At 72.1% G+C, this 57,311-nt stretch carries 50 protein-coding genes (2 of these 50 running past the window's edge); 7 read left to right on the top strand and 43 right to left on the bottom strand.

Annotated features, from left to right (window positions below; translation table 11 throughout):
- From LNW72_RS31040 to LNW72_RS31005, 8 genes are all read right to left on the bottom strand, one after another.
- On the bottom strand, positions 1-392 hold the 5' end (the start) of the coding sequence (locus tag LNW72_RS31040) for an NAD(P)/FAD-dependent oxidoreductase (protein WP_250978384.1). It extends 1,036 nt beyond the left edge of the window; 392 of the gene's 1,428 nt are visible here — the first part of the coding sequence; the start codon lies at positions 390-392; its stop codon lies beyond the left edge, outside the window.
- Entirely contained in the window at positions 392-1,210 is an 819-nt protein-coding gene (locus tag LNW72_RS31035) for an inositol monophosphatase family protein (RefSeq protein WP_250978383.1), read from the bottom strand. Before LNW72_RS31035 ends, LNW72_RS31040 begins: the two co-directional genes overlap by 1 nt.
- A 12-nt stretch (positions 1,211-1,222) precedes the next feature.
- Positions 1,223-2,743, bottom strand: coding sequence for an NCS1 family nucleobase:cation symporter-1 (locus tag LNW72_RS31030; RefSeq protein ID WP_250978382.1), 1,521 nt, complete (start codon positions 2,741-2,743; stop codon positions 1,223-1,225).
- An 18-nt stretch (positions 2,744-2,761) separates the two neighbouring features.
- Positions 2,762-3,772, bottom strand: coding sequence for a TIGR03842 family LLM class F420-dependent oxidoreductase (locus LNW72_RS31025; protein WP_250978381.1), 1,011 nt, complete (start codon positions 3,770-3,772; stop codon positions 2,762-2,764).
- A gap of 10 nt (positions 3,773-3,782) precedes the next feature.
- Entirely contained in the window at positions 3,783-5,195 is a 1,413-nt protein-coding gene (gene hydA / locus LNW72_RS31020) for a dihydropyrimidinase (RefSeq protein ID WP_250978380.1), read from the bottom strand.
- Positions 5,192-6,523, bottom strand: coding sequence for an aspartate aminotransferase family protein (locus LNW72_RS31015; protein WP_250978379.1), 1,332 nt, complete (start codon positions 6,521-6,523; stop codon positions 5,192-5,194). The genes hydA and LNW72_RS31015 overlap by 4 nt, the downstream gene beginning before the upstream one ends.
- 5 nt (positions 6,524-6,528) lie before the next feature.
- The gene (locus LNW72_RS31010; protein ID WP_250978378.1) at positions 6,529-7,371 is read right to left on the bottom strand and encodes a nitrilase-related carbon-nitrogen hydrolase; all 843 of its coding nucleotides are present in this window, start codon (positions 7,369-7,371) and stop codon (positions 6,529-6,531) included.
- 201 nt (positions 7,372-7,572) lie between these two features.
- On the bottom strand, positions 7,573-9,075 hold the full coding sequence (locus LNW72_RS31005; RefSeq protein WP_250978377.1) for a hypothetical protein: 1,503 nt from the start codon (positions 9,073-9,075) through the stop codon (positions 7,573-7,575).
- Positions 9,076-9,279: 204 nt separating this feature from the next.
- Here LNW72_RS31005 and secD point away from each other — a divergent pair, with 204 nt between their 5' ends.
- Positions 9,280-10,200, top strand: coding sequence for a hypothetical protein (gene secD / locus LNW72_RS31000; RefSeq protein WP_250978376.1), 921 nt, complete (start codon positions 9,280-9,282; stop codon positions 10,198-10,200).
- A 35-nt stretch (positions 10,201-10,235) separates the two neighbouring features.
- On the opposite strand, the gene ggt is transcribed toward secD, so the two are convergent.
- The gene (gene ggt, locus LNW72_RS30995; RefSeq protein WP_250978375.1) at positions 10,236-12,059 is read right to left on the bottom strand and encodes a gamma-glutamyltransferase; all 1,824 of its coding nucleotides are present in this window, start codon (positions 12,057-12,059) and stop codon (positions 10,236-10,238) included.
- Positions 12,060-12,157: 98 nt separating this feature from the next.
- On the opposite strand from ggt, the gene LNW72_RS30990 reads away from it, so the two are divergent.
- Positions 12,158-12,913, top strand: coding sequence for a hypothetical protein (locus LNW72_RS30990; RefSeq protein ID WP_250978374.1), 756 nt, complete (start codon positions 12,158-12,160; stop codon positions 12,911-12,913).
- Here the strand turns inward: LNW72_RS30990 and LNW72_RS30985 are convergent.
- Both LNW72_RS30985 and LNW72_RS30980 read right to left on the bottom strand, forming a co-directional pair.
- Positions 12,882-13,646 (bottom strand): ZIP family metal transporter, encoded by a 765-nt coding sequence (locus tag LNW72_RS30985; RefSeq protein ID WP_250978373.1) that lies wholly within the window; start codon positions 13,644-13,646, stop codon positions 12,882-12,884. The two genes, LNW72_RS30990 and LNW72_RS30985, sit on opposite strands and share 32 nt — an antisense overlap.
- Before the next feature lie 159 nt (positions 13,647-13,805).
- Positions 13,806-14,705: an SGNH/GDSL hydrolase family protein gene (locus LNW72_RS30980; protein ID WP_250978372.1), complete on the bottom strand. Its 900-nt coding sequence runs from the start codon at positions 14,703-14,705 to the stop codon at positions 13,806-13,808.
- Positions 14,706-14,985: 280 nt separating this feature from the next.
- On the opposite strand from LNW72_RS30980, the gene LNW72_RS30975 reads away from it, so the two are divergent.
- Complete coding sequence (locus LNW72_RS30975; RefSeq protein ID WP_250978371.1) at positions 14,986-16,623, top strand: CocE/NonD family hydrolase; 1,638 nt, start codon at positions 14,986-14,988, stop codon at positions 16,621-16,623.
- A gap of 14 nt (positions 16,624-16,637) precedes the next feature.
- Here LNW72_RS30975 and LNW72_RS30970 read toward each other — a convergent pair whose 3' ends face one another.
- From LNW72_RS30970 to LNW72_RS30925, 10 genes are all read right to left on the bottom strand, one after another.
- Positions 16,638-17,474, bottom strand: coding sequence for an amino acid ABC transporter permease (locus LNW72_RS30970; RefSeq protein ID WP_250978370.1), 837 nt, complete (start codon positions 17,472-17,474; stop codon positions 16,638-16,640).
- The gene (locus tag LNW72_RS30965; protein ID WP_250978369.1) at positions 17,471-18,115 is read right to left on the bottom strand and encodes an amino acid ABC transporter permease; all 645 of its coding nucleotides are present in this window, start codon (positions 18,113-18,115) and stop codon (positions 17,471-17,473) included. Before LNW72_RS30965 ends, LNW72_RS30970 begins: the two co-directional genes overlap by 4 nt.
- A gap of 14 nt (positions 18,116-18,129) precedes the next feature.
- On the bottom strand, positions 18,130-19,029 hold the full coding sequence (locus tag LNW72_RS30960) for a glutamate ABC transporter substrate-binding protein (RefSeq protein WP_250978368.1): 900 nt from the start codon (positions 19,027-19,029) through the stop codon (positions 18,130-18,132).
- A 15-nt stretch (positions 19,030-19,044) separates the two neighbouring features.
- Positions 19,045-19,788 carry an amino acid ABC transporter ATP-binding protein gene (locus tag LNW72_RS30955; RefSeq protein WP_285370879.1) on the bottom strand — a complete coding sequence of 248 codons (744 nt, stop codon included), beginning with the start codon at positions 19,786-19,788 and terminating at the stop codon, positions 19,045-19,047.
- A gap of 296 nt (positions 19,789-20,084) precedes the next feature.
- The gene (locus LNW72_RS30950) at positions 20,085-20,336 is read right to left on the bottom strand and encodes a TfoX/Sxy family DNA transformation protein (protein WP_250978366.1); all 252 of its coding nucleotides are present in this window, start codon (positions 20,334-20,336) and stop codon (positions 20,085-20,087) included.
- 151 nt (positions 20,337-20,487) lie between these two features.
- Complete coding sequence (locus LNW72_RS30945; protein WP_250978365.1) at positions 20,488-20,925, bottom strand: DUF6278 family protein; 438 nt, start codon at positions 20,923-20,925, stop codon at positions 20,488-20,490.
- A 75-nt stretch (positions 20,926-21,000) separates the two neighbouring features.
- The gene (locus tag LNW72_RS30940) at positions 21,001-21,363 is read right to left on the bottom strand and encodes a cupin domain-containing protein (RefSeq protein ID WP_250978364.1); all 363 of its coding nucleotides are present in this window, start codon (positions 21,361-21,363) and stop codon (positions 21,001-21,003) included.
- Between the two features lie 175 nt (positions 21,364-21,538).
- A complete protein-coding gene (locus LNW72_RS30935) occupies positions 21,539-22,318 on the bottom strand; it encodes an exodeoxyribonuclease III (protein WP_250978363.1) in 780 nt (259 codons plus the stop codon).
- Positions 22,319-22,426: 108 nt separating this feature from the next.
- Positions 22,427-23,074, bottom strand: coding sequence for an MBL fold metallo-hydrolase (locus LNW72_RS30930; protein WP_250978362.1), 648 nt, complete (start codon positions 23,072-23,074; stop codon positions 22,427-22,429).
- Between the two features lie 77 nt (positions 23,075-23,151).
- Entirely contained in the window at positions 23,152-24,414 is a 1,263-nt protein-coding gene (locus tag LNW72_RS30925; protein WP_250980389.1) for an alpha/beta fold hydrolase, read from the bottom strand.
- A gap of 143 nt (positions 24,415-24,557) precedes the next feature.
- Here LNW72_RS30925 and LNW72_RS41310 point away from each other — a divergent pair, with 143 nt between their 5' ends.
- The gene (locus LNW72_RS41310) at positions 24,558-25,730 is read left to right on the top strand and encodes a peptidoglycan DD-metalloendopeptidase family protein (protein WP_308402057.1); all 1,173 of its coding nucleotides are present in this window, start codon (positions 24,558-24,560) and stop codon (positions 25,728-25,730) included.
- 5 nt (positions 25,731-25,735) lie between these two features.
- Here LNW72_RS41310 and LNW72_RS30915 read toward each other — a convergent pair whose 3' ends face one another.
- The 12 genes from LNW72_RS30915 to LNW72_RS30860 all read right to left on the bottom strand — a co-directional run bounded on the left by LNW72_RS30915 (position 25,736) and on the right by LNW72_RS30860 (position 39,708).
- A complete protein-coding gene (locus LNW72_RS30915) occupies positions 25,736-27,118 on the bottom strand; it encodes a zinc ribbon domain-containing protein (RefSeq protein WP_250978361.1) in 1,383 nt (460 codons plus the stop codon).
- Positions 27,115-27,717: a phage tail protein gene (locus LNW72_RS30910; RefSeq protein WP_250980388.1), complete on the bottom strand. Its 603-nt coding sequence runs from the start codon at positions 27,715-27,717 to the stop codon at positions 27,115-27,117. Before LNW72_RS30910 ends, LNW72_RS30915 begins: the two co-directional genes overlap by 4 nt.
- Before the next feature lie 14 nt (positions 27,718-27,731).
- Positions 27,732-29,690 carry a putative baseplate assembly protein gene (locus LNW72_RS30905; RefSeq protein ID WP_250978360.1) on the bottom strand — a complete coding sequence of 653 codons (1,959 nt, stop codon included), beginning with the start codon at positions 29,688-29,690 and terminating at the stop codon, positions 27,732-27,734.
- Positions 29,690-30,133 (bottom strand): GPW/gp25 family protein, encoded by a 444-nt coding sequence (locus LNW72_RS30900; RefSeq protein ID WP_250978359.1) that lies wholly within the window; start codon positions 30,131-30,133, stop codon positions 29,690-29,692. Before LNW72_RS30900 ends, LNW72_RS30905 begins: the two co-directional genes overlap by 1 nt.
- The gene (locus tag LNW72_RS30895; RefSeq protein ID WP_250978358.1) at positions 30,133-32,031 is read right to left on the bottom strand and encodes a VgrG-related protein; all 1,899 of its coding nucleotides are present in this window, start codon (positions 32,029-32,031) and stop codon (positions 30,133-30,135) included. Before LNW72_RS30895 ends, LNW72_RS30900 begins: the two co-directional genes overlap by 1 nt.
- Positions 32,031-32,753 (bottom strand): LysM peptidoglycan-binding domain-containing protein, encoded by a 723-nt coding sequence (locus LNW72_RS30890; RefSeq protein WP_250978357.1) that lies wholly within the window; start codon positions 32,751-32,753, stop codon positions 32,031-32,033. Before LNW72_RS30890 ends, LNW72_RS30895 begins: the two co-directional genes overlap by 1 nt.
- 3 nt (positions 32,754-32,756) lie before the next feature.
- Positions 32,757-33,194, bottom strand: a complete 438-nt coding sequence (locus LNW72_RS30885) for a phage tail protein (RefSeq protein WP_250978356.1) — start codon at positions 33,192-33,194, stop codon at positions 32,757-32,759.
- A gap of 108 nt (positions 33,195-33,302) precedes the next feature.
- On the bottom strand, positions 33,303-33,680 hold the full coding sequence (locus tag LNW72_RS30880) for a hypothetical protein (RefSeq protein WP_250978355.1): 378 nt from the start codon (positions 33,678-33,680) through the stop codon (positions 33,303-33,305).
- A 3,262-nt stretch (positions 33,681-36,942) separates the two neighbouring features.
- A complete protein-coding gene (locus LNW72_RS30875) occupies positions 36,943-37,101 on the bottom strand; it encodes a DUF6760 family protein (RefSeq protein WP_014153881.1) in 159 nt (52 codons plus the stop codon).
- Positions 37,098-37,580 (bottom strand): hypothetical protein, encoded by a 483-nt coding sequence (locus LNW72_RS30870; protein WP_250978354.1) that lies wholly within the window; start codon positions 37,578-37,580, stop codon positions 37,098-37,100. Before LNW72_RS30870 ends, LNW72_RS30875 begins: the two co-directional genes overlap by 4 nt.
- The gene (locus tag LNW72_RS30865) at positions 37,580-38,023 is read right to left on the bottom strand and encodes a phage tail protein (RefSeq protein ID WP_250978353.1); all 444 of its coding nucleotides are present in this window, start codon (positions 38,021-38,023) and stop codon (positions 37,580-37,582) included. Before LNW72_RS30865 ends, LNW72_RS30870 begins: the two co-directional genes overlap by 1 nt.
- A gap of 56 nt (positions 38,024-38,079) precedes the next feature.
- On the bottom strand, positions 38,080-39,708 hold the full coding sequence (locus tag LNW72_RS30860) for a phage tail sheath subtilisin-like domain-containing protein (protein ID WP_250978352.1): 1,629 nt from the start codon (positions 39,706-39,708) through the stop codon (positions 38,080-38,082).
- A gap of 341 nt (positions 39,709-40,049) precedes the next feature.
- Here LNW72_RS30860 and LNW72_RS30855 point away from each other — a divergent pair, with 341 nt between their 5' ends.
- The gene (locus LNW72_RS30855; protein WP_250978351.1) at positions 40,050-41,582 is read left to right on the top strand and encodes a hypothetical protein; all 1,533 of its coding nucleotides are present in this window, start codon (positions 40,050-40,052) and stop codon (positions 41,580-41,582) included.
- 27 nt (positions 41,583-41,609) lie between these two features.
- Here LNW72_RS30855 and LNW72_RS30850 read toward each other — a convergent pair whose 3' ends face one another.
- The 3 genes from LNW72_RS30850 to LNW72_RS30840 all read right to left on the bottom strand — a co-directional run bounded on the left by LNW72_RS30850 (position 41,610) and on the right by LNW72_RS30840 (position 45,294).
- On the bottom strand, positions 41,610-43,784 hold the full coding sequence (locus LNW72_RS30850) for an ATP-binding protein (protein ID WP_250978350.1): 2,175 nt from the start codon (positions 43,782-43,784) through the stop codon (positions 41,610-41,612).
- Entirely contained in the window at positions 43,781-44,470 is a 690-nt protein-coding gene (locus tag LNW72_RS30845; RefSeq protein ID WP_250978349.1) for a DUF4255 domain-containing protein, read from the bottom strand. Before LNW72_RS30845 ends, LNW72_RS30850 begins: the two co-directional genes overlap by 4 nt.
- 185 nt (positions 44,471-44,655) lie before the next feature.
- Positions 44,656-45,294: a response regulator transcription factor gene (locus LNW72_RS30840; protein WP_250978348.1), complete on the bottom strand. Its 639-nt coding sequence runs from the start codon at positions 45,292-45,294 to the stop codon at positions 44,656-44,658.
- Between the two features lie 128 nt (positions 45,295-45,422).
- On the opposite strand from LNW72_RS30840, the gene LNW72_RS30835 reads away from it, so the two are divergent.
- A complete protein-coding gene (locus tag LNW72_RS30835) occupies positions 45,423-48,404 on the top strand; it encodes an AAA family ATPase (RefSeq protein ID WP_250978347.1) in 2,982 nt (993 codons plus the stop codon).
- A gap of 154 nt (positions 48,405-48,558) precedes the next feature.
- Positions 48,559-50,745, top strand: coding sequence for a DUF4157 domain-containing protein (locus LNW72_RS30830; protein WP_250978346.1), 2,187 nt, complete (start codon positions 48,559-48,561; stop codon positions 50,743-50,745).
- Positions 50,746-50,806: 61 nt separating this feature from the next.
- Here the strand turns inward: LNW72_RS30830 and LNW72_RS30825 are convergent, their stop codons facing one another.
- The 7 genes from LNW72_RS30825 to LNW72_RS30795 all read right to left on the bottom strand — a co-directional run.
- Positions 50,807-51,352, bottom strand: coding sequence for a hypothetical protein (locus tag LNW72_RS30825; protein WP_250978345.1), 546 nt, complete (start codon positions 51,350-51,352; stop codon positions 50,807-50,809).
- On the bottom strand, positions 51,349-52,485 hold the full coding sequence (locus LNW72_RS30820) for an ROK family glucokinase (protein WP_250978344.1): 1,137 nt from the start codon (positions 52,483-52,485) through the stop codon (positions 51,349-51,351). The genes LNW72_RS30825 and LNW72_RS30820 overlap by 4 nt, the downstream gene beginning before the upstream one ends.
- 75 nt (positions 52,486-52,560) lie before the next feature.
- Complete coding sequence (locus LNW72_RS30815) at positions 52,561-53,337, bottom strand: ATP-binding cassette domain-containing protein (protein ID WP_250978343.1); 777 nt, start codon at positions 53,335-53,337, stop codon at positions 52,561-52,563.
- Positions 53,334-54,308: an ABC transporter permease gene (locus tag LNW72_RS30810; protein WP_250980387.1), complete on the bottom strand. Its 975-nt coding sequence runs from the start codon at positions 54,306-54,308 to the stop codon at positions 53,334-53,336. Before LNW72_RS30810 ends, LNW72_RS30815 begins: the two co-directional genes overlap by 4 nt.
- Positions 54,309-54,412: 104 nt before the next feature.
- A complete protein-coding gene (locus LNW72_RS30805; protein WP_250978342.1) occupies positions 54,413-55,423 on the bottom strand; it encodes a sugar ABC transporter substrate-binding protein in 1,011 nt (336 codons plus the stop codon).
- 95 nt (positions 55,424-55,518) lie between these two features.
- Positions 55,519-56,517 (bottom strand): sugar ABC transporter substrate-binding protein, encoded by a 999-nt coding sequence (locus LNW72_RS30800; RefSeq protein ID WP_250978341.1) that lies wholly within the window; start codon positions 56,515-56,517, stop codon positions 55,519-55,521.
- 119 nt (positions 56,518-56,636) lie between these two features.
- Positions 56,637-57,311, bottom strand: the 3' portion of a protein-coding gene (locus LNW72_RS30795) for a GntR family transcriptional regulator (protein WP_374117360.1). The gene runs 108 nt beyond the window's last position; 675 of the gene's 783 nt are visible here — the last part of the coding sequence; its start codon lies beyond the right edge, outside the window — the gene reads right to left on this strand; the stop codon is at positions 56,637-56,639.

The raw sequence follows: 57,311 nt of genomic DNA, 5'->3' as shown, positions 1-57,311 counted from the left end.
ATGTACGGGGCCACCAGCCGCCGGTACCGGACGGCGTCGTGCGCGCCGAAGGACGCGGCGGTCTCCCCCACCGAACGCGACAGCAGCGCGGCCGTGCCGTCCGGGAAGGGGTGCGCCATCGGCAGCTCGGGGTGCAGCCACTCCAGGCCGTGCGCGCGCAGCGGCAGCGCCTTGAACGCGGGCGAGCCGGCGCCCATGGGGTGCACCGCGGAGCACGGGTCGTGCCGGAAGCCCGGCAGCGTCAGCTCCTGGGTCCTGGCGCCGCCGCCGATCGTGTCGGCCGCCTCGTAGATCTGTACGGACAGGCCCGCGCGGGCCAGCTCGGCCGCGGCCGTCAGCCCGTTCGGCCCGGCCCCGACGACCACCACGTCCACTACTGCGGTCCGGCTCATCACGCGCCCATCAGCTCGATGATCCGCCGCGCGGTCTCCGCGTCGCGGGCGATGGAGAACGGCAACGCGTTGCCTCCGGGGATACGGAACGGCTCACCGATCACCGTCAGGCTCGCGCCGCCGGCCTCGGTCACCAGGAGCAGCCCGGCGGCGTGGTCCCAGGGCAGTTCCCAGAAGAAGGCGACGCCGTCGACGCCGCCCCTGGCCAGCTCCAGGTACTCGATGCCGGCGCAGGTGCACGAGCGGGTCGCCGCGCCGGCCGCCTCCAGCCGGCCGAGCAGCACCCGCTCCTGGCCGGTGCGGAAGACCGGGTTCGACGTCGAGACCCGCAGGGTGCCGTCCGGTGCGGCGGCCGTGCGCATCCGCTGCCCGTTGAGATACGCGCCGGCGCCGCGCCGCGCGGTCGCCATCAGGCCCCGCTCGGGGACGTAGGTCCAGGACGCGAGCGGCTCGCCACCCTGCACGAGGGTGACGAGCGTCGCGTAACCGTCCTCGCCGCGTACGAAGTTGGCGGTGCCGTCGACCGGGTCGACGACCCACACCGGGTCGTCGCCGTCCAGCCGCTTGAGGACGCCGGGGTCGGCGCTGACCGCTTCCTCGCCGACGACCACGGAGCCCGGCAGCAGCGCGGTCAGCTCCTCGGTGAGCCGTTCCTCCGCCCGGCGGTCGGCGGTGGTCACCAGGTCGTAGGGGCCGTTCTTCTCGATCACGTCCTCGGCCGCGAGCCGCCGCCAGCGTGGCGTGACCTCCTCGGCGACCACGGTCCGCACCACCCGCTCGACGGCGGCGAGCAGCTCCTCGTTGACCTCGTTGACCATGGCTCCATCAAATCAGACCGGGGCCGCGTCCTGTCGTACGGTTCGCCGGAGCAGGGGGTGCATGAGGGCCGTGTAGAGGACGAGCGCGGAGCCGAGGCCGACGGCCCAGCCGTAGTCCGCGAGCGGTTTGAGGAACGGGATCATGCCGTCGGCGGGGAAGGGGCCCTTGCCGGGCTCCGAGTGGGAGCCGCCGACCGCCAGCACCCCGCCGACGACGAAGGCCGCGACCGCCCGCCAGTTCCAGCCTGCGGTGTACCAGTAGCGGCCGCCGGGAGTGTAGAGGTCCACCAGGTCCAGGACGGTGCGGCGGATGATCCAGTAGTCGGCGATGAGGATGCCGGCGACCGTTCCCAGCAGCCCGCCGACCACGCCCAGCCAGGTGAAGATGTAGAACTCGGGGGTCTCGATGAGCTTCCACGGGAAGATCACCACGCCCACCACTCCGGTGATCAGCGCCCCGGTGCGGAAGTTGATGTACTTCGGCGCGAGGTTGGACAGGTCGTAGGCCGGTGACACCACATTGGCCGCGATGTTCACACTGATGGTCGCGATGAGCACGGTGACCAGCGCGAAGACCAGGCCGAAGACGTTGTCGGTCTTGGCGGCCAGCTCGACCGGGTTCCAGATGGCCGCTCCGTAGACGGCCTGCGATCCGGAGGTGACCAGGACCGACAGCAGCGCGAAGAACGTCATCGTCGTGGGCAGGCCCAGCGACTGGCCCCAGATCTGGGCCCGCTGGCCGGCGCCGAAGCGGGTGAAGTCGGGGATGTTCAGCGACAGGGTGGACCAGAAGCCGATCATGCCCATCAGCGACGGGAAGAAGACCGGCCAGAAGTCGCTGCCCCAGCCGAGCTTCGACGGCTGGTCGAGCAGCGGCCCCAGGCCGCCGGCCTTCACCGTGATCCAGATCAGCAGCACGACGGCGCCGACGAGGACGAACGGCGCGGCCCAGTTCTCGAAGCGCCGCAGGGTGTCCATGCCCCGGTAGATGATGGCCAGTTCGAGGACCCAGAAGACCACGAAGCACAGCCACATGGTCCACGGATAGCCGCCGATCTTCCCGACGTCCGCCCAGCCGCCGCCGAAGATCTTGCCGAGCAGGATGAATATGCCCTGCCCGCCGATCCAGGTCTGGATGCCGAACCAGGCACAGGCCACCGCGGCTCGCACCAGCGCCGGCAGGTTCGCCCCGCGCAGTCCGAAGGAGGCCCTGGCCAGTACCGGGAACGGAATGCCGTACCGGGGTCCCGCGTGCCCGGTGAGCAGCATCGGGAAGAGCACGATCACGTTCGCCAGGGCGATCGTGAAGACCGCCTGCTTCCAGTCCATGCCGAGCGCGACGAGGCCGGAGGCGAGCGTCCAGGACGGGATGTTGTGCGCCATCCCGATCCACAGCGCGGTGAAGTTGTACGTCGTCCACGTGCGGCGCGCGACCGGGACGGGCAGCAGGTCGTCGTTGGCGAACCGGGTGTCGGGCAGGGCCGCGCCGGCCGGCAGTTCGACGCGGTCACCCGGGCTTGCGGTTATGGGCATCGGCACCTCATCTCGGGGTCATCTCAGGGCGGGGATGATGTGCTCGCCGTAGGCGTCGATGGTCGACTCCTTGGCGTCGTGCATGTCGTACAGCGCGAACTGGTCGACGCCCAGCCCACGGAGGTGTTCGAGCTTGGCGAGATGCGCCTCGACCGGGCCGAGCAGACAGAAGCGGTCGACGATCTCGTCGGGCACGAAGGCGGTGTCGGGGTTGCCCGAGCGGCCGTGGTGGGCGTAGTCGTACCCCTGGCGCTGCTTGATGTACGCGGTCAGCTCGTCGGGCACCAGGCCGGAGTGCTCGCCGTAGCGGGAGACGAGGTCGGCGACGTGGTTGCCGACCATGCCGCCGAACCAGCGGCACTGTTCGCGGGCGTGCGCGAGCTGTTCGTCGCTGCCGTCCGTGACGTAGGCGGGCGCGGCCACGCAGATGGTGATGGCGGACGGGTCGCGGCCGGCGGCCGACGCCGCTTCCCGCACGGCGTGGATCATCCACTCGGTGAGGAACGGGTCGGCCAGCTGCAGGATGAAGCCGTCGGCCTTCTCACCGGCCAGGGCGAGCGCCTTGGGCCCGTAGGCGGCCATCCAGACGGGCAGCTTCCCGTTCTCCACCCACGGCAGCCGCATGGGCGTGCCGTCGACGGACGCCTCGCGGCCCTCGGCGAGGTCGCGGATGACGCCCATCGCCTCGCCGACGCGCGCGAGGGTGTTGGGCTTGCGCCCGGCGACCCGCATCGCCGAGTCGCCGCGCCCGATGCCGCACACCGTGCGGTTGCCGTACATGGAGTTGAGGGTGGCGAAGGTGGACGCGGTCACCTCCCAGGTGCGGGTGCCGGGGTTGGTGACCATCGGGCCGACGATCAGTGTGCGGGTGTGTTCGAGGATGCGGCTGTAGATGACGAAGGGCTCCTGCCAGAGCACGGCGGAGTCGAAGGTCCAGCCGTGGGTGAACCCGTTGCGCTCGGCGCGGCGCATGAGGCCGACGACACCGGAAGCGGGCGGATCCGTCTGCAGGACGAGGCCGAAGTCCATGGCGCTGCTCCTAGATGAGGTACTGGCAGGTGCTGCGCGGGGTGTACTGGCCGTGGCCGGCCCGCCCCACGTACGTCCGGTCGGTGATCACGGGCTCGCCGCGCGACAGGACGCTCTCGACCCGTCCGGTGAGCCGCTTCCCCTCGTACGCCGAGTAGTCGACGTTCATGTGATGGGTCTCGGCGGAGACGACCTGCTCGGCGTGCGGGTCGTAGATGACGATGTCGGCGTCGGCGCCGGGCGCGATGGTGCCCTTGCGCGGGTAGAGGCCGAACATCCTGGCCGGGGTGGCGCAGGCGATCTCGATCCAGCGCCGCCGGCTGATGCGGCCGTCCACGACCGCCTGGTGCAGCAGGTCCATCCGGTTCTCCACGCCCGGCAGCCCGTTGGGGATCTTGGAGAAGTCACCCCGGCCGAGGTCCTTCTGCCCGGTGAAGCAGAACGGGCAGTGGTCGGTGGAGACGACCTGGAGGTCGTTGGTGCGCAGCCCCCGCCAGAGCGCCTCCTGGTGCTCCTTGGGGCGCAGCGGTGTGGAGCAGACGTACTTGGCGCCCTCGAAGCCCGGCTCGGCGAGGTTGTCGGTGGACAGGAAGAGGTACTGCGGACAGGTCTCGCCGAAGACGTTGAGGCCCTTGTCGCGCGCCTGCACCAGCTCGGCGAGCGCCTCCTCGGCGGAGACGTGCACGACGTACAGCGGGGAGCCCGCCACCCGCGCGAGCTGGATGGCCCGGTGGGTGGCCTCGGCCTCCAGCAGGGCCTTGCGGACCTCGCCGTGGTAGCGGGGGTCGGTGTGGCCGGCCGCCAGCGCCTGCTGGACGAGGACGTCGATGGCGATGCCGTTCTCGGCGTGCATCATGATCAGGCCGCCGTTGCCGGCGGAGCGCTGCATGGCGCGCAGGATCTGGCCGTCGTCGCTGTAGAAGACGCCGGGGTAGGCCATGAACAGCTTGAAGCTGGTCACACCCTCCTCCACCAGGATGTCCATCTCCTTCAGCGTGTCCTCGTTGACGTCGGAGAGGATCATGTGGAAGGCGTAGTCGATGGCGCACTGGGCGTCGGCCTTGGCGTGCCAGGCGTCCAGGCCGGAGCGCAGCGAGTGGCCGACGCTCTGGACGGCGAAGTCCACGATCGTCGTGGTGCCGCCCCAGGCCGCGGCCCGGGTGCCGGTCTCGAAGGTGTCGGACGCCGCGGTGCCGCCGAACGGCAGCTCCATGTGGGTGTGCGCGTCGACGCCGCCCGGGATGACGTACTTGCCGGCGGCCTCGACGATCCGGGCGTCGCCGGAGGTCCAGCTCTCCGCGACGGCCGACTCGTGGGCGGCGAGGGCCACCACCCGGCTGCCCTCGATCAGCACATCGGCGTGGACCTCCTCGGCCGCGGTGATGACGAGTCCGCCGCGGACGACGGTACGTTCAGTGCTCATGACCTGCCTCCGGCGAGCTTGTCCTGGGTCTGCCTGAGCGCGTCCGCGAGGGCGCTCGCGCCTTCTTCCGCCTCGGCGACGCTGAGCGTCAGCGGCGGTGCGATCCGCAGCGCGTTGCCGGCCCGGCCGCCCTTGCCGATCAGCAGCCCGTACTCGCGGGCCGCCTCCAGCACCAGGCTCGCGGCCTGCGCCGACGGTTCGCCGGTGTCGGGTTCGACGAGTTCGAGGCCGAGCATCAGGCCCCGGCCGCGCACCTCGCGGACGATGGGCAGCGCGGCGCTGATCGCCTCCAGCCGGGACTTGAGCAGCCCGCCGACCCGGCGGGCGTTGCCCTGCAGGTCGTGGTCGACGAGGTACGTCAGGTTGGCGAGCGCGCCCGCGGTGGTGATCGGGCTGCCGCCGAAGGTCGAGATGGAGTTCGCGGTCAGGCAGTTCATGACCTCGGCGCGGGCCACGACACCGCCCATGGACATGCCGTTGCCGATGCCCTTGGCGAAGGTCAGGATGTCCGGCGGGCCGGCCTGGTCGTGGGCCTGCCAGCCCCAGAAATGATCACCCGTCCGGCCCCAGCCGGTCTGCACCTCGTCGGTGATCCACAGGATGCCGTGCCGGTCCAGGACCCGCTTGAACGCGGCCAGCAGCCCGTCAGGCCCGGAGGTGAAGCCGCCGACGCCCTGGATCGGTTCCGCGATCAGCGCCGCGACGCTGCCGTTGGCCTGGCCGAGGATGTCCTCCAGGTCCTCGACGCACGCGGCGGTGAACGCGGCGTCGTCCAGGTGCGCGTACGGGCCGCGGGAGCGGACGCCGCCGTGCACGTACAGCGTCTGGAGCGGGGAGAGGCTGGTCGGCGACCAGGCGGAGTTGCCGGTGATGCCGATCGAGGTGAAGGAGCGGCCGTGGTAGCTGTTGCGCAGCGCCAGGACCTGGTTCGAGCCCCGGTAGGCGGTGGCGAGCAGCAGCGCGGTGTCGTTCGCCTCGGTGCCGGAGGTGGTGAAGAAGACCCGGGCGTCCGGGATGCCGGACAGCCGGGCGATGCGCTCGGCCAGGTCGACGGTCTGCCGGCTCAGATAGAGCGTCGAGGAGTGCAGGATCTTCCCGGCCTGCTCGGTGATGGCGGCGGTGACCTCGGGGAGGGCGTGCGCGGTCATCGTGGTCAGGATGCCGCCGAAGAAGTCGAGGTAGCGGTTGCCCTCGGCGTCCCAGACGTGGCGGCCCTGGCCGTGGGTGATCTCGATGGGCTCGCTGTAGTACGTGGCGAGCCAGTCGGGCATGACGGCCTGGTGGCGGGCGTGCAGGGCGGAGTGCAGGTTCTCGGTCACAGTGGCCATAACGATCAGGCCTCCGTGAGGTCGCCGTAGGCGTCCGGCCTGCGGTCCCGGTAGAACGCCCACTGCTGGCGCACCTCGTCGATCAGGTCGAAGTCCAGGTCCCGGACGACCAGCTCCTCCTTGGTGTCGGACCCGACCTCGCCGACGAACTTGCCGCGCGGGTCGACGAAGTAACTGGTGCCGTAGAAGTCGTTCTCGCCGTACTCCTCCTGGCCCACCCGGTTGATGGCGGCGATGTAGTACTCGTTGGCGACGGCGGCGGCGGGCTGCTCCAGCTGCCAGAGGTAGGCGGACAGCCCGCGTGAGGTCGCCGACGGGTTGTAGACGAGCTGGGCGCCGGCCAGCCCCAGGGCGCGCCAGCCCTCGGGGAAGTGCCGGTCGTAGCAGATGTAGACGCCGATCCGGCCGACCGCGGTGTCGAAGACCGGCCAGCCGAGGTTGCCGGGCTTGAAGTAGAACTTCTCCCAGAACCCCTTGACCTGCGGAATGTGGTGCTTGCGGTACTTGCCGAGGAAGGTTCCGTCGGCATCGATGACCGCGGCGGTGTTGTAGTAGAAGCCGGACTGCTCGACCTCGTAGACGGGCACGACGATCACCATGCCGGTCTCGCGGGCGAGCGCCTGCATCCGCTGGACGGTGGGTCCGTCGGGGACCGGTTCGGCCCAGCGGTAGTGCTCGGCCTCCTGGACCTGGCAGAAGTAGGGGGCGTTGAACACCTCCTGGAAGCCGATGACCTTGGCGCCCTGGGCGGCCGCGGCCCGGGCGTACTCCTCGTGCTTGGCGATCATCGACTCGGTGTCACCGGTCCAGGTCGCCTGGACGAGCGCGGCACGCACAACGTTGCTCATGAGCAGCTCCTCTGACGTGGCATCACGTCCGGTCTACGCACGTAGATTCCGGCCGTGTGGAAGAACGTAGAAGCGCCTTACCCGCTCTGGCAAGACCGCTACCGTTACTTGACCGGGACGATCACGTTTCCAGCCCGACCGGGGCAACCGGCGGCCGCTCCGGCAGTCCGGCGTGCTCCGGCGCCGGTGATTTCGGCGCGCTCACCGGTCCGGCAGGCCCGCGCGGCGCAGGGCGGCCGCGATGTCCCGGCGGCGTGGCTTGGAGATCGACGCGGCGACCTCCAGCAGCGGCGTGGCGAGCCCGGGGTACGCGCCGGCGACGGCCGCGGCCTCCTCGGGCAGCCGGGTCCTGACCACGGCGCCCAGGAGTATCCCGGCCTCCTCGCCCCCGTTCTCCTCGTACAGCGCGGCCGCCAGCACCGCGACCTCGCCGGCGGGGCGTGCCGCGGCCTGGTGCAGCAGGGTGCGGCAGTCGTCCGTGCGGCCGGCCTGCGCCAGCGCGGCCGCGGCGGCGGCCAGCCGGTCCGGCGGCAGGACGGCGACCTCCCACAGGAGCGTCGCGACGTCCGCCGCCAGTCCGGCGCGTTCCAGCTCGCGGGCCAGCACCGGCAGCGCGGCGGCCGGGCCGGCCGCCGCCTCGCACAGCACCACGTACGCCTCCCCGCCGCGCCCGGCCCGGCGCAGGCCGCCCAGCCGGGCCGCCTCACTGCGGGCCTCCGCCTGCCGCGGTCCGGCGTCGGGCGGTACGCCGGCGGCCGGTGCCGGTGCCTCCTCGGCGGCGACACCGGCGAAGCGCGCGCCGCGCGGCGCGGGCCCTGCCGCGGGTCCGGGGGCGGCTGTCGCGGCGGGGCCCTCCTGCCGGGGCGCCTCGGACGCCGCGTCGTCCGCCTCGTCGAACGGCTCGTCGAACGGCTCGTCGAACGTCGTCGCGAACCGGGCGCCGCGCGGGCGCGACCCGGTACCGCGCCCGGCCGCCTTGGGTCGGCGCTTGCCCCGTCCGGCCGGAGCGGCCGGCGCGACGGGTTCGGTGCTCCCGGCCGGTCCGGCGGCGGAGCTCTGCTCCGGCATCGAACGGCCCACCGGGTCCGGCGTGCGCGGGCGGAACCAGTCGTCCGGCGCGGGGGAACGGTCGGCGGCGGACCGGTCCGTGAAGAACTCTCCGGCGAGCCGCTTCTCGACCGCGTCGAGCCGGGCCTGCAGCTCCGCGCAGCGCGCGCCCGCGCGTTCCCGGTCGTCGCGGGCCCAGGCGAGGGCGTTGGCCAGCCGCCCCGCCGTCACGGAGTGGGGGTCGCCGCCCGTCGCTCCGTACTCGTGCGCCGCGTGCGCGGCCTCGCGTTCGCGCAGCACGGCGTCGTGGCGTTCGCGGAGCATCGCGTCCAGCCGGGAGCGCAGCGCCGTCCCGCTGCCGGGGGCCGCGTCCCGGCCGGCCGCGGCGGCGCGGTACAGCCGCTGGGCGCGGCCGACGTCGGCCGGGTCGACCGGTGCGCCCCGCAGGGCGGCCAGGTCGTGGAGGACGGCGTGCACCACGTCCCAGGGCGCCAGCTCCACGCCCGCCTCGTACGCGTTCACCCCGCCCGGGTCACGTCGCGACAAGGCGCCGTACCAGCCCGGCGCGGCCCCCAGTCCGGCGACCAGCTCCCGGAAGAATTCGGTGAACTCCCTAGCAGAGTCGGCCAGTTGAGGTCCGGCGCCGCGCTGTGTCATCGCTGCTGCCTCTCCGCCCCCGCCCCGGAGGCATGCAGTCCCGTCCCAGCATTCGACACCATTCGTGTTACGGGGCGGCTACGGGGAGTTTTCGTCCACACCGCAGCTGCCCCAACCGCCTTACCCGGCGCACCGGTCACCGGGACGCCCGAGGCGCGGCGATTCCTCTGCGCGGCCGGCCGCCGGTCCGCGAGACTGGCCGCTATGCGTCTTCTCCGCACGATCCCCCGCGCGACGTCCTCGGCGAGCGCCACCGCGACCGCCCTGACCGCCGTCGCCGCCGTGCTCGTCATGAGCGCCGCACTGACCGGGTGTTCCGGCTCCTCGAACTCGTCGGACGGCAAGGACCGGTCCCCGCTGATCCCCGGCCCGACCCGCACGTCCACCGCGTCCGGCACCCCGGCCTCGGGCCGGACCACCGTCACCTACACCCCGCGTTCGACGCAGGGAGACGAGACGTTGCGGCACACCGTGGATCTGCTGCGTGCCAGGGCCGACGCGTTCGGGCTGGACGGCGCGCGGATCGAGGTGCACGGCGGCACGATCACCGCCGAGGCGCCCGGGGACAGCGGTGACCGGCTGCGGCAGCTGGCCGTCACGGCCGAGCTGGGATTCCGGCCGGTGCTGGGCGGCGACGCCTCCGTGCCGCCCGAACTGCAGCGGCAGTTCACCGCCTTCGACTGCATGGCGCCGGTGCCGGCCAGCGCGCCGGCGCTGTCCCCCACGAGCCCGACGGTCGCCTGTGACCGGACGGGCCCCACGAAGTACGTACTCGGTCCCGTCGCTCTCAGCGGCCGGGACGTGACCAGCGCCAAGGCGTCGCTCGACGCACAGACCGGCAACGGCTGGACGATCAACCTGGTGCTCACCTCGGCGGGTGGTACGAAGTTCGCGGAGCTCACCCGCCGGCTGTCCCAGCAGAGCGCGCCCGCCAACCAGATCGGCATCATGCTGGACCGCCAGGTGATCTCCGCGCCCTCCGTCTCGCAGTCGATCACCGGCGGAGAGGTGCAGATCAGCGGCAACTTCACCCGGACCTCCGCCCAGGATCTGGCCGCCCAGATCAGCTCCGGTGCACTTCCGGTGGAGCTGACCGTCTCCGACGTCACCCGGATCCCCTCCTAGGCCGTAGCTCCCAGGAGGGACTGGGAGGCCGGTGGTCAGCCCGCGTGGCTCGGGCTGACCACCATCGCCGAGCCGCCGCCGCGCCGGGTCGTCTCGGCCGCGGCGAGCCAGCGCCCGTCGGGCAGCCGCTGGATGCCGGTGGCCGCGCCGATCTCCGGGTTCAGGGTGAAGACATGGCCGAGCGCTTCGAGCTGTGTCCTGGTCGCGCTGGTGAACAGGGCCGGTTCGAGTTCGGTGGCCGCCGCGTTGCGCTGGCTGGCGCGCGGTGCGGCGATCGCGTCGACGAGCGGCAGACCGCGGTCGACGTGCTCGGTGAGGACCTGCAGCACGGTGGTGATGATGGTGGAGCCGCCGGGCGAGCCGAGCGCGAACGCGGGACGGCCGTCCTTCAGCACGATCGTCGGGGAGATCGAGGAGCGCGGGCGCTTGCCGGGGCCGGGCAGGTTCGGGTCGTGGACCGCCGGGTTGGCGGGCGCGAACGAGAAGTCCGTCAGCTCGTTGTTGAGCAGGAAGCCGCGGCCGGGGACGACGATGCCGCTGCCGCCGGTCTGCTCGATGGTGAGGGTGTACGAGACGACGTTGCCCCACTTGTCGGCGACGGTCAGGTGCGTGGTGTTCTCGCCCTCGTACGTCGTCGGAGCCGCCGTGCCGGTGCCGCCGCAGGCGGCGGGGTGGCGCGGGTCGCCCGGTGCGAGCGGGCTGGTGAGCACCGCGGTGTCCTTGATGAGGCAGCCGCGCGAGTCCGCGTAGCGCTGCGAGAGCAGTCCGCCGGTCGGGACGTCCTCGAAGGCCGGGTCGCCGAGCCAGCGCCCGCGGTCGGCGAAGGCGATCCGGCTGGCCTCGATGTAGCGGTGCAGGTACTGGGCGTCGGTGGCCTTCTTCGGGGAGAGGTTCGTCCGCTCCAGGATGTTGAGCGCCTCACCGACCGTCGTGCCGCCCGACGAGGACGGCGCGATCGAGTAGACGTCGTAGCCGCGGTAGGAGACCTGGGTCGGGGCCTGCCGCTTGGCCGCGTAGCCGCGCAGGTCGGCGGTGGTCAGATCGCCGGCCCGCACCACGCGGGTGGCGTTGGGGTCGACCGGGAGCTTGCGGACCGTCCTGACGATGTCGGCGCCGATGTCCCCCTGGTAGATCGCTCCGACGCCCTTCCTCCCCAGCTCCTGGTAGGTGCGGGCCAGGTCCGGGTTGGTGAGCGTGGAGCCGACCACGGGCGGGGCGCCGCCGGGCAGGAAGATCTTCGCGGTGGCCGGGAAGTCCTTGAAGCGGTCCTGGTTCGCCGCGGTCTGCGAGCGGAAGGTCTCGTCGACGGTGAAGCCGTCGCGCGCGATCCGCTCGGCGGGCTTGAGCACCTGCCCGAGCGGGCGGCTGCCCCAGCTGTCGAGGGCGGTGGCCCAGGTGGCGGGGGTGCCGGGGGTGCCGACGCTCAGACCGCTGGTGACCGCGTCGGCGAACGGGAGCGGCTTGCCGTTCTCCTGGAAGAGCGTCTCGGTGGCGCTGCGCGGCGCGGTCTCCCGGCCGTCGATGGTGAACACCTTGTGCAGCCGGGCGTTGTAGTAGACGAAGTACCCGCCGCCGCCGACGCCCGCCGAGTACGGCTCGGTGACGCCGAGCGCGGCCGCGGTGGCCACCGCGGCGTCCACGGCGTTGCCGCCCTGGCGGAGCACCTCGATACCGGCCGCCGAGGCGTCCGCGTCCACGCTGGCGACCGCGCCCCCGTAGCCGACCGCGACCGGCACCTTGGCCGGCCGGGCCCGCGCATCCTGCGGGGCCGATTGCGCCGGTGGGGCCGCGGCTCCCACCGTGACGACGGCGGCCGTGACGGCCAGCAGCGACAAACTCCGGACGGCGGGGAGACGCATACGGTTTCCTCCAGTCAACAGGGGTCCGCGCAGCCTAACTTGGGTACGGCGATCCCGTCAGGAGCGCGTTCGGTCGAACACCGCTACGATGCCCGGCCATGAGCGATGACGTCCGCAACCTCGTGCTGGGCCTGGCGGCCAGCGCCATCAGTGCAGCGCTGGGCTGGTTTGTCCGCACTTATGTGTGGCGACGGAAACTGCACCGCAAGCAGCGATTCTTCGGGCTGCCCAACGGCTCCGAATGCCTTCTGGTGGTGCCGCGCGACCCCGGGGCCCGGGTGTGGAGCGTCGCCCGCCATGACGCGTTCGCGCTGCTGGAACTGGCCGCGCTGATCAAGGACTGCGGGGCGCACGCCGAGATCCTGCCGCACGACACGGCCTGGCAGGGCTTCGGGGCCCGCACCGAGTTCTGCGTGGGCGGCCCGGTCGCCAACCACCGGTTGGGGGCGCACCTGCGGTCGATGCTGCCGGGCATCGAGATCAACACCGACGCCTCCCCCGGGCCCGACCAGGGGGCGTTCACCATCGACGGCGAGACCTACCGGATGGACAAGGGAGCGGTCGAGTACGTCCTGCTGGCCCGGCTGGCCGCCGTACGGGACGCCGGCAACGACCGCCCGGTCTTCCTCTCCTCCGGCCAGCGCGGTGTCGCCAACCAGGCGGCCGTGCGGTACCTGGCCCGGCACCATGTGCGTTTGTCGCGCAAGCACGGCATCGACGCCACGTTCTGCCTGCTGCTCAAGGTCGTCAACTCGCAGGCCTACGGTCCCGACGTCGTCGAGCTCGTCGCCGATGTGACCCGGGCCGCGCAGACGGTTCCGGTCAGTCGGCCAGACCGATCACCAGCCACATGACGGCGCATCCCGCGACCGTGCACAGCAGCGTCGAGCGGGACGGGTGCGGGCTGTGCGCCTCGGGGAGGATGTCGGACGTCGCCAGGTAGAGCAGGAACCCGGCGAAGAACCCGAGGTAGAGGCCGAGCGCGCCCGCCGGGATGGTGAAGGCGAGGGTGATCGCGGCGCCGATCACCGGGGCGACGGCGTCGCAGCCGAGCAGCACGAGCGCGCGCCGCTGGCCGTTCCCGTACATCCGGGTGATCGTGTACGTGTTGAAGCCGTCGGCGAAGTCGTGCGCGACCACGGCGATGGCGACCACCAGGCCGACCGTGCTGCCGGCCTGGAACGCGGCGCCGATCGCGAAGCCGTCCATGACGCTGTGGCCGACGAGCGCCGAGGCGGCGGTGAGCCCGATGCCCTTGACGGGTTCACCGGGGTCGGTGAACGCCGGGCCGTGGGCGTGGGTGTGCGCGGCGTACTCGCCCTCGTGCGCGCGGTGGATCGCCACCGACCGCTCGACGATGTGCAGGGTGAGGAAGCCCGCCACGAACATCAGCAGCGCGGCGGGGACGCCGAAGACGTCGTCGGACTGCAGGTCCAGCGCCTCGGGCAGCAGGTCGAAGCCCACCACGCCGAGCATCAGCCCGGCGGCGAGTCCCAGCACCAGATGGCGGCGGTCACCGATGTGCTGGGCGACCAGCCCGCCGATCAGGGTCATCACGAACGCGCCGAGGGCTATCAGCACCGCCATCCGCGTTCACCCGCCTCCGCCGCCGGCCCGCCCGCTTCCGCCCGCTTCCGCCCATGATCGGCGAAGCAGACCGGCGGCGCGAGCCAGAGCAGGTCAGAGCAGGTCAGGCCATGGCAGGACAGGCCAGATCAGGCCAGGTCGGTGCCGGTCGCCGCCCGGTCAGTGGTGACGGCAGCGCGGGTCGATCCGGTCGAGCACGGCGACGGCCATGGCCTTCTCGCCCTTGGCGTTGGGGTGCGCGGGCGCGGCCGGGGAGGCCGGTACCAGCGGCTCGATCCAGCGGTTGGCGGGCGCCGTGCACATGTCGTGGCCGACGGTCGGCCGGTAGGTGTCGACGTACTCGGCGTGCGCGGCCCCGGCCTGCCGGCGCAGCATCGTGTTGAGCCGCTTCTCGGTGTCCTTGAGGTACCCGAAGTCCTTGTCCGCGAAGGGGACGGCGGGACGGCATCCGACGCCGTTGTCCGGCAGCAGGTCCGGGTAGCCGACGACGACGACCCGGGCGTGCGGGGCGCGGGCGTGGATGGCGCGCAGCACAGCCGCGACCTTCGGCGCCGTCTGCTGGATGTTGAGGGCGAGCTGGTCGCTGCCGGTGGCGGTGTAGTGCTTCTGGCAGGGGTTGCCGGTCGGGTCGGTGGCGCTGAGCACGGCGCAGGTGCCGATGATCGAGCTGAAGCCGACGTCGTTGCCGCCGATCTGCAGCGTGACGAGGTCGGTGCCGCGGTTCAGGGCGTCGAGCTGCGGTCCGTTGGTGCCCTGCGGCTTCCACATCTCGGCGGTGGTGGCGCCGCCGCAGCTGACGTCCTTGACGGCCGCGAAGCGCTGGTCCGCGGCGACCAGCGACGGGTAGTTGTGGCTGGACCGCGCGCAGTTGGCGTCCACCTGGTCGGGGATGCCGGGCCCTGACGTGTACGAGTCGCCGAGCGCCGCGTAGCTGACGCCGTGTCCGTGACCGGAGTGGCCCGGCCGGCCCGAATGGGCCGAGGCCGGGACGGCGATGCCCGCGGTGAGGGCCAGGGCCCCGCCGAGTGCGGCTGCTGCCAGGACGGTGGTGCGGGCCATCGGTACCCCCAGTGTCGACGGTGACGAGCATCAGATTCCGCGCGAACCGCGCCGGGTGTCAATGACCTCGACGAAAGATCGTCCGACGTACCCGCGTTCGATCGACCCGCCCCGACGGGCCGTCACCTGCCGCCACCTGCCCCGGGTGCCCCTCCGGCGTTTCACGGGCGGCCAACCGCCCTCAGATCGTTACCCGTGCGTAACATGCACGCCTATTACCGGCGGTAAGGCCGCGAGGTTACTCTCCAGTCACTTTGCATCCGGCCAGACAGGAGCAGTCATGAGAGCAACCACAGCAGGTGTCGTCGGCGCGGCGCTGCTCGCCTCCACGGCATTCGGTCTGGCCCCGCTGGCACAGGCCGCGCCCGCACCCACCGTGGTCACCGCCGCCGCGCAGGCCGCGGCCGCGTCGACCTTCCGGTTCGTCGACATCCCGGGCTCCGGCGGCATCACGCTCAAGGGCAACGTCTTCACCCCCGGCGGCTACGACGGTTCACAGCGCTACCCCGTCGTCGTGCTCCCGAGCAGCTGGGCCATCAACGACCTGGAGTACATCGCCCAGGCCAAGCAGCTCGCCGACTCCGGGTACGTCGTCGTCAGCTACACCTCGCGCGGCTTCTGGCTCTCCGGCGGGCAGATCGAGACCGCGGGACCGCCCGATGTCGCCGACGTGTCCAAGGTCATCGACTGGACGCTCGCCAACACCCCGGCCGATCCGGACCACATCGGGATGGCGGGCGTCTCGTACGGCGCCGGCATCGGTCTGCTCGGCGCCGCGCACGACCCGCGCATCAAGGCCGTCGTCGCGCTCAGCGGCTGGGCCGATCTGATCGACTCGATCTACCAGGGCCGTACCCCGCATCTGCAGGCCGCCGCCCTGCTCGGCGGCGCGGGCTACCTCACCGGCCGGCCGAGCCCCGAACTCCAGAAGATCCTGGGCAACTTCCTCACCGCGAACCTCGCCGCCGAGGACGAGATGATCGCCTGGGGCAAGCTCCGCTCCCCCGTCACCTACCTGGACCAGCTGAACGCCAACGGCACGGCGGTCATGCTCGCCAATGCCTGGGGCGACAGCCTCTTCCCGCCCAACCAGTACGCGAAGTTCTACGAGAAGCTGACCGGCCCCAAGCGCCTCGAGTTCCGGCCCGGCGACCACGCCACCGCCGAGGCGACCGGCCTGCTCGGCCTGCCCAACGACACCTGGGCCAGCTCCAGGCGGTGGCTCGACCACTACCTCAAGGGCGTGGACAACGGCATCGACCACGAGCAGCCGGTCCAGCTCAAGTCCCGTTCCACCGGCGCCTACGAGAGCTACGACAGCTGGTCCGCGGTCCCGTCGCGGACCACCACCCTCAAGCTCGGCGCCAAGGGGCTGCGCACCGGCGAGCTCGGCGGCGACGCCGGTTCCGGCTGGCGCACCACCATCGGCACCAATGTCGACTCGGGCGCCGACGGCGGGATCATCTTCCTGTCCAGCCTGCTCGACCAGTTCGCCCAGGCCCCGCCCGTCGCGTCGATCCCGCTGCTGCCGCGCGCCTTCGCCACCGTCTGGCAGTCCGCCGCGTACGGCACGGCCCAGCACGTCCGCGGCACCTCGACGCTGCACACCACGCTGACCCCGTCGGCCGCGAACGGAACCGTCATCGCGTACCTCTACGACGTCGACTCCCTGGGCATCGGCAAGCTGGTCACGCACGCGCCCTACACCTGGGTCGGGCGCACCCCCGGCAAGGCCTTCACCACCGACATCGACCTGCTCTCCACCGCCTACGACGTCCCGGCCGGCCACCGGCTGGCGCTGGTCGTCGACACCGTCGACCCGCTCTACATCGCGCAGAACCCGCTCTTCTCCACGGTCACCGTCTCGTCGCCGGCGTCCGACCCGTCCTGGCTGTCGGTCCCGCTGCACGACCAGTAACGCGCGGCAGAGCGTCAGATCTGCTGAGGTGGCGTCGTCGCGACCGGTGTGCCCTTCGTCTTGGGGTTGTGCCGTTCGCGGCGCCCCAGCCAGTTCGCGAACCACGACAGCAGCATGCACATCCCGATGTAGATCGGTGCGATCACCATCACGACCGGGATGAACGGCAGGTCGTAGTCGAGGTTGGTGGCGATGAGCTTGCCGTTGTAGAGGAACTCCTCATAGGTGATGAGGTAGCCGAGCGAGGTGTCCTTCAGCGCCACCACCAGCTGGCTGATGATCGCGGGCAGCATCGCGCGGGCCGCCTGCGGCACCAGGATGTACGTCATCACCTGCGTCTTGCGCATGCCGAGCGCGTAGGCGGCCTCGCCCTGCCCGCGCGACACCGAGTTCACACCGGTACGGAAGACCTCCGCGAGCACCGAGCCGTTGTAGAGCGTCAGACCGGTGATCAGCGCCAACATCGGCTCGACCTTGAGCGCGATGAAGATGAAGAAGATCATCACCAGCAGCGGCATCGCCCGGAAGAACTCCACCACCAGGGTGCTCACCCAGCGGATCACCCGGTGCTCGGAGAGCCGGCCGGCGGCGAAGAGCGCGCCGAAGGCGAGTGAGAGAACGGCCGCCCAGATGAACGCCTTGAGGGTGTTGGCGAGCCCGGTCAGCAGCAGCCGCTGGATGCCCTCGTACTCGAACGGCACCCACTTGGTCGACTCGAACTGGCCGGTGTGGATCAGCATGTAGATGATCCAGCCGACCAGCGCGGCCAGCAGGGCGGTGGTGATCCACGCGTAGAGCCGGTGGCGCGCCAGCGCCTTCGGACCAGGAATGTCGTAGAGCGCGCTACTCATCGGGCGACCCCCATCTTCTTCTCCAGCACGTTGAAGAGCACGCTGATCGACAGCGTGATGATCAGGTAGCCGACCGCGATCCAGATGAAGGACCAGACGATGCTGTAGCCCAGCTCGTTCAGCGGCTTGTAGGTGCCGAGCAGTTCGGTGACCGAGAAGGAGCCGGCGATCGCGGAGTTCTTGGCGAGCGCGATGAGTGTCGAGCCGATCGGGGAGATGACCGCGCGGCCCGCCTGCGGCAGCACCACCAGGTTCAGGGTCTGGCCGAACGTCATCCCGAGGCTGCGGGCGGCCTCGCCCTGGCCCAGCGGCACGGTGTTGATGCCCGACCTGACCGCCTCGCAGATGAACGCCGAGGTGTAGCAGGCCAGCGCGAGGACCGCGAAGGTCATGAACGGCAGCCGCACCCCGAACCGCGGCAGTCCCAGCACGACCGCGAAGAAGAGCAGGGTCAGCGGGGTGTTGCGCAGCACGGTGACCCAGGTGGTGCCGAAGACGCGCAGCGCCTTGACCGGCGAGACCCGGAAGCCGGCGATGACCACGCCGCCGACCAGCGCCAGCACGCCCGCGTAGAGGGTCAGTTCGAGGGTGCCGAGGAAACCCTTGCCGTAGAGGGAGAAGTTGTCGAGCAGTACGTTCATGTGCGGCGGCCCTCTCAGTACCGGTCGACGGCGGGCGGGGTGGGCGCCGGGACCCCGGACAGGCCGAGGGTCGCGTCGTACGCCTTCTTCCAGTCGCCGTTCTTCTCGTGGGCCACGATCGCGTCGTCGAGCGCGAGCCGCAGAGCGTTGTCGCTCCTGGCCACCCCGACCCCGTAGGGCTCCTTGGAGAACGCCTTGCCGACGAGCTTCATCTCGTCGGGCGCCTTGGCCGCGTAGCCGAGCAGGATCGAGTCGTCGGTGGTGACGGCGTCGACCTGGAAGGTCAGCAGGTTGTCCACGCAGACGGAGTAGGTGTCGTAGGTGACGGGGATGGCGTCGGGGTAGTCCGACTCGATGCGCTGGATCGGGGTGGAACCGGCGGCCGAGCAGACCTTCTTGCCCTTCAGGTCCTGCGGGCCCTTGATGTCGTTCTCGTCCTTGCGCACCAGCAGGCCCTGGCCCGCGACGTAGTACGGGCCGGCGAAGCCGACCTGCTGCTTGCGCTTGTCGTTGATCGTGTACGTGCCGACGTAGTAGTCGATCTGGCCGTTGCTGAGCGCGGTCTCGCGGTTGGCGGAGGCCACCGACTTGTACTGGATCCGGTCGAGGCCGAAGCCGAGCGACGCGGCGAGCATCCGGGCGATCTCGACGTCGAAGCCGGCGTAGGTGCCGTTGGCCGGGTCGCGCTGGCCGAGGTACGGCTGGTCGTCCTTGACCCCGACGACGATCTTGCCGCGCCGGTGGGCGGAGCTCCAGGTCTTCGAGTCGGGGAGGGAGAAGTTCGTGTCCACCTTGTAGGTGGGCAGATCGTCGGAGCTGGGGCCCTTCGTGGGCGGACTGCCCTGCTTGCCGCAGCCCGCCAGCAGGGCCGCGGCCACGGCGAGCAGCGCGATGTGCCTGTTCTTGCGTCGCATGGCGGTCCCGGGTCGTCAGTGGTGGAGGATCTTGGACAGGAAGTCCTTGGCGCGCTCACTGCGCGGCGCGGTGAAGAACTCCTCCGGGACCCGGTCCTCGACGATCAGGCCGTCGGCCATGAACACGACCCGGTTGGCGGCGGAGCGGGCGAAGCCCATCTCATGGGTGACGACGACCATCGTCATGCCGTCCCGGGCGAGCTGCTGCATGACCTCCAGCACCTCGTTGATCATCTCCGGGTCGAGCGCGGAGGTCGGCTCGTCGAAGAGCAGCGCCTTGGGGTCCATCGCCAGCGCGCGGGCGATCGCCACCCGCTGCTGCTGGCCGCCGGACATCTGGGCGGGGTACTTGTCGGCGTGCGCCAGCAGGCCCACCCGGTCGAGCAGTTCCCTGGCCCGTCGGTCGGCCTCGGCGCGGCTGTGGCCGCGCACCTTGACCGGCGCCAGCGCCACGTTCTGCAGCACCGTCTTGTGCGCGAAGAGGTTGAAGGACTGGAACACCATGCCGACGTCCGCGCGCAGCTTCGCCAGTTCCTTGCCCTCGGAGGGCAGCGGCTGCCCGTCGATGGTGATGGTGCCCGACTCGACCGGCTCCAGTCGGTTGATCGCCCGGCACAGCGTGGACTTGCCGGAACCCGAAGGACCGATGACGACCACGACCTCGCCGCGGCCGATGGTCAGGTCGATGTCCCGCAGCACATGCAACTGTCCGAAGTGCTTGTTGACACCGCTCAGCACGATCAGTGGATCCATGCGCAGCCCAGCTCACTCTCACCCCGTCGGACAGTCAACGAATGGGCAACCTATCCCTTCAAATCCGCATATCGCGCCGACACGCAGACCGCCGCCAATAACCCGATTTGCGGCGCGCGCGGTCGCCGACGGCCCGCGCCGCTGAGCGGCGCGGGTCCGGTCGGCGCGGGTGCGGTGTGTGCCGGGCCGGCCGGCGCGGGGTCGGTCGGCGCGGGATCGGTCGGCGCAGGGTCGGTCGGCGCGGGGTCGGTCGGCGCAGGGTCGGTCGGCGCGGGATCGGGCCGGTCGGGTGCGTCCCCGGGTCAGCCCAGGACCCGGTTGACGAGGGTGTCGCGTTCGGTCTGCGGGATGGCGGTCCAGCGGGTGCCGCGGATCGCGCCTTCGAGGGCGAGCAGGGTGTGCGTGCAGGTGTCCTCGGGAAGGTCCTCGCGGATCTTCTCGAAGGCACGGCCGGCGCCGAGCCGGCGCAGTTCGCCGGCGTCCTCGACGCCGCCGCGGCGCAAGCGGTCGGCAAGGACCGCTCCGATATTCGGCATCTGCTGCAGGGAGTCCACGTCGCGCCTCCGGTACCGAGCTGATCAACTGGTGCGTTTCCGACATCATGCACCGTACGGCCGGGCGCGGAGGCGTCATTGCGCGCCGGACACGCCTGCCTGCCGTCGCATTCCGGTGGCGCGGTCCATCAGTTCGGGTGACGGCGGGCCGTCAGTTCTCGGACGCCTCGGCGAGTGTCTGGGACAGCTCGGGCGTGCCGCTCTCGGCCCATTCGTGGCCGATCGCGACCACGTCGACCTCGCGGCCCGACTCCAGCTTGACCACCGGCAGGCCGTTCGGCCACACCTGCCAGGCGGCGCCCGGCACGGTGCGGACGATGACGGTGCCGAGGTACAGACCGGCATCGTTGCCGAGCCAGGGCAGCACCTCGGGGTCGTCGCGCCACTGCGGCACCAACTGGTCGAGAGCCGTCAACGAGCCGGGCGAGTCGTCGAGTTCGACCCCGGCGTCCTGTGCCTGGGCGCGCAGCAGATCGCACTCCGCCAGCAATTCGGCCACGCCCGCCGCGTCCGGGTCGCCGACCCGGACCGCGACCCCGTGCGCCACCGCGTTCCGCTTGCGCCACTTGTCCAGGAAGGGGATGTCCATACGGCTCAGCGTCGCACCCGGGGCGGTCGGACTTCTACAGGCGCGCCTGCCCCGCGGGTGTTCCGGGGCGGTGGGTCAGCAGCCGATCGCGTAGGCCTTGCGCAGCGTCTCGTGCACCGTCCAGGTCGTCCGGTCCCCCTCGCGCAGGACGCAGACAACGCCGGGGCCGAGTTCGAGCGTGTCGCCGCCCGCCACCTCGACGGTGGCCCGGCCGCTGACCACGACGAACATCTCGTCGGCCTCGGTGTCGGTCACCACGCCCGGGGTGATCTGCCAAATCCCCCGCAGCCGGGTCCCGTCGGCCGACTCCCAGAGCACCTTGCCGGTGACCTCGGGCGTGCCCGACACGATCTGGTCCGGATCGAGCGGCTCGGGCTCCAGCTCGGCGTCGGGAACGCGGACGGCGAAGCTGGCGGAGGGCAGGTCAACGGTGCTCATGAGCGCCGAGCGTACGGGGCGGCGGGCGGGCGCGGGAACGACAGGTTGTATGCGGTCCCGGGCCCGGCCCTACGCCTCGTAATGCGGTGCTGTGCGGTGCGGTGCTGTGAGGTGCCGGGTGCTGTGCAGGCTGCTGTGCGGTGCCGGCTGCTGTGCGGTGCCGGCTGTTGTGCGGTCAGACGGTGAGGTCGACGACGACCGGGGCGTGGTCGGAGGCGCCCTTGCCCTTGCGCTCCTCGCGGTCGACGTACGAGTCGGTGACCGCCTTGGCGAAGGCCTCGTTGCCGTAGACCAGGTCGATGCGCATGCCCCGGTTCTTCGGGAAGCCCAGCTGGCGGTAGTCCCAGTAGGTGTACGGGCGGTCGTACTTGAGCGGACGCGGCACCACGTCCGTCAGACCCGCCTCGCGCAGCGCCGCCAGGGCGGCGCGCTCCTCGGGGGTGACGTGGGTGGCGCCCTCGAACTGGGACAGGTCCCACACGTCCTCGTCGGTGGGCGCGACGTTGTAGTCACCCAGCACCGCGAAGGGCCGCGGGCCTGCGGCGTCCTCGGCGACGGCGGCGCGCAGCGCCTCGAACCACTGCAGCTTGTAGGCGAAGTGCTCGTGCGCGACCTCGCGGCCGTTGGGCACGTACACCGACCAGACCCGGACCCCGCCGCAGGTGGCGGAGACCGCGCGGGGCTCCTCCACACCCTCGTACCCGGGGCCGCCGGGCAGCCCGGTCACGACGTCCTCCAGGCCGGCCTTCGACAGCAGCGCCACGCCGTTCCACCGGCCGGTGGCGTTGACGGCCGCCTCGTAGCCGAGCTCGCGCAGCTCGTCGAAGGGGAACTGCTCCAGCGAGCACTTGGTCTCCTGGAGGCACAGCACATCCGTGCCGGTGCTCTCCAGCCAGGCGAGCAGGCGCGGCAGACGGGCGGTGATCGAGTTGACGTTCCAGGTGGCGATGCGCATGGATCCGAATCTACCGCCCGGCACCGACAACCGCCCCGGACCCGCCCCGGACGTGCCCGCGCGCACCCGCCCAGGGCTGCCCCGGGGCGGTGCGCGCAGATCGTGCCGTCAGCCCAGTTCGACGGATTCGCCCGGGACCAGCCGGCGGTGTTCGCCGCCGCCGATGCCGGGGCCGTCGGGGCCGAGCATCCGGCCGTAGATCATGAACGCGATGTCGTTGAGCAGCCCGTCGTGGACGTCGAAGGCGCGCTGCGGCTTCACCTCGCGCAGGTAGTCGACGACCTCGGAGAGCTTGCTCCAGGGGGCCTGCAGCGGGAGCAGCAGGGTGTCGACGGGACGGTCGGGGACCGTCAGGGCGTCACCGGGGTGGAAGACCGAGCCGTCGACCACGTAGCCCTGGTTGGCGATCCGCGGGATGTCCGGGTGGATCACGGCGTGCAGTTGGCCGTGCACCTCGATGTCGAAGCCCGCCGCGGTGAAGGTGTCGCCCTCGCCGACGGTGTGCACCCGGCCGGGGAAGGCCGCCGACACCTGGTCGGCGACGCTCTTGAGGGTCCAGACCTGGGCGGCCGGGTTGGCGTCCAGGGCGAGGCGCAGCCGGTCCTCGTTGAAGTGGTCGATGTGCTCGTGGGTGATGAGGATCGCCTCGGCGCCGACCGCGGCGTCCTCCTCCGTGAAGGCGCCGGGATCGATGACGAGCACCTGCCCGTCCTTCTCCAGCCTGACGCAGGCGTGGCCCTTCTTGGTCAGCTTCACTGTTGCTCCTCTGCTCCTCGGAACGTGATCAGCGATATCGACGTGCACCGGGTCGTCACCAGGTCGTCAGGGAACCATCATCGCGGATGATCACCGGCGGGGCCGCCGACGGACGTCTCCTCCTGGATCACGCGCTGCGCGACCGCGAAGGCGGCGTTCGCCGCCGGCAGTCCGCAGTAGACGCCCGTGTGCAGCAGCGTCTCCTTGATCTCGGCGGGCGTGAGGCCGTTGCGCAGCGCCGCGCGGGTGTGGGAGGCGAGCTCGTCGAGGTGCCCGCGGGCGGTCAGCGCCGTCAGCGTGATGATGCTGCGGGTGCGCCGGTCCAGGCCGGGGCGCGCCCACACCTCTCCCCAGGCGTAGCGGGTGATGAACTCCTCGAAGTCCCCGGTGAAGGCGTCCGCCCCCGCGGCGGCCCGGTCGACATGCGCGTCGCCCAGGACCTCCCTGCGGATCAGCGAACCCTCGTCGTACGGGTCGACGCGGCCCGCGGGCACCGCGGTGGGCTGTTCCGCGGCCGGCGGGGCGGGCGGGGCCTGGAGCACGGCGGTGGTGGAGGCGACGGCGGACTCGGTCCAGGTGGCGCCGAAGTGCCGTACCAGCAGCTCCCCGACGGCCGCGGGCTGCTCCACGGGGGTGAGGTGGGAGGCGGCGGGCACCACGGCGAGCCGGGCGTCGGGGATCCCGGCGACCAGGACGCGGGCGTCGGCGGGCGGCGTCGCGGGGTCGTCCGCGCCGGCCACCACCAGGGTCGGGACGGTGATCCGGCCCAGCTCGTCGCGTACGTCGTGCGCAGCCAGCGCCTCGCAGGCGGCGATGTAGCACTCCGCGTCGGTGGTGCGCACCATCTGCACGGCCCATTCGACGATGGCGCCTTGGGCGGCCCGGTAGCCGTCGGTGAACCAGCGCTCGGGGACGGTGTGGGAGAACTGCCCGAGACCGTTGGCCCGCACGATGACACCGCGCTGCCGCCAGGCGTCGGCGGTGCCGTGCCGGGCGGCGGCGGAGACGAGGGCCAGCGCCGCGACCCGGTCGGGGCGCGCCAGCGCGATCCGGACGCCGACGGCCGCGCCGAGGGAGCAGCCCGCGTAGCCGAACCGGTCGATGCCGAGGAGGTCGAGGGTGGCGAGCAGCCGGTCCGCCAGGTCGGCGACCGAGGTCGCGGGGTCGGCGGGCGCACCCCCGTGGCCGGGCAGGTCGTAGCGCAGGACCCGCCACTGGCGGGTCAGGTCGGGCAGCTGGCGGTCCCACATGTGCCAGGTGGTGCCGAGGGCGGGGCCCAATATCAGGGTCGGTGCGTCTTCTGGCCCGTCAACGCGGTATTGCAGGGTCTTGGCCGTCATCTCGCTCACCCGCTCACGCTCCCACACCTCCCTGGAGGGCCCGCGCCGGGACCCGGCCGGCGGCGCGGGCGGCCGGCGGGCCGGCCTCCGGCGGATGGCATAGTGAGCCGCACCGCGACGGTCGAGTGGGGAGAGTCGGGCCTGTGAGGATCGCTCGTTGGATGGTGCCGGTCATCGTCGGCGCCGTGGTGACGCCGTTATCGATCGGGCTCGGGACGTTGCTGCTAGGGACCGCGGACGACAGCGAGGCAGCCGGCGGAGACGCCCCCGCGCCGACGGGCGTCGAGCTGAAGGCGGGGGACGTGGGCGTTCCCCTCGGCTACGCGAAGCTCCTGCGCGATGCCGCGGCCCACTGCGGCGAGAAGCTGCTCACCGCGCCGGTGCTGGCCGCCCAGTTGAAGCAGGAGAGCAACTTCAATCCCAGGGCCAGTTCGGTCGCGGCCGGCGAGTCGAGCGGGTCGGCCGACGGCGAGGGCTCGCTGACGGACCCACGGACCGACGAGCAACGGGCGGCGGACGGCAGGGCCGGTGGGAAACGGGCCAAGGCGAGTCCCTCCACGGCCCGACGGCCCCTCACCAGGGGCATAGCGCAGTTCTCCGACGCCGACTGGGCGGCCGAGGGCATCGACGGCGATCACGACGGCGTCAAGGACGTCCTGGATCCGGCGGACGCCATACCGTCGCAGGGCAGGAAGATGTGCGCGCTCCTGCGGACCGCGAAGCGGCACCCCGGCTACCGGGGCACTACGCTGGAACTCGCCCTGGCCGGATACCGCCTGGGGTGGAAGGCGGTGGAGGAGTACGGCGGTGTGCCGCGCGCCAGTGGAGTGGACGGCGAGACGTATGCGTACGTCGCGGCCGTCACACGGTCCTCCTCCCAGATGGTCGTCCCGGTCGGCGGCGACGTGTCCGGCGGCTGGACCCTGCCCGTCGAGGGGCCGGTCGGCACCCCGTACCACCAGCGGGGCTCTGCCTGGTCCACCGGCGTGCACACGGGCATCGACTTCGTGGTGCCCACCGGAACGCCGGTCAAGGCCGTCGGCCCCGGCGAGGTCGTCGCGGCCGGGGCCGACGGCGAGTACGGCAACCAGGTCGTCATCCGCCACCAGGACGGTATGTACAGCCAGTACGCCCACCTCTCCGAGGTGAAGGCCGTCGTCGGCCAGAGCGTCCAGGGCGGCACGCTCATCGGCTGGTCCGGCGCGACCGGCAACGCCACCGGGCCGCATCTGCACTTCGAGATGCGCACCGGCCCCGCCTTCGGGTCCGACATCTCCCCCGTCCCCTGGCTGCGCGTCAGGGGCCTGGTCGTCTGAGGGCGCTACGTTCCGCTGTTGGTGGCGCGGGTGAAGAACTCGATCTCGGCGATCGAAACCTGCTTGTCGGGGCCCGCGTTGAACGCCGAGCGGATGACGAACCGCACGCTGACGACGTTGTCCGCCCGGAACTTCCGCTGCTGTGGGCCGCTCACCTGGTCGAGGGTGATGCGGCGGGTGGTCTGCTTCCCGTCGGCCGTGGTGACGACCGCGTCCAGAGCGTGCGGCAGGGCGGCCTCGGTGAGGTCGGAAGCCTTGGTGGAGATCCCGGCCGTGATGAGGATGTTCAGCAGCCGGGTGGGTTCCCGGAAGCGCGCCTCGACCCACTCGCCCTCGGCGGACTGCGAGACGCCGGGGCCCCACCAACTGTTGTTGATCTTGTCGAAGAGCGCCTTCGGCGGGTGGCCGGCGAAGGTATGGGACGCCGCCGCGGAATCCGGGGTGACCTGGACCCGCTTCGCGAAGTGGTCGCGCGTCGCGTTCCACGCCGTACCCACGTTGAGCGCCGCGTAGATCACCAGCCCGAGCGCCAGGCCGTACGCGATCCAGGGGAAGACGCGGCCGATGCCCCGGCGCAGCCTCGGGCGCTCGCCCGCCCACGGCGCCGGACGGTTGCCGAACTCCCACATCCGGCGCCACCAGGGACGCCGGGCTGCCGGGACGCCGGGACGCTCCGCGAGGGACATGCCGCAGCGCCGGCAGAAGTGCCGGTCGGGGCGGTTGCCGACCTCGCACCAGGGGCACGGGGCGCCGGTCTCGTCGGCCGGCTCGGCGCTGGGGGCCTGGACCCGGGGGCGGGCCGCGGCGGGCACGCCGGGCAGGACCGGCGCGACGTCCGGTGCCGGGGCGGCGGCGCGCTGGTCGGCGACCGGAACGAGCAGCGCCCTGGCCCGCGCGCTCGCGTCCGGGTCCGGGGTCGCGGCCGCGGGGGAGGCGGCCGGCGCGACGGGGTCCGCCGGGATCGTGGGCGGGCCGTCGTCCCCGTCGGGCACCACCGCCGGCGCATCGGTGCCTGCGCGTACCGCTACGGGTCCCCGCACCGGACCCGTGCCCCTGGCGACGGCACCGGGGCCGGTATCGGAGTCGGCGCCGGTGTCCGCGTCGGTATTCGCGTCGGTGTCCGCGTCGGTGTCCGCGTCGGGCGGCGTCCCCTCCTCCGGCTCCGAGGCGCCCGGAGTGTCCGCGCCGCGCTGCCGGTCTGCCGCACTCGCGGCGTCCCGTTCCTCACGGTCCGGGATCCAGCCCAGTACCGCGCCGCAGCCGTCGCAGAAGGACTGCCCCGGAGTCGGCCGCGTGCCGCATTCGGCACAGTGACGTGCCGTGTCCCCCGGGGCGTCACCGGCCGCTGAAGACGGCGGGGTGGACGGGGAAGCCTGCTGACTGGTCACCTGTCGGGAGTCCTTTCGGCGGCGGTCACCTGGACCGTGTAAGGCATATGGGCGGGGCAGGCTGCCGCTACGAGGCGCTCCAGCCGGTGCTCGACCGCGGGGCCGGGCTCCGGCAGTCGCACGGTGACGTGCAGAAACGGGCGGCTCTCGCCGGGGACCGGGCCCATGGGCCCGGCGTCCCAGGCGGCGGCGCCGCTCTCGGTGATCTCCGGCTCCACGCCGAAGGCGAGCCGGATCGCCTCGGACAGTCCGCGCCGGGTGCCGCGAATGCGGTGAAGCCGCACGGCGGCGGTCACCGCGGCGCGCAGCGCGACCGTCGTCTCCACGCCGGCCGTCTCCACGCCGGCCGTCTCCGCACCGGCCGTCTCCGTACCTTCGGTCTCCGCGCCCACCCACGTGCCCAGCCAGCGGGTGAAGTCCGCGGGCGCGAGCGACGGGGTGAAGTAGGCGTCCAGGCAGTCGAGCACGTTGTGCAGCGGCGCGAGGGTCTCGTCGAGACCCGCGACGAAGCGCTGGGCGAGATCGTCGTCGGCGAACACCGCCGGCAGCATCAACGCCAGCGGGGCCGAGGAGGCGAGTCCGTCGACGGCGCCGCGCATGCTTCCGGCGGGGCTCACGACGCGTCCCCTATCACCCGGACGCGGTGGTCGAACGAGAAGGCGAGCGCGGAGGGTTCGAGGTCGATCCGGTCCGTGGGGTCGCCGCGCTTGCCGCTGAGCGGGTCGGCGGGGTGCAGCAGTACCTCGTCCACCAGCTCGACGCCGGGCACCCGTTGCAGCACCGCGAACACCTCGCCCGCCTGCACCGGGCGGCCGAAGGGCCAGCCCGTGCCGTGCGCTCCCCCGGTCAGCGGGTCGAGATGGCGGTACAGGGCGTCATGCGCCTGCCGTCTGACCCGGTCGGTGTCGGTGCCGCGGAAGGCGTGCACCGTCGCGACGACCGTCACCCCCTGGTAGAACGGCGGCCCGACCGCCAGCCGGGTGCCGATCAGACGACGCTCGTCCAGGTACCGGGTGATGCGCGCCAGCAGGGCGTCGCCCGGTACGAGTTGTTCGAAGCGCAGCCGGCCGCCCGGGTCGGACACGGCTTGCGGGACGACCAGCACCCGTACGGCGTGCGCGCCGTGCTCGTCCGGGTCGGCCGCGAGGCAGGTGATGCGCGCGGTCTCGGGCGCCGCGCGGCGCGCCAGTTCCTCGTAGTCCCGCAGGGTCACGGCGCGGTCCTGACCACCCAGCGTGATGGGCGCCCTGACCTTCGCCTCCTCGACGGTCTCACCGTCGACCCCGCCCCGCGCGGCCTCCCGGTTGACGACGTCGGAGACGTACGGGATGGAGTCACGCAGCACCTGGATGGCGCGCCGGGCGACGTTGCCTCCTTTCCCTCCACCTGTGCGGTAGCGGCGGGCCCGAATGGGCGCCCCCTTGGGCGGTACGGCCCCGTACTGGCGCAGGGTGCCGTCCGGTTCGCGCACGGACGGACCGAAGGCGATCTCACCGGTGGTCGCGTCCAGGGTGATGTGCCGGTCGTCGGGACCCGAGGCGGCGAAGTGGCCGACGGTCTCCCAGTCGACCCATCCGTCACGCTCGGCGATCTGGAGCAGCAGCGGCTGCGCGTCTCCGACGACGGGGCTGTTGGCCAGCCGCAGCCGGTGGCCGGGCAGGCCGGTGGCCTCCCCCAGCGCTTCGTCCCGGACCGTCTCGGCGTGCACGACGCCGGTGCTGCCGCCGATGCTGAACGCCTCGGCGGAGCGGATGGTGGGCGACGTGGTGTAGAAGGGCTGGCCCTCGTCCGGCTCGGTGACCCGGCAGCGCAACCAGCCCGCCTCGCGCCGCCCGGTGCGGGAGAGAGCGTGGCCGCCGGGGACGTGCAGCACCACCTCGCCGGGGCGGTTGAGTCCGCCGGTGGTGTCCCGGTCCACGTCACAGCCGGCCCAGCCGTCGGCGGTCCACGCCTCCCAGACGAGCGGCGGCTGCCGGGGGTCGACCCCGACACCGTCCACCTGGCTGTCGAGTTCCAGGACGACCACGCAGTCGGGTACGGCGGCGCTGAGCCCGAAGAGCATGCGGTCGCCGGGGCGCGGAGCCTCCGTGAAGCAGTGCACGTCCTTGGACGCGGCGAGGTCCGAGGTGCGGTCGGCCGGTTCCTGTTCGGCCCGCTGGACCACGAGGTACGACAACGCACAGGGGACCACGGTCAGTTCGCGCTCGGTGGCGAACACCACCGCGTCCTCGGTCTGGGTACGGACCGTGGCGACCTCGGTGCCCGTCGCCAGCACGACGGGCTGCTGTTGCGGTGCCGACAGCCAGAACGTGACATCGGCGCGCGCCGCGGATGGGGGGAAGAGCGTGATCCCGATGAGGTCCAGGAACGCGAGGTGGTTCTTCTCGGGCACCCGATTGAGCCGGTACACGATCTGATCGGCCATGTGGGCGACGGTCTCGACGAGGGTCACGCCCGGGTCGGAGACGTTGTGGTCGGTCCACTCGGGGGCACGTTGCTGGATGTAGCGCTTGGCATCGTCGACGAACTGCTGGAAGCGCCGGTCGTCGAGGTTCGGGGAGGGCAGGGCCATCAGCGGTCGCTTCCAAGGTGCTCGTCGGGCGTGCCGGACCCCTCGGGCCCGTCGTGGGAGGGGATCACGTAGAACGGGAAGACCAGGCTGCGCGGGTTGTTGGTGCCCGTGATCGAGTAGCGGACGTCGATGAAGAGCACACCTTCTTCCGCGCCGGCCGTCACCGCGACGTCATCCACCTCGATGCGCGGTTCCCAGCGGTCCAGGCAACTGTGCACCTCGTGCTGGATCCGCCCCGCGGTGGCCTCGTTGACGGGGGCGAAGACCATGTCGTGGATGGCACAGCCGAACTCGGGGCGCATCGGCCGTTCGCCGGGCGCGGTGGAGAGGACGAGCCTGATGGCCTCCTCGACCTCGCGTTCCCCGCTGACCAGCGCGATGCCGCCGGTGGGGCTGATGCGCAGCGGGAACGCCCATCCGGAGCCGACGAACTGTTCGGCCATCAGACGCCTCCCACTGTCAGCACCGGCTTCAGGTTGGAGGTGAGGAGGCCGGTGGACTTGATCGTGGCCGCTTGCAGCCCGATGTTGATGGCGGCGGTCATCTGCAGGGAGACCCCCGCCGTCAAGGACATGGCCGCACCGGCCCTCATGGTGAGCGCCCCACCGGCGGCCACGGACGCGACGCCGCCCGAGTTCACGGAGAGGGTGGTCCCCGCGTTGATGTTCATCAGGCCGCCGCTGCGGATCGTCACGGAACCCACCGCGTTCAGCGAGAGATTGCCGCCCGCGTTGATGGCCACGGCGGCGGACCCTCTGATGGAGACCTTTCCCTTGCTGTCCACGACGATCTCGGTCTTCGTCCGGTCCAGATTGATGGTGAGCCGGTCGTCGCCGGTGGAGAGCCGCACCCCGCGCTTGAGGCCGACACTCTGGTCGAGCAGGTCGATCCGGTTGTTGCTGCGGTCGGACAGAGTGCGCCGGGTGACCTTGCCGCGCGTCGGGTCGTACACGGGCACGTCGACGGGGTCCGGCTTGTCGACGCCGTTGTACAGGCCGCCGATGACGTACGGGTGGTCCAGCGCGCCGCGGTCGAACGCCACCAGCACCTCGTCGTCGACGTCCGGGGAGATCATGCTGCCGCCCTTGGCCCCGCCGAGTTGGACGGTCCGGGTCCAGTCGCTGACGTACATGTCGTCCAGCCACGGGAACGTCAGCTTGACCCTGCCCTGCCGCAACGGGTCCTTGATGTCGGTGACCAGGGCATTGGCGACGCTCGGCAGCCTGGCCGGACCCGCCCCGCCGCCTCCGGAGGTGAGCCCGTACAGCGAACGCCACTGGCGCCCGCTGACGTGCAGGAACGTCTGGTAGTGCTCCTGGTCGCCGAAGGTGTGGCGGGCGGCGGTGACCGTGTACTTGCCCTGGAAGGGCTTGCCGACGTCCTTGAGGGTGACGGCCACGCCCGGACGCAGTGCGGTGTTGCCACGCGCCGTGATCTCCACCTCGGCGAAGGCGGAGGTCACGTCGTCCGCCAGGGCGTCGGCGGCGTGCTTGACCTCGTCGAGCTTGTCGTAGGGCGTGCCGGTCTCGACGAGTTCGGCCTTGCCGAACTTCTTGGACGCCGCGGAGGGCCGCATCCCGATGGCGAAGCCCGGGTTGTCCAGCGCGGGCGCCTTGGAGACCAGCGGCTGCTTGGTGGTGACGTTCCAGCCCCGCGCCTCGACCGCGGTCACCTGGTCGGCCGAGGTGACCGCCGCGCGGCAGCGCAGGATGTCCTCTCCGCCCGTCAGCAGGAGCGCGCTCTGCTTGCTCGGCAGACTCTCCGCAGGGGCCGACGCGGCCTGTTGCCGCTTGACGAACTGGAATCTGCCCTGGGAGTTGATGGACATCACCATCTCGTTCTCGTCCGCGAGCCGCTGGACGAAGTCCCAGTCGGTGACGTTGGCCTGGCTGATGAACTCGTACTGCCCCTTGGTCCGGGTGGTGCGGCCCACCGGAATGCCGCTCTTGCGCGCCAGTTCGACGGCGATCTCGGTGGCGGTCTTGTTCCGGTACGCCGCGACCCTGCGCTGCCGCAGCATGCGGTGGCCCTTGTCGTAACCCCGGATGACGGTGAACGTGCCGGTGCGGTCGTAGTCGGTCTCCAGCGCGGTGACCTCGCCGGTGATCATCGGGGTGCCCTTGCCGTCGGCAAGGGGCGCGATGACCACGGGCACACCGATCTCGACGCTCAGCTTGGCGAGGATGTCCTTCCTGTCGTCACGGAAGGTGAGCTGGAACGCGCCGGGCACCCCCGCGCCGAAGTCGACCCGGCCCGCGACCAGTTTCTTGTCCTCCGGGGACTTCAGCTTGGCGCCGCCGATCTGCACCGTGAGGATGTTGGAGAAGCCGATGTCGGGCATCAGGCACCGACCTCTTCCGCGGCAGGCAGCATCAGTTCGACCCCGGGCGTCAGCACCTTCGGGTCGTCGATGTCGTTGGCCTCGGCGATCGTGCGCCACACGGTGGCGTCGCCGTACTCGCGCCAGGCGAGGAGCTGGAGCGAGTCGCCGGCCACGACCCGGTGCACCCGGCGGGTGGTGAGCGCGCCGGAGGTGGGGTTCTGGCCGAGCGTGCTGCTCGGGATCTCGTGCAGGCTGACCTGGCAGACGGCCCGGATCGGCATCCCGTTGGTGTTGAAGAGGGTGTACTGGGCCTCCACGGAGCTGACGTACGCGTTGAAGCGGGCGGTGGAGAAGGCACCCCACTCGAAGACCACCCACGGCGTCGACGGCTGCTTCGCCGCGATGCTGGCGGTCGTCGTCTCGCAGCAGGAGAAGAGCGCTTCGACCTTCTTGCGCACGTCGTTGCTGTCCGGGTCGTCGGAGCGGTCGAGGAAGATCTCCACCGACATCTCCCGCGGCTCGGGCCCCATGAACTCCGGTACCGCGCCGTCCCGCACCGCTGCGGTGGGCGTGGTCTTCCACTGGGCCCGGCGGGTGAGCGACAGCTGGGACGGGTTGAAGTCGAAATGGAAGGTCTTCATGAGCGCGCCGGGGCTGGTGCTGCTGCCGATCGGCGGCTGGTGGATGGCGAGTGTCGCCCGCACCAGGCTGTCGCCGATGCCGAAACCGGAGAGGTTCATCGGCTACACCTCCCCCGCGTCCGTGAATCCGTGATGGGCGATCTCCAGGACCTCGGTGGCCACGGCGGGGTTCGCCGGGTCGAAGGAGGGACCGCGCCAGCTCACCGGGAGGACGTCGATCAGCCCCCACTGGGCGACCACCGAGCCGTCGGCGCGCAGCGCGGCGATCTGTCCGGTGGGCCGGGTCACCCCCGTGGTCACGGAGGAGATCCACTCCGCCACCTTCGCGGTGGCCTCGGTGAGGGGGCGGGTCAGCGTGATGTTGGAGAAGGTGACGCGGGAGGGCAGCTGCCAGACGAATCCGTTGTTGCCGCCCTCCTGCCGCTGTTCGATCTCGACCTGCGAGGAGAGCCCTTCACAACCGTTGAAGTTGCCCAGGCTCTCACCGTCGATGGTGAGGTTGAAGAAGATGGTGGAGCCTGCGTCGAGTTCCTGGGGCATCAGGTGGGGCCTTCCTGCGGTTCCACGGGGGTCGGGCGATGGGGCGGGGGGGGTCGGGCCTGCGGACCGACGTGACGGGTCAGGCGGCTCGGCTCGCGCGCGGGGCTGTCAGTGGCGTGGGTCGCGCAGCTTGCCGATCCGCTCCCGGTCGTGCCGCAGCTCGGTGCGGAGCAGCCGGGTCATCGGCTCGATCAGCCGGTGGGCCAACTCGGCCACCTGGTCCTCCTTCAACTCACGCGGGGTGAACCGGCTCGTCACGGAGGGCGCCGGCCGCTCCGCGGCTCCCCCGCCGCCACCACTGCTCCGCTGTACTTCGACGGACGTGGCACGGCGCGGGGCGGACACCCGCACCGAGGCGGGCGTCGGCGTACGGACCGGCGGCGCCGCGGCTGCGGGCGGAGCGGGAAGCGCGGCCGGGATCGCGGGCGCCGCACGCTGCACGGGGAGCGCGACGGCGGGCGCGGGCCGGGCCGGCGCCAGGGACACGACGGAGCTCCGAACCGGCCGGGCCACGGGGGCGGTCGAGAGGGCGGACGTCATGGGGGCGGTGGAGGATCCGGAGCCACCGGGAGCCTGCCGTACCGGCGTACGGCCGGTCCCGCCCGGGACGAGTGGCACCGACGCGGACGCGGCGCGCTGAACGACCGGGAGAGCCGGGGCGGCGCCGTGGGGATCGCGCCCTTCGGTACCGGGTCGCGCGGGTGAGGACGCCGGGGTGGGAGCGGCCAGGGGCCGGGTCGCGGCCGTGAGCGGCATCGGACGGACGGCGGCGGGCGGGGCGGCGGAGCGCTGTACGGCAGGCCGACGGCTGCCGACGGTCGCGGGCCGAACACGGTGCAGACGCACGGGGGTCGGGGCCCTGTGCGCCGTCGGCGCGGGAGCCGGCGCATGGGCGGACGGTGAAACGGCACGCTGGACCCCCGGGAGCGCGGACGCCCCGGGAGCGGTGGGCCGCCGCGCAGCGACCGGCTGCGCACCGGCCACCGAGGGCTCCCCGCGGCGCGGCGCGGCGGCTGCCGGAGCATTGCCCGCCGCCGCGACCGGAGCCACGAACCGTGGCCCCGCCGGCGACGGCGTGAACCCGGCGGCCGTGACCGGCCGGGAGGAACCCAGCAGCGGGGCGTACGGAAGGGACCCCTGCCGCGACGCCGACAGCGGGCCGGCCGACGTTCGGGATACAGAGGGGGTCCGGGATACGGCGGGCGCCCGCACCCCGGAGGGCAGGGCGGTCGCCGGGGCGCCCGCGGCGCGGGCGGCCGGAGCGGACGGGAGGGCCGAGGCAACGGCAGAGGCCGGCCGGAGCGAGGTCGGGGGCCGGGCTGGGGTCAGGGGCCGGGCCGAGGGGGGAGTCAGGGGCGACCGCTGCACGCGCGGCGTGCCGCTCGCACGGCCGGATCCGGAGGCGTGGTGCACGGTGGGGCGCACCGCCTCTCCCCCCGTCGGACCGGGCGTGGCACCAGGAGCGGGACGGGCACTGCGTCCAGGAACCGGCCGTGGGTGACGCACCGGCCGGGCGGTCGAGGCCGTCACCGACCACCGCACCGGCACGGTGGGCACTGCCGCCCGCTGCAATGGAGGCGCAGCGGCCTGTGGGTCGGCTCCGGAGTCGGCCGCTACGACAGGCGGTGTCGAATTCGGCTCCGGGGTCGCCTTGTTGGCGCCGTCTTCGCCGGATCCGCTCGGCGGCCGAACGGGAGCGCTGGGCGCGGGCGCGCCACCGCCCGCTGCCGGACCGGTGGTTGCCGCTACGGAACGGTGAACCGCCGCCGGAAGCGTCACCGCCGACGGCGCGCCGGCCCGGGGGCCCGGTGCGGGTGCAGGTGTAAGTGCGGGTGCGGGTGCAGGTGTAAGTGCTGTTGCAGGTGCGGGAATGCGCCCCAGCGGGGGTTTCCCGGCAGGGCCGGATCCGCCCCTCGGACCGAGCGGCGTCGGCGCAGCTGCGCTGCCGGCGTTTCCCGGGGTGGCGAGCCGCTGCACCGGTAGTGGGCGGCCGCTCCTCCCGGCAGCCGCATCGGGTGTCAGCGTGGTCGGGCCGCGCGTCGGAACGGCGGGTGGCCCGGCCACGCCGCCGGGCCCCGGCACTCCCGCGCCACGCGCACCCGTAAAGGAGCCGGAAGGGCTGGAGGAGACGGGGACATCGGTGGTCGGCGATGAGCCGGGTCCGGGAACCGGAGCGGACCCGGTCGGTGCGGGCGGGCGCCCACTCGACGACGCGCGGTCGGCAGGACCGTGCCGCTGCACGGGCGACGCCGGTGCGGGAGCGGTCGCGGACGCCGCGGGGCCCGCAGCCGTCCGCGCGGTGGGCCGTACGGCGGGCGGCATGGGAGTGCGCGGTGGCCCGCCGACCGCCGGGGAACGCTGCACGAGTGGTGCCCTGCCGGGAACCGGGGCACCCGTCTGCCGGGGCACCGCCGGGGAGGCCGGCGGGGTCACCGTCCGAGCGCCGGCAGGTCCACTCAGCGGAGCACCCAACCCGGGCCGGACGACCGGACGTGGCCCAGGCGGAGCCGCCGCGGGGGTGCCGGCTCCGGCCGTGCTGGTCCCGGACGTGCCGGACGGGCGCACCACGGTTTCCGGCCTGGCTGCCGATGTCCTCGGTACGGGCGGCGGACCGCCGTTCCCGCCGCCGGCCGCCCGCACCCCGCCCGACGGCACACCGGCCCCGGGGCCGCCGAGCAGCGGCGCTGCCGGCGGTGTCGGTCCTGGCGAGGACGAGGACGGTTGCACGGGGGGACCGACGAGGCCGCGCCGCTGCACCGGTGCGGCCTGCGGTGCAGGTGCCGCCGGCGGAGCCACCGGTCCCGTCAGCGGCGGTCCGAGCAGCGAGCGCCGACGTGGCTCGGCGGCCGCCGGACCAGCCGACGGACCGGGAGCGCTCGCCTCACGCCGCTGCACGGGAAGTGCAGCGGGGTGGGCCGGCGGGGTGTGGGCGGCCGAGGGCGCGCCCGCCGGACCCGACCGCGGGGGCCCGGCGGCACGATCCGCGCCGAGCCGCCGCCGCGAGGCCCGTCCTGGTCTCCCTCCGCGCGCTGGACGCGCACAGCGGCGGCCCCGGTCGCGGTGGAAGAAGGTCGGGGAGCCAGGGGGACGGGCGCGGGTGTCGGCGTCCGGACCGGTGTCGGCGCGGACGGGGGCACAGACGTCCGCGCGGCCACCTCGCCTGCCGCCGGGGCGGGCGTCCCCCGGCGCGGCGCCACCGTGGGAAGCACCCTGCGCTGCACCGTTCCCGGGGCGGAAGCCCGGGTCAGCGCCGGGGGCGCCGCATTCGGCCGCGGCATTACGGGAGCGACCCGCGGACCCGGGGCGCGCTGGACCGAGGGCCACTGCGCCTGGCCCGGGCCGCTCGCACCGGTGTCCCCCCGGGCAGCGTCATCAACGGCAGCGGCGATCGGCAGGGGCCGGGCCGCGCCGCGGTCACCCGGCCGGGGCGCCCCGGCGAACGCCAGGGTGTCCTTGATGAGACCGGTCGGGGCACCGTCCAGGACGGCATGCGAGAGCGTCCCGGAGAAGGAGTGGTTCTGCCAGGCGGTCAGCGAGCCGCCGAAGTCCGCGGACGCGACCGTCACCCGCGCCGGAGCCGCCAGCACGCGCTGGATCGGTGGCAGACCGGCCCAGCCCCGCCCCCCCGCGGAGACAGCGGCACCGGTGCCCGCGGCGGCTCGGTCTCCGGCGGACGCCTCGGGAACGGGGCCCGGCACCGTAGCGCCCCCGCTCCGCTCCCGGCCCCTCAGCCGGTCGAATATGCCCATCACCGCTCCGTTGCAGCACGCGTCACCAACGTGGCGATCTGCTCGGCATATCGCCGCCGCTCACGGTGTTCGAGGTCCAGGATGTCGTCCAGGTTCCAGTGGAAGTGGTAGGCGATGTACGCGATCTCCTCATGGATCCGGTCGGTCGCGTACGTCACGATTCCCCCAGGCGGCTCCCGCCGAGCTCGACCTCGAACGGCTGCTCGCAGTGTGGGCAGGAGACGCCGGCCCTGGTGTGGCCCTCGGCGTTGACCTGCCGGTAGAAGTCCTGGAGAAAGGCGAGGTCGGAGGCGAACATGTTCTCCACCACGCCGTCGTGCATGTGCGCCACAGTGCCCAGCTGGGTGATGACCCGGCCGAGCAGCACCACCGAGAGGTACGCGGGGTTCTCCTGCACCCGCATGTCCCGCAGCGGGATCAGCTCGTCCCGGGCGGTCGCCAGTCGCATCACACCCTCGCGATGCACGGTTCCCATGTCGTCCACGTACCCGCGCGGCAGCTCGAACGCGAACTCGGTTCGCAACGGCTGCCGTACGGGCTGTGCTTCCGCCGGTACGACGGCCGGGGCCGCCACGTCCGCGGGAGCGGACGTGGCGGCAGCGGCGTCGGTGGCAGGCCTGGCAGGTCCGCGACGCATTACTCGGTGACCAGCTCTTCGTAGACGATCGTGACGGTCTCGGTCATCACGGAGGCTTCGCCGGCCGTCGCGGCCGCGCCCACCACCTTGCTGCACCAGGCGTTGCGCAGGTGCTGCCGCCGGACCGGGTTGAACTGGTAGTCCATGTAGATGATGCTCGCGTTCTTGCGGGCCGAGCCCATGTCGCCGCGCAGCGAGGCGGCGATCCACTCGGTGAAGGCGGTGGACTGCTCCATGCCGCGCGTGACGGTGGTCTCGCCGGCCTTCTTCACACCGGGCATCTTCTTGGTGACCGGCTGGCCGTTCGCCGAGACCTGCTGGTACTCGATGACGTCCTGCTCCATCCCCACCTCGCCCACGGCGTGCAGGTACTCGACCATGACGCCGTCGATCTGGAGGCCGAAGTTGTGGGTGGTGAGGGCATCACCCTGGGAGAGACTCATGAAAGCCGTTCCTTCTGCTGATGGTCGGAAACCGTACGTCGGAGGCGCGTGGCGTGCTACTCCTCCAGCTCGCCGCTGCCGCCGGAGAACTGGGCCAGCCGGAAGATCACGAACTCGGCGGGCTTGACCGGCGAGACACCGATCTGGCAGATGACCCGGCCGAGGTCCACCGACTCCACCGGGTTGGTCTCGGCGTCGCACTTCACGTAGTAGGCGTCCTCCGGCGTGGCGCCGAACAGCGCGCCGCTGCGCCATTCCGTCACCAGGAACGCGGAGATGTTCCGCCGGATGCGGGCCCACAGGGCCTGGTCGTTGGGCTCGAACACCACCCACTGGGTGCCGTTGAGGATCGACTCCTCCAGGTAGTTGAAATACCTGCGGACGTTGAGGTAGCGCCAGGCCGGGTCGGAGGAAAGGGTGCGCGCGCCCCAGACGCGGATGCCGCGGCCGGGGAAGGTGCGGATGCAGTTGACGCCGATCGGGTTGAGCAGGTCCTGCTCGCCCCGCGTGATCTGCATCTCCAGGTCGACGGCGCCGCGTACGACCTCGTTGGCGGGGGCCTTGTGCACGCCGCGCTCGGAGTCGTTGCGGGCCCAGATGCCGGCGATGTGGCCGCTCGGCGGGATCAGCCGGGTCTGGCCGCCGGCCGGGTCGAAGACCTTGATCCACGGGTAGTAGAGCGCGGCGTACTTGGAGTCGTAGTTGGACGTCTCCATGCGCCAGACCCGGATCTGCCGGGCGTTGAGGCCGGGCGGCGGGTCGATGATCGCGAGCCGGTCGCCCATCAGTTCGCAGTGGGCGATCAGCCCGAGCTGGACGGCCTTCACGGCCTCCAGGTCGATCGCGCCGCGCTGGTAGGCGGCCATCAGGTCGGGGACGGCGACCATGGAGATCTCGTCCACGGCTTCGAGGCCGCCGAAGCCGGTGCGGTCCGAGGAGTCGCCCAGGTACTCGGCGATGCCGACCGGCTCGCTCTCCACCGCGTCCGGGACCACGGGGGGCTGCGCGGCGGCGACGGGCGCCTCGAGCGCCACCGTCTGGTTGTCGGGGCGGGCGAGTTGCGAGGCCGCGGCCGCCTCCTGCACGGAGATCAGCTTCGACTGTTCCCTGACCTGGGTGACCACATAGTTGCGGGCGCCCTTCTTCGCCGAGACGTCGAAGGTCTCGACCGGCTTCGGGCCGTCCTTGACGACCAGCCGGAACCGCTCGGCGGGGCCCTCGCCCTCGGCGTCCGTGACCTCGACGCTGAGCGTGCCGCTCTCACCGGTCGCGACGGCCGACACCTTGAACGTCCCCAGTGCCTGTGCCGCACCGGCCGTGAGTGCGGCAGGCGCTGCCGCGGCGCCGGCGACCGCCGACCGGCCGCGCCGTCCGCCGACCGGTTCGGCGCCTTCGCCCGGCGCCCCCGTCACTCCGCCGGGCGTGCCGCCCACCCGGACCACATAGGCGGCGGATCCGCCGTTGTTGAAGAAGCCGTAAACCGAGTGCGCCAGGAAGTACCCGTCGGTGAATTCGCCGAACGCGGCCACGTACTGGGTCCAGTTGGTGACCAGTGTCGGCTCGTTCAGCGGGCCCTCGGGCGCCAGCCCGACGAATGCGGCCACCGAGGTGCCGACCCCCTCGATCGGACGAGAGCCGCTGGCCACCTCTTCCACGTATACGCCCGGCGACAGGTAAGACGGCATGCTCTGCTCTCCTCGGGGTACCAAGACAAGACCACACTCACCCTCGCGGCCCGTGCGCGACCGGGGATACGTCCTCCGGTGCCTTACCCAGGGCACCGACTGTGCCCCCAGGGGCAGCCGAGGGGTCGCGGAACGGTCTGCCGCCACCAGGAGTTCCGGCGGGGGCGTACCGAAGCGGTGCCGGGCGCCGCACCGCGAAGTCCGGCCGCGGGCGCGGTTCCGCATCCCCGGCGGCCGGCCGGCGCGCGGGTGTTCGAGGGCAGCGGGCGCTGCCTTTCGGGCAGCGGCGCTACCCCGCCTCCTCTGCCGTGGGCTCTCCCCCCGGCAGTAGCGTCCATCGGGTGACGACCTGGACATTCCTGGAGCCCGCCTCGACCACGGTCGACCCGGGTGGCAGCACCACCGTACGACTGCGTCTGCGCAACACCGGCGACGTCGTCGACGAGTACCGCTTCGAGGCGGTCGGCGACATCGCCCCGTACGTCTCGGTGGAACCGCCGTCCATCAGGCTCTTCCCGGGAACCACCGGCATCGTGGAGCTGACGTTCGCTCCGCCCCGCACCCCGGACGCGACCGCGGGGCCGCACCCGTACGGCGTCCGCGTCCTGCCCACCGAACACCCCGGAGCCACCACGGTCGCCGAGGGGAACATCACCTTCACCACGTTCATGGAGGTGCGGGCCGAGCTGGTCCCGCAGACCGTGAAGGGACGCTTCAGGGGCCGGCCCAAGCTGGCCGTCGACAACCTCGGCAACACCGTGCTGACCGCGTCGATCGGCGGTGGCGACAAGAGCAGCGACGACCTCTCGTACGAGATCGTCCCGTCCAACGTCCAGATCGAACCCGGTCGCGCCGCCTTCGTCAACGCGACCCTAAAGCCCCGGCAGATCACCTGGGTGGGGCAGAAGCAGCAGCGGCCGTACGAGCTGTCGGTGCGACGCTCGGGGTTCGAACCCCTGGTGGTGAACGGCACGTACGTACAGCGCACCCTGCTGCCGATGTGGATGATGACCACGCTGAGCCTGCTGCTCGCCCTCACCGTCACCGGGCTCGTGCTCTGGTTCACCTACAAGGCACCGGTCCGCACGCTCGCGCAGGAGAAGCTCCAGCAGACGGCGGCCACCGCACTGCCGGAGGAACCGACGGCGAAACCGCCCGGCAAGCCCACCCAGGACGCCGCGCCCACCGCGCAGCCCAAGGCGCCGGGCGGTGGCGGAGGAGGCGGGAAGAAGCCCCCGGCAGAGGCCAAGCCGCCGCGAGCCCCGCTGCCCATCACGTCGCAGGACAAGCCGAACCTCTTCGTGCAGTTCGCCCAGGTACGGCTGGTCGAGGGGGCGGCCGGCTGCAAGCTGACGGGTACCTACACGGTGGGCAAACTGGACGAGGCGACCACGCAGGCCCTGGAGTGCTTCCAGCAGACCAACGACTCGCGCTTCGGCCAGTTCAGCCAGCTGGCGAAGACCGACGGGCTCGGCAACCTGGGCCGGACCACGATGACCGCGCTCCTGGCAGCGCACTTCGTGGCCTCCAAGTCGCTGGCGCTGAACATGAACGAGGCCAGCCCGGAGGTGCCGTGGGTGCGCAACATCCTGCTCTGGGGCACCCAGGGCGAGTTCGACGACGGCGACCTGGCCACGACGGTCAAGTACACCCGGGCCAACATCGACTACCTGCGCAAGCACATACAACTCCAGGAGAAGGCGACGCAGGCCGACACGGACCGGATCAAGGAGTACCAGGGCCAGTTCGGAGCCGAGCAGACCGGAGTCCTGGACGAGACGACGCTCACGAAGACGAAGCTGGGCTGGGTCCACACACAGGACACCGCGGGCACGGTGACGGCCAAGGACTGGCTCCCGGCACCGATGAAGTAGCCGGCCCCGCGGCGGGTGGGCGGGCGGCTACCAGGACGCGTCGTCCAGCACCAGCCGGCCCGCCTTGCGGTACTCGCGCCGGGCGCCCTCCAGCAGATCCGCCGTCGTCACGCTGTTGCCCCGGCCCGCCGCCGCGTACGCGGCCGTGACGACCGCACTGCGGATCGAGCCGCCCGCCAGCTCGAAGTCCCCTGCGCAGCGGCCCGGATCGAGGTCGGCGGCGCACGGGACGTGGGCGAGGCTGTGCCGCCAGAGCGCCAGGCGCTGCTCCGCTTCGGGGAAGGGGAAGTCGACCACCAGGTCCAGCCGGCGGGTGAAGGCGTCGTCGATGTTGGAGCGCAGGTTGGTGGTCAGCAGGGCGATGCCGTCGAACGACTCCAGACGCTGGAGGAGATAGGCGCTCTCCATGTTCGCGTGGCGGTCGTTGGAACTGCTGACCTCGGAGCGCTTGCCGAAGACGGCGTCCGCCTCGTCGAAGAGCAGCACCGCGTCCGTACGGTCGGCCTCGGTGAAGATCCGCTCCAGGTTCTTCTCCGTCTCACCGACGTACTTGTCCACGACGGACGGCAGCTGCACGACGTAGAGGTCAAGGCCGAGTTCGCCCGCGACCACTTCGGCGGAGAGCGTCTTCCCGGTCCCGGATTCGCCCGCGAACAGCCCCACCACGCCCCGACCGCGCCCGCCGCCCGCGCTCAGCCGCCAGTCGCCCAGCACGCGGTCGCGATGTCGGGCGCGCAGGACCAGTTCGTGCAGCTGCGCCAGCGGACCCGCGGGCAGGACGAGATCGTTCCAGCCGACGTCGGGCCGGATGCGGCGGGCGTGCCGCTCGAGGCCCGATGCGGACTGCTGCCGGGCCGCGAACCGCAGATGGGCGGCGGACAGTTCGGTACCGTCGAACGCGGCGAGGTCCAGGGCCGCGCGGGACGCGCGGTCGATCCCGCCGGGCCCGAGCCGGTACGCGGCGACGACCGGCGCCAGGTCGAACTCCGGCTCCTCGGGGCCGAGCGCCGCCCGCCAGGCGTCGAGATCGCCGGCACGCTGCCGGGGCGCGTCCAGCACGACCGGGTCGCGCCCGCTGTCGCACCACTGCGGGTCGTACGGGCGCGGGTCCGCGAACAGGACCGGGACGTCGTTCACCGTGAGCGCCCGGATCAGCTCCGCCGGCCGCTCGGGCAACGGGGCCACCACGATCGCGCGTCCCGTCAGCCGCGCCTCGCGGAGCAGCTCCCGGTACGGGAGTCGCTCCCCCGCAGTGCGTTCCACCGGCGGGTGCTCCTCGGGCCCGGGGTCCTCCGAGCGTCCCCCCGGCACCAGGTGCAGGGCCGGGATGCCGGCCGCGCCCAGGGCGGCGATGGCGCAGGCGAGCCCGTCGCCGTCGCGGTGCTCCCGCAGGTAGACCGTGAGCGGGCGCTCCGCGAGGTGCCCGGCCAGTCTCCGTACCAGCAGGTCGGTACCCTCCGGTGTGCCGCCGGCCGCCGCGTTCTCCGGGCTCTCCGCGCTCTCCGGGTTCCGTGGGTCCTCTTCCACGGGCCGGTACGGAAGCGGGCGTACGGTCCCCTCCAGCGCCGGGTCCGGGGTGTCGTCACCGAGCAGATGCGCCACGACCCGGTCGGGCACGCGCAAGGAGCGGCTGAGGAAGGGGCGCTCGGGGTCCTCCACTTCGAGCAGCCCCCGCGCGAGCAGCCGCGCGGCCGGATGGAAGCGGGACCGTCCGGCGGCGGAGTGCGTGGGCAACCCGCACAGGTCGAGGGCGAGCGCGACGGTCGCCCGGCGACGGGTGACGTCGTCGTTGAGGTAGCCGTACAGCGACTCGAAGGAGCGGTCCAGGTCGGGCGCCAGCGCGATCAGCAGGATCTGGGTTTCGAGGGGGCCGAGGCGCAGCCAGTGGGCGAGCCAGTGGAGGCGGTCGTCGTCGGACGGCCAGGACTCGTCCGGCTCCGCTGCTTCCGCCGTCTCCTCCGCCAGGTCCGGGCCGTCCGGGCCGTCCGGGCCGTCCGGGCCGTCCGGGCCGTCCGGGACAGCGGGGGGCGCGGCACCCGCGGTCCTGGACAGCAGGTGCCGTACCCCGTCCTCCGTCAGGTACAGCCCGCGCATCGGGTCGGTGGCCGTCGGGTCCGCGGCGCTGCGCCGGTCGACGAGGAAGGCCACCCGCTCGCGCAGGCCCGCGAGCCGTGCGAGCAGGGGGGCGGAGGAGTCGCTCACGTCAGCCGCTCCTGAGGCGTTCCCGTCGTGCCGTGCTTCCGCACGAAGTCCTCCTTGGCGGCGCTGACGCTTTCCGCACTGTGGTGGCGGGTGGGGCTGTCGTCGGGCACGCCGTCCGCCCCCTCCACCCGAACGCCGAGCCCCTCCGTGACCGGCGGACCGACCCGGTAGTCGGGGGACGCCAGGAAGGGTGCGGTGATCACCACGTCGAGCGAGGGTTTGAGTTCGCCGCCGAGCGCGGACCAGATGTCCGCGAGCGAGCGCGCCTCGGTGTGCAGCCCCGCGACGGTCAGCGGGACGGAGAGGCCGAGTCCGGCGAGGGTGCCGGTCAGGTCCTCCGGCGGCAGGATCTCCTTGGGCAGCAACGTGTGCAGGACCGCGGAGAGCATCCGGTGTTCGTCCTGCGGGCGCTTGGTCCAGGCCGTGACGAGGTACGAGAGCCGGAACCAGCGCGGCGGCTGCTGCTCCTTGAGGACGATCCCCCGCTCGTCGCGGAGCGCCATCCTGCCGCGCTGGCGCCGCTTGGTGTCCTCACGGATGTCGTAGAGATACGCGTTGACGGTCGGGGCGTTGCGCCGCGCCGACCAGTCGCGCGTCGGGGCGTCGAAGGTGACCTCGACGTCGGACCCCGCGAAGGAACCGCGGATGAGCAGCCCTCGCAGGATGTCGTCCACCTCGTGGATCACGGTCGCACAGTCCTTCACGGTCGACGCCTGGGCAGGGAGCTGCCCAGTCCATCGTGGCCGCCGGGACCATCACCCCGCGAGGCACCCGGGGGACGATCACGGGGCAACCCCGTTGCCCCCGCGTCGCCCTTCTCCTGTCCTCAGGGCCCTTGAACCCGCGCAGGGGTGAAACGGCGCGCGGTCCGTCAGATGTAGCCCTCGCGCAGGGCATAGGCCACGGCATGGGCGCGGTTGCGCAGATGCAGACGGGTCGTCAGCCCGTGCATGACGTTCTTGACCGTACGTTCGGAGTACGAGAGCTTTGCGGCGATCTCCCCGGTGTCCATCCCCTCCGACACCAGTCGGAGCACATCGACCTCGCGGGGCGCCAGACCGGACGCCGTCGCCCCCGACACGCTGGTCGCGCCGCGCTGCAACGAGCCGACCTGGGCCATCAGCCGCCCCAGCAGGTCCGACGGCAGATCCCCCTCGCCCCGGGAGGCCGCGAGGACCGCTTGGAGCAGGCGGTGGCCGGTGGCCTCGCGCCGCCAGACGATCGCGCCGACCCCGTACTCGATCACCTGGAGCAGCTCCGCCTCGCGGATGAGGCTCGTGACGAGAACGGCCCGGGTGCCGTCCGCGCGGGTCAGCCTTCTCAGCCGCGACAGCGTGGGTTCGTCCAGCCCCTCGGCGAGCAGGACCGCGACCGTACCCGGACGGCTGGTCCCTTCCTCCACCAGCTCCACTTCGGAGTGCCGGCGAAGCTGGCTGACCGCTCCGTCGAGGGACAGCGGGTCGGACGCGTGGACCTCGACCGGGATTCTGTTCGGGCTTCTTTGAACCATGCCATACGTCCTCGCGTCTTACTCAAGGGAGCAAACCATGCCTGCTCTTCCCATCCTTCCTTCGCCGATAGGACGACCACCACCGTGGCTTACCACGAGACCGACCACGAGATCGGCGGCAGGTTCTGATGGCGCTGGGCTCGAATCAGCCACGGCCCCGTCGGCTGCTCCCGGCCCCGCCGTCGGCCCTGGGACCCGCCTCTGCCCGGCTGCTGGAACGCGAGTCCGCGCTGGAGCTGCTGGCGGCGGAGGCCGACCGGGCGATGAGCGGAGCCGGTCGGCTGGTCCTGTTCCGCGCGCCCACTGGTACGGGCCGCAGCGCGCTGCTGGAGGCCGCCGCTGAGCGGGGCGCGAAACTCGGCATGCGGGTCCTGCGGGCCCATGCCTCCGCCGAGTGCTCGGGTATCCCGCTCGCCCTCGTCCGGCAGCTTCTCAACTCACCGTCCGATCCTGGCTGCCTCCACAACGCCCCTGAGATTCCTGACCACTTGACCAATGCGTCCCACCTGTGGCGGTTACTGTGCGAGCACGCGGCCGCATCGCCCCTGCTGGTCGCCGTGGACGACGCGCACCTCGCCGACCAGGCCTCCCGGAACTGGCTGACCGAAGCCGCCCGACGACTGGCCGGAATGCCGGTCCTGATGGTGGTCACCGAACGGGGGCAGTACGACATCACCCCGCCCGCACCGGGCCTCGCGTACTCACTGCCCCCGGGGGTGGTCCGGACGCACGCGGTGGCGCCGCTGAGCCGTCCCGCCGCCGCGAAGTTGGTACGCGGCGTCCTGGGCGCGCACACCAGCGACACCTGGGTGGACGGCTGCGTACGGGCCGGTGCCGGCAATCCGCTGCTGCTGCGCGCGCTGCTCGACGATCTCCGGGCGGTCTTCCCGTACCGCGGGCCGGACAGTGACGGCATGGAGCCACGACTGCCCGAGAGCTGCGCCGACCTGTACCCGGGGGCGTTCGTGGCGGCGGTCTCGTGGTGGCTGAAAAGCGCGGGCCCCGGAAGCAGCGGGGTGGCTCGCGCCCTCGCGGAACTCGAGCACTCGGCACCGGAGCGGTACAACGAAGGAGGGACGGAGAAGGCGGAACGCGGGACTCCCGGCGGACCTGGCCTGCCCGGCCTCCCCCCAGGACCCGCCGGGCACCATGAACCCGGTCCTGGCCAGGACTTCGCCGACTTCCTCGCCGAACTCACCGGGGCCGATCCCGACCGCGTCGGCGGCTGGGTCACCGCGATGATCCGGCTCGGGGTGCTGCGCCACGTCCCCGGCAGCGCTCTCCCGCGCTTCGCGCATCCCCTGCTGCGCGGCGCGGTCCTCGACGGCTGGCCCCGCTCGCACCGGCAGGCCCTGCACCACCGCGCGGCCGACCTGCGCCAACGCCGGGGCGACGGGGCCGAGGCGGTGGCCAGGCATCTGCTGCGGACCGCCCCCGCCGGTGCGGCGGGGGATGCGGCGTCCGTCGACAAGGCGCTCCGGGCCGCGGCAGCCGACGCGTCCAGGGCCGGCAGGACCGGGGCGGCCGCAAGCTATCTGCGCCGCGCGCTGGACGAACCGCTGCCGCGCGAGCGGCGGTCCGCGGTCCTCACCGAGCTCGGCGAACTGGAGTTCGCCACCCTGCGGACCGGCGGGATACCCCGGCTGGCCGAGGCGCTGCGCCTCCAGGAGCGGCCCAGGGACCGGGTGCTCGCCGCGGTCAGCCTGGGCAACGCCCTGGCCAACCGGGGCAGGCCGCACGCCGCGCTCGACGTCATGCGCGAGTTGGGCCCGCTGGACGCGGAACCCGTCCTGGCGCGTACGGTCCAGACCGCGTCGGCGTTCTTCTCCGACCACGACCCGGAGATCCGGCGGGCCGTCTACACCCGCCTGCACGAGCGCGCCGAGCACTCCCCGGAAGGGATCAGCCCGGCCCAGCACGCCCTCCTGATCCGGTACAGGGTGACGGCCGGGCTGCTGTCCGCGGAGTCGGCCGTGCGGCAGATCCGGCGGCTGCTGACGGCCCCGGAAGATCCGCTGCTGGTGCCGTACCTGCTGGCGGTGGCCGCCGCCGTGACCCAGTGGGCCGACGTACCGGACGAGGCCGAACGACTGATCAGGACCGGGCTGACCGAGCACCGGCTGACCCCGCTGCACCCGGTCCACCGGTCGCTGCTCAACACGTGGGTGGACACCGCCGCCGCACGCGGCCACTACCGGCGGGTGCTGGAGGAGACCGCCGACCGGCTGCGGACGCCGGACGACGCGGCCCGTACCGGTGCGAGCAACTTCCTGGCCCATCGGGTCCTCGCACTCGTCGAGTGCGACCGCTCCGCCGAGGCCGAGCGGCTCATCGCCGGTGTCAACGTCGACGAGACGCACGACAGTTGGGAGCCGAACCGGTTTCTCTACGCGCGTGGTGCCCTGCGTGCGTCCGTCGGCGATCCGGCCGGGGCCCTGGCCGACTTCCGGGAGTGCGGCAGGCGCCAGCTCGGCCGGGACGTGGTCGGCATCGTCGTCACACCGTGGCGCTCGGCTGCCGTCGAATGTCATCTCCTTCTGGGGGAAGCACCGCAGGCCCTCGCGCTGGCTGAGGAGGAGAGCCGGTACGCCGCCGTATGGGGCACGCCCCGGGTCCAGGGCCGCGCGCTGCGCGTCCTGGGCGCGGCCACCGGCGGACGACGCGGTCTCGAACTCACCGCCCAGGCCGTCGACGTCCTGCGCGGCACCTCGCTCGACGCCGAGCTGATCTCCGCGCTCGTCACCCACGGACTCCAGCTCACGGCGTCCGGGCAGCCCCGCCAGGCCCGTCCGCTGCTCAGGGAGGCCGCGGCGGCGGCCGAACGGCTCGGCGCCGTGCGGCTGTCGGGCACCGCGGAACGGGCCCTGCGCGCCAGCGGTACCCGCCGCTGGAACGCCACTCTCACGGGCCCGGGTGCACTGACGGCCGGCGAACGCCGGATCGCCGCACTGGCCGCGGACGGCCGGACGAACGCCGAGATCTCCGAGCTCCTGCACCTGGCACTGCGTACCGTGGAGACCCATCTGACCAGCACCTACCGCAAGCTCGGCATCCGGCGGAGGGGGGACCTTCCGGCCGTGCTGAACAGCGCTGCGGACGAGCCCGCGTGACCGAACCGGTGGACCCGCGCAGAGCGACGGCCGCGTTGCCCTTGCGGCCCGTCCAGCGACCCGCTCCGGCCGGGATTCTGCCCTCGCGGCCCTCCCGCTGCCGGTGCGGGCCGAGGGACGATGTCCGATCAGGCGTTGAGTGGCGAGGAGTACCGTGCGCGCGTACAAGACCCAGGTCAAGCAGGCCGGTGGCCCGGCGAGCAGCAGCCGCGCCGAGGGACCGCGCACGGTGGCGCAGCGCGTCCTGGCTCTCCAGCGCTCGGCGGGCAACGCGGTGGTGGCCCGCGCCGTCGAGGAGGAACTGCACGAGCACGGCACCGGATGCGGTCACGAGCGGCCCGACGCCGGGCAGCCGGTCACCGACCACTCGTCGGTCCAGGCGTCGTCCGTGCTCAACGCCGTGCGCTCCCCGGGGCGTCCGCTGGACTCACGTCTTCTGGAGCGGGCGGAACAGGGCTACGGCATGTCCTTCCGCCATGTGCGCGTCCACAGCGACCCGGTCGCGCAGCGCTCGGCGGCCGCCCTCGGCGCACGCGCCTACACCACGGGCAGTGACATCGTCGTCGGCCCGCAGGGCACGGACGACGAGACGATGTTCCACGAGCTCGACCACGTCCGCCAGCAGTCGATGGGCTCCGTCGCGGGGACCGACAACGGGGCGGGAGTGAAACTCTCCCACCAGGACGACCCCTTCGAGCGCTCTGCCACGGCGAACGGCCGCAGGATGGCCCGGGGATCCCTGCCCGACCTGTCGGGACCCGGCTCCGGCGGCTCCGCGCAGACCGCCGCGCCCGCGCAGACCGGCGGCGCTATCGCAGTGGCCCGCGCGCCGGGCGGCGAGGGCAGGAAGATGTACCCGGGTGACAGGAACCAGCTGTTCGAGATCCTCGGCGAGGGCGATCCGATCATCGGCAAGTACGTCGGGGCCTCGTCGGACGGCAGGAAGCACATCTTCGACACCACCACGCGCGGGCGCATCCGAGTGCGCTCCAGTCAGATCGGTCCCGTCCGGGCCTCTGTGGGCGGCCTGCACCCGCCGGGCCAGGTCCGCCCGCCCGAGGAGAACCTGCGCGGCCGCGACCAGATCCGCTTGTCCGAGGCCGACTTGTCCGGGGTGCGGGCACGGGTACGCCAACGCCCCGAGGACGCGGACCGGTACGCGGCCACCACGTACGAGGACCAACCCCAGTATCAGCAGTACGAAACCAACCGCGAAGATCTGCGACGCATGGGTGTCCCCGTCATCAACAACGTCGACGTCCGTCAGCCCGAGACGGCCGGTCTCTTCCGCAATGTCGCGCCGAACGCCAACCTGCACCTCCAGATGCCGCGCACGGGACGGGAGAAGGGCTACTCCACCAAGAGGCTCGTCAGGGACACCAACAAGCTGCCCCAGCTCGCCGGGCGTGAGGATGTGACGACCAGTCATACCGTGCCTCATCCGACCATGTACAAGAAGCCGGGGACACACAACGGCTTCTACGGAGTGGAGAACGGAACGGCCGTGCCGGAGGGCGTGCGGCTCGTCGGCGCCTACTCCGACGACGATGCGGACCAGGAGGAGTACGGGTACGGTCACCGGCAGAGCGGGAAGGACGAAGGGGCCGCCGTGTCGGCACGCCGGAAGACCTACCGGTTCGCTTCGGACCGGCGCAGCAACAGCCCCGAGGACGACGCGCCGCGTTCGCACCGCAGCAGGAGCAAGAGCCGGAGCCGCGTCGCCGAGACGCCCGCCCCCACCCGCCGGCGCAGGTCGAGCCGGCCGCCGGTGAGCAGGACCGGGCGCCCGCCCGTCGCCGCCCCGGTCAACTACGCCGCGGTGGACGACGAGGACGACTACCCCGTCACCAGTCAGATGTCCCGCAGCCGCAGCCGGTCGCGCCGCCCCGCCTTCTCGTACGAGACCGGTGGCCCCTCCCAGCCCGCACCCGAGCGGGAGCGCGGGCGCCGCCGTGAGTCGAGCCAGGCACCCTCCGGCAGGTCCAGCAGCCGCCCCGTCGACATGGGGGACGGCTTCTCCTACGGCGCCGGCCCCATCGAAGCCGCACCCGAGCGGGAGCGCGGGCGTCGGCGCCAGTCGAGCCGGGCGCCCTCCCGCGGGCCCGGCAGCCGCCCCGTCGACGTGGGGGACGGCTTCTCCTACGGCGCCGGCCCCATCGAGCCGGAGCGGGAGCGCAGGCGCAGCCGCCGGCCCTCGTCCAGCCGGCTGCCGATCATCACCGACAGCGGCCGGCGCACCTTCGCCCCCACCAGCTACGCGGAGCCCGAATGGGACGATGATGTCGAATTCGTTCCTGCGCCGCCGCGCAGGCGCAGCCGCAGCCGCAGCCGGCGGAGGTGACTGGGAGCCCCGCAGCGGGAGCTCCCACTCGCGCCCCCGTCAGTGCCCCCGCCCGCCCCCGTCAGAAGTTGATCGTGGAGACGATGTACACGACGGGGTGGTCCGGATCGCTGAGGTCGACGGTGATGTCGTGGTCCGGCTTGTCACCGTGCTGGGTCGTCGACACTCCGGCCCAGTCGTGGGCCGGCCGGAAGAGCCAGCCGGGCACCTTCGCCTGGTCGGGGGTGATGGTGACGTCGCCCGGCTTCAGCGCGGAGCGGCTGGTGCCCAGCTGCGCGAGGAAGGTGTCGAGACCGCCCGCGGTGGACGTGAACTGGACGTAGAGCACGCTCGTGCTCCAGTCGTTCGTCTCCATGTAGGCGATGTTGCGGGTCCAGTCCAGCGGGACCGGCACCTGGTATATCCGCCGCTGCACCTGGGTGGGCCAGTCCCACGTCAGGTGTTTGGCGGCCGCCGACTCCGCCTTGTCCTGGCCGCTGTTGCGGCTCTGTTCCGCGGAGACGATCACATAGCCGACGGGTACCAGGATCAGCAGCGGGACGACGGTCCACTGGACCCAGCGGGGTACCTGGCGCAGCGGTCTGCTGTGCGGGCGGTCGACGCTCATCGGCCCGCCGCCCGGACGAAGCGCTCGTAGCGCTCGACACGGCGCCGGTTGGCGCGGCGGAACCGCCGGGCGACCAGCCGGGCGAGGTCGGCGGCGCCGACCAGCCCGGCCTCGTTGCCCAGCTCGGCCTGCACGATGCGGGCCTCGGGACGGTAGCCGCGCCCGGTGAGGTTGCGGCGGAAGGCGTCCCGGGCCGGACCGATGAGCAGGTCGTCGGCGGCGCTGACGCCACCGCCGATGACGAAGCAGGACGGGTCGAGCGCGGCGGCGAGGTTGGCGATGCCGACACCGAGCCACTGGCCGATGTCCTGGAGCAGCTCGACGCACATGGCGTCGCCCTCCCGGGCCAGCTGCGTGATCAGCGGACCGGTGATGTCGCCGATGTTGCCGCCGACCCGGTCGATGATCCCGTACGCGACGGGCGACTCGGCGGCCGCCATCTCGCGGGCCTCGCGGACCAGCGCGTTGCCCGAGCTGTACTGCTCCCAGCAGCCGCGGTTGCCGCAGGGGCAGCGGTGGCCGCCGGGGACGACCTGCATATGGCCGAACTCGCCGGCCACGCCGTACCGGCCGCGCTTGACGTGGCCGTCCTCCAGGATGGCGCCGCCGATGCCGGTGCCGAGGGTGATCATGACGAGGTCGTCCTGGCCGCGGCCGGCGCCGAAGCGCCATTCGGCCCAGGCCGCGGTGTTGGCGTCGTTGTCGACCATGACCGGGACCAGCAGCCGTTCCTCCAGCCGGTCGCGCAGCGGTTCGTCGCGCCAGGACAGATGGGGGGCGAAGAGCACCCGGGAGCGGTCGGCGTCGACCCAGCCGGCGGCGCCGATGCCGACCGCGTGCACGTCGTGCCGCTCCGACAGGTCCAGCACCAGCTCGACGATGGTGTCCTCGACGACCTTGGGGCTCTTGCTCCGGTCCGGTGTCTCGGTCCTGAGCTGCTCCAGGATGTTGCCGTCCGGGTCCACGACCCCGGCCGCCACCTTGGTGCCGCCGATGTCGATGCCGACCGTCGGCACCCTCGGTGCCGTCAGATGGGAGCGGCGCTCCCGGCGGCCGACGGTCTGCAGCACCGTCGCACGGGCGGCGCCCTTGCGCTGGAATGCTGATCGGTCGCTGCGTGACGCTGCTGGCAAGGGTCGTCTCCGGATCGATGGCTGTCGTGCCGATTGTGCCGCACCGGGGACGTACCCCGTGCAGCACGGGCTGGGTCAGCCCTCGCGGGCGAGCTCGTGGCTGAGCTGCTCCAGCTCGCTGCCGCCCGCCATCTGGCGGGTCAGCTCTTCCAGCGTAATGCCCGTTTTGGGATAGCTCCCGGCCATCGCGCCGCGCTTCAGCAGGACGAACCGGTCGCCGACGAGGAACGCGTGGTGCGGGTTGTGGGTGATCAGGACCACACCGAGTCCGGCGTCGCGCGCGGCGGCGACGTACTTGAGGACGACGCCGGACTGCTTGACGCCGAGCGCCGCCGTCGGCTCGTCGAGGACCAGCACCTTCGCGCCGAAATAGACCGCGCGGGCGATGGCGACACACTGCCGTTCACCGCCGGACAGGGTGCCGATGGGCTGGTCCACGTCGCGCAGGTCGATGCCCATCCGCAGCAGCTCGCCGCGGGTGGTCTCACGCATCGTCCGCACATCGAGCCGGCGGAGCGGTCCGCGGCCCTTGGTGGGCTCGGAGCCGAGGAAGAAGTTCCGCCACACCGGCATCAGCGGCACCACCGCGAGGTCCTGGTAGACGGTCGCGATGCCGTGGTCGAGGGCCTCGCGCGGCGAGCTGTGGCGCACCGGCTCGCCGTCGACCTCGTAGGTGCCCGCGTCGTGCTGGTGCAGACCCGAGATGATCTTGATGAGGGTGGACTTGCCCGCGCCGTTGTCCCCCAGGACGCAGGTGATCTCACCTGCGTGCACTTCGAGGGAGACCCCTTCCAGGGCCTTGATGTTGCCGTAGTACTTGCTCACGTCGGTGAGCTTCACCAGCGCGCTCATGCGGTCGCCTCCGCCCGCTTGCGGACCCATGCGTTCAGCAGCGTGGCCAGCAGCAGCATGGCCCCGAGGAAGAACTTGAACCAGTCAGGATTCCACTGGGCGTACACGATGCCCTTGCTCGTCATGCCGAAGATGAACGCGCCGACCGCGGAGCCGATCGCCGACCCGTAGCCGCCGGTCATCAGACAGCCGCCGATGACGGCCGCGATGATGTAGAGGAACTCGTTGCCGACGCCCTCGCCCGACTGCACCACGTCGAACGAGAAGAGCAGGTGCTGGCCGGAGATCCAGGCGCAGAACGCGACCGCCATGTACAGGCCGATCTTGGTGCGGGCCACCGGGACGCCGACCGCGCGGGCGGCGTCCGCGCCGCCGCCGACGGCGAAGATCCAGTTGCCGGCCCGGGTGCGCAGCAGCACCCAGGTGGCGACGGCGACCAGGGCCGCCCACCACAGGATGGTGACCTTCAGGTCGATGTCACCGATGGTGAGGTGCGAGGCGAAGAGCACCCGCGCCGAGTCGAACCCCTCCATGTCGGCGATGGACTTGGTGCTGACCGTGCCGCTGATGAGCTTGGTGAAGCCCAGGTTCAGCCCGGTGAGCATCAGAAACGTGCCGAGGGTGATGATGAAGCTGGGCAGTTTGGTGCGGGTCAGCAGGAACCCGTTGAAGAAGCCGATGGCCAGCATGACCAGCAGCGACACCGCGACGCCCGCCCAGACGTTCGCCGTCATCTGGTAGCTGAACATCGAGGCGACCAGCGCGGAGCTGGTGACCATCACACCGGCGGACAGGTCGAACTCGCCGCCGATCATCAGCAGGGCGACGGGCACCGCCATGATGCCGATGGTCGAGGCGGCGTACAGCACGGTCCCGAAGCTGGACCACTGCAGGAACGAGTCGGCGGCGACCGAGAAGAAGAGGAAGACGGCCACGGCGCCGACGACCGAGCCCAGCTCGGGACGGCCCATCAGCCGGCGCGCCAGCGAGCGGTGCACCAGCCGGGTGTCCGCGACCTTGCCGCCGGGGTCAGGACCGTCCTGGCCTGCGGGCTTCTCCAGTGTGGTGGCCGGTGTCATCGCGTCCCCCGTTCGGTGTACTTCGCCAGCGCGGCGGCGTCCTTCTGGGTCAGGATCTGCGGGCCGGTGAGCACCGGCTTCCCGCCGCCCAGGACGTCGGCGTTGTAGCGGTAGAGCCAGATCAGGTCCACGGCCTCGTAGCCCTGCAGATACGGCTGCTGGTCGACGGCGAAGCCGATCGTGCCGTTGGCCAGCGCCGTGGCGACCTGCGCGTTGAGGTCGAAGGTGTCGACCTCGGCGGGGCTCGACGCCTGCTGCTTGGCCTTGACGGCGGTGGCCGCGAACGGCGCGCCCAGGGTGACGACCGCGTCGATGGACTTGTCGGCCTGGAGCTTGGCCTGGATCGTGGACTGCACGTCGGGCATGTTGGTGCCGTCGACGTAGAGGTTGTCCATCGTCCCGGCGAAGGTCTCCTTCGCCCCGGCGCAGCGCTCCTCATGGCCGACGTTGCCCTGCTCGTGCAGCACGCAGATGGCGTGCTTCTTCCCGCGCTTGTCCAGCTCGTCGCCGACGGCCTGGCCGGCGATCTTCTCGTCCTGGCCGATGTGGCCGATCGCCCCGAAGGCCTTGGACTGGTCGGAGCCGGAGTTGATGGTGATGACGGGGATGCCGGCCTTCACCGCCTTGGCGACGACGTCCTTCATCGCGTCGGGCTTGGCGAGGGTGACCACCAGGCCGTCGACGTGCTGGTCGATGGCGGCCTGGACGAGCTGCGCCTGCTCGTTCGCCTGGTTGCTGCTGGAGTAGACGAACTTGATGTTGTCCTTGCGGGCGGCCTGCTTGGCGCCGTTCTGGACGATGTCCCAGAAGGTGTCGCCGGCACCCGAGTGGGTGACCATGGCCACCGTCCACTTGGGCGTGTCGACGCCCGAGCCGCCGCCCGCGGACTGCGCGGCCCGTTCCTCCGCGCGTTTGCCGCCCGTGCTGCTGCACCCCGCCAGTGAGGCCCCGAGCACCGCCGCCAGCAGTGCGCCGATCGCGCGCGTCCCCGTCTTAGCCATCGCCACGAAGCCTTGCCCTTCCCTGCGGATCCCGGTGCCGCCGGGGGCTCGATGATCAGCCCCGGCGGCCCAAGTATCTGTCAAGGGGAACGTGGCCGCTGTCATCGGGTACCGCGCTGCGTGTACTTCTCCAGCTGCGGCACGTCCTTGTCGGTGACGAGGGCGGGGCCGGTCAGCACCGGTCGGCCGCCGCCGATGACGTCGCCGTTGGTCTTGTAGAGCCACAGCTCGTCCACCGCGAGGTAGCCCTGGAGGTAGGGCTGCTGGTCGACGGCGAAGCCGACCTCCTTGCTCTTGAGCTGCTTGACCACGGCCGCGTTGAGGTCGAAGGTGTCGACCTCGACCTTGGCCTTGGTCTGCTGGACGGCCTGCACGGAGGTGGCGGCGAAGGGCGCGCCCAGGGTCAGGATGGCGTCGATGGACTTGTCCGCCTGGAGCTTGGAGGTGACGGAGGAGAGCACGTCGGGCATGTTCGTGCCGGTGACGTAGAGCTTCTGCATCGAGCCCTTGAAGGTCTTCGCGGCGCCGTCGCAGCGCTGTTCGAGAGAAACGTTTCCCTGCTCGTGGATGACGCAGAGCGCCTTCTTCAGGCCCCGCTTGGTCATCTCGTCGCCGACCGCCTCGCCGGCCACCGCCTCGTCCTGGCCGATGTGGCTCAGCGCGCCGTAGGCGGCGGAGAACTGCGAGCCGGAGTTGATGCTGATGACGGGGATGCCGGCCTGGACGGCCTTCTGCAGCACCGCCTTGAGCGCGTCGGGCTTGGCCAGCGTCACGATGATGCCGTCGACCTTCTGGTCGATCGCGGTCTGGACGAGCTGGGCCTGCTCGTTCCCCTCCTTGTTGTTGGAGTAGAGGAACTTCACGTTGTCCTTCGCCGCGGCCTGCTTCGCGCCCTTCTGGACGATGTCCCAGAACGTGTCGCCCTCACCCGAATGGGTGACCATGGCGATGGTGAGTTGCGGGGTGCCCGCCCCGTTCACCGCGCCCGTGGCGTCCTTCTCCTCGGTCTTCTTGCCCCCGGAGCTGCTGCATCCGGCGGCGGCGAGCGATATCGCCAGGGCGAGTGCCGCCGCGGACAGAGCCGTACGCCTGCGTGCCATCGTGGGTCCGCCTTTTCCTCCGGCCGCCCGGGTCCGGTCCGGTGTACGGCACGGGGTGGTTTCTAATCGGGGCCGGGGTCCAGCGTCAAGACTTTGTACAGACATTCTTACGTTCGCGGCTAGGTACGGACCAGCAGCCGGAACTCGAACGCGTAGCGCGAAGCCCGGTAGATGTGCGATCCGAACTCCACCGCCCGCCCCTTGGCGTCGTACGTGGTGCGCTGCATCGTCAGCAGCGGAGCGCCCTCCGGCTCGGCCAGCAGCCGGCCCTCCTCGGCGGTCGCGGCCCGCGCGCCGACCGTCTGCTGGGCGCTGTGCAGGGTGATGCCCGCGCCGCGCATCAGCCGGTACAGGCCGGTGGCCTCCAGGTCGGCGGTGCTCAGCGGCAGCAGGTCGGGCGGCAGGTGGTTGGTCAGGTGCGCCATGGGCTCGCCGTGGGCCAGCCGCAGCCGCTCCACCACCACGACCTCGCTGCCCTCCGGCACCCCGAGCGCGGCCGCGGCCTGCGGGGAGGCGGGCGCGACGGAGTTGCGCAGCACCCGGGTGGCGGGACGCTGGCCCGCGGCGAGCAGGTCGTCGTAGAGGCTGCTCAGCTCCAGCGGGCGCTTGACCTGGCTGTGCACCACCTGGGTGCCGACCCCGCGGCGGCGCACCATCAGTCCCTTGTCGACGAGGGACTGGATCGCCTGGCGCACGGTGGGCCGGGACAGGCCGAGCCGGCCGGCCAGCTCGATCTCGTTCCCCAGCAGGCTGCCGGGCGCCAGCCCACCGGTCTCGATGGCGCTCTCCAGTTG

Origin of the sequence: Streptomyces sp. RKAG293, assembly GCF_023701745.1 — a bacterium.
In the GTDB taxonomy this organism is placed as follows: domain Bacteria; phylum Actinomycetota; class Actinomycetes; order Streptomycetales; family Streptomycetaceae; genus Actinacidiphila.
Note: the sequence above shows the minus strand (reverse complement) of the source record. Positions and strands in the feature narration are given on the sequence as shown.

Bases quoted from the DNA above. Each gene is read 5' to 3' on its own strand.
- LNW72_RS30945 (WP_250978365.1), bottom strand. From the start codon at position 20,925: ATGGACATCCCCTTCCTGGACAAGTGGCGCAAGCGGAACGCGGTGGCG.
- LNW72_RS30825 (WP_250978345.1), bottom strand. From the start codon at position 51,352: ATGAGCGTCGACCGCCCGCACAGCAGACCGCTGCGCCAGGTACCCCGC.
- hydA (WP_250978380.1), bottom strand. From the start codon at position 5,195: ATGAGCACTGAACGTACCGTCGTCCGCGGCGGACTCGTCATCACCGCG.
- LNW72_RS30980 (WP_250978372.1), bottom strand. From the start codon at position 14,705: ATGGCCCGCACCACCGTCCTGGCAGCAGCCGCACTCGGCGGGGCCCTG.
- LNW72_RS31005 (WP_250978377.1), bottom strand. From the start codon at position 9,075: ATGACACAGCGCGGCGCCGGACCTCAACTGGCCGACTCTGCTAGGGAG.
- LNW72_RS31030 (WP_250978382.1), bottom strand. From the start codon at position 2,743: ATGCCCATAACCGCAAGCCCGGGTGACCGCGTCGAACTGCCGGCCGGC.
- secD (WP_250978376.1), top strand. From the start codon at position 9,280: ATGCGTCTTCTCCGCACGATCCCCCGCGCGACGTCCTCGGCGAGCGCC.
- LNW72_RS30895 (WP_250978358.1), bottom strand. From the start codon at position 32,031: ATGCCCGACATCGGCTTCTCCAACATCCTCACGGTGCAGATCGGCGGC.
- LNW72_RS30905 (WP_250978360.1), bottom strand. From the start codon at position 29,690: ATGGCCCTGCCCTCCCCGAACCTCGACGACCGGCGCTTCCAGCAGTTC.
- LNW72_RS31025 (WP_250978381.1), bottom strand. From the start codon at position 3,772: ATGGACTTCGGCCTCGTCCTGCAGACGGATCCGCCCGCTTCCGGTGTC.
- LNW72_RS30885 (WP_250978356.1), bottom strand. From the start codon at position 33,194: ATGCCCCAGGAACTCGACGCAGGCTCCACCATCTTCTTCAACCTCACC.
- LNW72_RS30910 (WP_250980388.1), bottom strand. From the start codon at position 27,717: ATGCGCGGCGCCGTCGACGGACTCGCCTCCTCGGCCCCGCTGGCGTTG.
- LNW72_RS31010 (WP_250978378.1), bottom strand. From the start codon at position 7,371: ATGAGCAACGTTGTGCGTGCCGCGCTCGTCCAGGCGACCTGGACCGGT.
- ggt (WP_250978375.1), bottom strand. From the start codon at position 12,059: ATGCGTCTCCCCGCCGTCCGGAGTTTGTCGCTGCTGGCCGTCACGGCC.
- LNW72_RS30985 (WP_250978373.1), bottom strand. From the start codon at position 13,646: ATGGCGGTGCTGATAGCCCTCGGCGCGTTCGTGATGACCCTGATCGGC.
- LNW72_RS30870 (WP_250978354.1), bottom strand. From the start codon at position 37,580: ATGCGTCGCGGACCTGCCAGGCCTGCCACCGACGCCGCTGCCGCCACG.
- LNW72_RS30840 (WP_250978348.1), bottom strand. From the start codon at position 45,294: ATGGTTCAAAGAAGCCCGAACAGAATCCCGGTCGAGGTCCACGCGTCC.
- LNW72_RS30890 (WP_250978357.1), bottom strand. From the start codon at position 32,753: ATGAACCTCTCCGGTTTCGGCATCGGCGACAGCCTGGTGCGGGCGACA.
- LNW72_RS30935 (WP_250978363.1), bottom strand. From the start codon at position 22,318: ATGCGCATCGCCACCTGGAACGTCAACTCGATCACCGCCCGTCTGCCG.
- LNW72_RS30970 (WP_250978370.1), bottom strand. From the start codon at position 17,474: ATGAGTAGCGCGCTCTACGACATTCCTGGTCCGAAGGCGCTGGCGCGC.
- LNW72_RS30900 (WP_250978359.1), bottom strand. From the start codon at position 30,133: ATGGCCGAACAGTTCGTCGGCTCCGGATGGGCGTTCCCGCTGCGCATC.
- LNW72_RS30865 (WP_250978353.1), bottom strand. From the start codon at position 38,023: ATGAGTCTCTCCCAGGGTGATGCCCTCACCACCCACAACTTCGGCCTC.
- LNW72_RS30800 (WP_250978341.1), bottom strand. From the start codon at position 56,517: ATGGCACGCAGGCGTACGGCTCTGTCCGCGGCGGCACTCGCCCTGGCG.
- LNW72_RS30990 (WP_250978374.1), top strand. From the start codon at position 12,158: ATGAGCGATGACGTCCGCAACCTCGTGCTGGGCCTGGCGGCCAGCGCC.
- LNW72_RS30815 (WP_250978343.1), bottom strand. From the start codon at position 53,337: ATGAGCGCGCTGGTGAAGCTCACCGACGTGAGCAAGTACTACGGCAAC.
- LNW72_RS31035 (WP_250978383.1), bottom strand. From the start codon at position 1,210: ATGGTCAACGAGGTCAACGAGGAGCTGCTCGCCGCCGTCGAGCGGGTG.
- LNW72_RS30965 (WP_250978369.1), bottom strand. From the start codon at position 18,115: ATGAACGTACTGCTCGACAACTTCTCCCTCTACGGCAAGGGTTTCCTC.
- LNW72_RS30925 (WP_250980389.1), bottom strand. From the start codon at position 24,414: ATGACGGCCAAGACCCTGCAATACCGCGTTGACGGGCCAGAAGACGCA.
- LNW72_RS30975 (WP_250978371.1), top strand. From the start codon at position 14,986: ATGAGAGCAACCACAGCAGGTGTCGTCGGCGCGGCGCTGCTCGCCTCC.
- LNW72_RS31015 (WP_250978379.1), bottom strand. From the start codon at position 6,523: ATGGCCACTGTGACCGAGAACCTGCACTCCGCCCTGCACGCCCGCCAC.
- LNW72_RS30835 (WP_250978347.1), top strand. From the start codon at position 45,423: ATGGCGCTGGGCTCGAATCAGCCACGGCCCCGTCGGCTGCTCCCGGCC.
- LNW72_RS30810 (WP_250980387.1), bottom strand. From the start codon at position 54,308: ATGGGCCGTCCCGAGCTGGGCTCGGTCGTCGGCGCCGTGGCCGTCTTC.
- LNW72_RS30940 (WP_250978364.1), bottom strand. From the start codon at position 21,363: ATGAGCACCGTTGACCTGCCCTCCGCCAGCTTCGCCGTCCGCGTTCCC.
- LNW72_RS30960 (WP_250978368.1), bottom strand. From the start codon at position 19,029: ATGCGACGCAAGAACAGGCACATCGCGCTGCTCGCCGTGGCCGCGGCC.
- LNW72_RS30860 (WP_250978352.1), bottom strand. From the start codon at position 39,708: ATGCCGTCTTACCTGTCGCCGGGCGTATACGTGGAAGAGGTGGCCAGC.